Source organism: Aeromonas taiwanensis (genome assembly GCF_000820165.1).
GTDB classification, from domain to species: domain Bacteria; phylum Pseudomonadota; class Gammaproteobacteria; order Enterobacterales; family Aeromonadaceae; genus Aeromonas; species Aeromonas taiwanensis.
Genome location: NZ_CDDD01000012.1, coordinates 1 through 57,671, shown reverse-complemented (window position 1 = coordinate 57,671; position 57,671 = coordinate 1). Strand labels below are relative to the sequence as shown.

The window sequence follows — 57,671 nt, the reverse complement described above, 5'->3', positions numbered from 1 at the left end:
GCATGTTGCCGGTGGAGGCCCCCATGAAGATCTTGATGCCGCAGGACTGCTTGGGATCGAGCTTCTTGATCTCTTCCAGGTTGTCGTTGGTGGCACCCAGGTAGAAGCTGTAGTTGGCGGCGGCGGAGTTGGCGGCTATCTGGTATTTGGCTTCGAGGGCGTCGATGGTGGTGGTCTGGGGATTGACGTTGGGCATTTCCATGAAGCTGGTGGTGCCACCGGCCACGGCGGCCCGGGATTCACTGGCGATGGTTCCCTTGTGGGTCAGGCCGGGCTCCCGGAAGTGGACCTGATCGTCGATCATCCCGGGGATGAGGTGACGGCCGGTCGCATCGATCACCACGGCATCGGGGGCGCTGATGTCCGGGGCGATACGGGCGATCCGCTCCCCCTCGATCAACACGTCGGAGGCATAGATGCGGCCTTCGTTGACCAGGGTGGCATTCTTGATAAGCAATTTGTTCATGGGGGGTTCCAGTTCCTTTGCCGATAATCCGGGGTCATAATATCGCAAACTGCACTTTCTCTGTAGCAAGGCCTGAGTAATGAAGTTATTTGTTAGAGATTTGACTGTGATCGATTCCAGCTATCTGTGTGAACGCCGCGGTATGGTGGGCGAGAGCTGGCTGGTGGACATCGAGATGAGCGGCGAGCTCAACGAGATGAGCATGCTGCTGGACTTCGGCCGGGTGAAGAAGCTCATCAAGTCCATCATCGATGAAGAGGTGGATCACAAGCTGCTGGTGCCGACCGAGAGCCCCCTGGTGCACATCCATCCCCTGGACAACGACGAGTGCACCGTGGATCTGCTGCGTCCGGGTCGCTCCATCCACCTGCGCTGCCCGAGCCAGGGCTTCGCGTTCATTCCTGCGCCCCAGGTGGACAAGGAGTCGGTGACCCGTTATCTGCTGGCGGTGCTGGCCAAGCGGCTGCCGGGCAACATCAAGGACCTGACCCTGACGTTGCGCTCGGAGCGCATCGACGGTGCCTTCTACCACTACAGTCACGGCCTGAAGAAGCACGACGGCAACTGCCAGCGCATCGCCCATGGTCACCGCTCCCCCATCGAGATCCTGGTGGATGGCGAGCGGGATGAGGAGCTGGAGCTGAACTGGGCCGAGCGCTGGGCCGACATCTACCTCGGCACCGAAGAGGACAGGGTGGCCCTGTCCGAACTGGCGCTGAGCGAGCAGGCCAGGGCCCATCTGGGTGAGCACCACCAGGGCTTCAAGTATGAGGCGCCCCAGGGGCTGTTCCAGCTCGCCATGCCGGCGGCAGAGGTGGAGATGATCGATACCGACACGACCATAGAGCTGCTGGCCCACTACATCGCCCGCGAGGTGAAGAAGCAGGTAGGGGACAAGTTCGTCAAGATCGTGGCCTATGAAGGGGTCGGCAAGGGCGCCATCGCCTACGCCTGATCCCGCCCCCTCCTGGCAATAAAAAGGCCCCGCCGATGCGGGGCCTTGTCGTTTGGGCTCAGGACCATCAGGCGCTGAGGCGGAAGCGCTGGACCAGCCCTTCCTGCTGCTCGGCCAGGGTGTCGAGCTGCTGGCTGGTCTCGGCGACCCGCTCTATCCCCTGATAGTTGAGATCCGAGATGTCGGAGATGCGGTTGAGGTTGGTGGCGATGTCCGCGCTGGTGGCCTGCTGCTGCTCGGCGGCGGAGGCTATCTGGCTCGACATGTCGCTGATGAGCACGACGATGCCCTGTACCTCCTCCATGGCATTGTTGGCCTGGGAGCTCTGATCCACGCAGCTGTCCATCTCGCGGGAGCACTCCTGCATCACGTTGACCGCCCGGGCGACCCCCTGCTGCAGGTTCTCGATCATGGTCTGGATTTCGCTGGTGGACTGGGCGGTGCGACCGGCGAGGTTGCGCACCTCGTCCGCCACCACCGCAAACCCTCGGCCCTGCTCGCCGGCCCGGGCCGCCTCGATGGCGGCGTTGAGGGCCAGCAGGTTGGTCTGCTCTGCGATGCCGCGGATGACGTCGAGGATGTTGCCAATCTGGCCGCTCATGGCGCTCACATCGCCGATCACCTTGCCGGTCTGTTGCAGCTTGCCCGCCAGCTGGTGGGTGGTGGTGATGTTGCCGGCCATCACCTTGCGGCCCATCTCGGAGGCCTTCTCCACGTCCATCACCCGCTCCAGGGTCTGGTTGGCGGCCTGGGCCACCTCCCGTACCGAGGCCTCCATCTGGGTCATGGCGGCGGCGACCGAGGCGGTCTCCTGGCGCTGTTTCTCCAGATCCGCCCGCACCGATTCCGTGGTGTGGCGGTTGTCGTGGGCGGCGCTGTTGAGCTGGTTGGAGGCCTGGGAGAGCTGCCTGAGCACATCCCCCATCTGCTGGATCAGCAGGTTGATCTGGCCGCCGATCTGGCCAAACTCGTTCTGGCTCTTGAAGCCGACCCGCTGGGTCATGTCGCCCTGGGTCACTTCGGTCAGCACCCGCAGCAGCTCTTTAAGGGGGAGGCGGATGGCCTTGCCCAGGGTGAAAGCCACCAGGATGGCGACGACGATGGCGATGACGATGCTGATCCCCTGGGTCAGGGTGCTCTGGGTCTGTACCCGGTCGGAGGCCTGGATGCTGGCGTTCATCAACTGCTGGCTCTGGGCCGTGATCCCCTCGAGCTTGTTCTGGATGCCGAGGATGAGCTGGCTCGCCTCCTTGCTCCGCTCCCGCATGGCCTGCTGCTGTTTCATCAGGGCCAGGTACTGGGACAGCACACCGTCGTTGCCCGTGGTGTCACGCACGAAGCCATGGACGTAGTGGCCCATGTTGTTGTCGAAGTCCTTGAGCTCCCCCTGGAGATCCTTGATGGTGCTGTTGAACCCCTCGATCTGCATCTTGTTGCGCTTGAGCGCCCCCTCGATGGGGGCGGGGATGCTCTGGTTCAGGGCATCCATGGTGGAGAGCTCGATGGCGGAGAGCTTGGTGGTCAGGGTCTCGGAGAGCATCTTGATGAAGCTGTCGTCCACGGTGACCATCATGTCGCCGAGGTTCTTCTTGAACTGGGGCAGGCTGACCTGGAACTGGCCCTTGGCCAGATTGACCTTGTGCAGTCGGGTGAGCAGGGCCTCGTGTTCGCCGGGCAGGGTCTGGGTGAGTTGCAGGTAGTCATCCACCAGTTTGCCGAGGGCCTGCATGTCACCCTGCAGCTGGGGGTGGGGCGCCAGCTGCTGCTTGAGGCTGGCCAGCATCTTGTCCACCTGTCCCTTGGCCTGCTGCAGTTCCGCCACCTCTTCCGGCAGACGCTTGATATCCTGTTCGGTCAGCACGTCGGTGAGCCACTTGTTGGCGCTGAGGAGGCTGATCTGGGTCTGGCTGCTGGCAAGCACCAGGGGCATGGACTCCTGGGTCACCTGATGGAGGGCGCTGCCGAGTTCGTTCTGGCCGCGAAAGGTCAGTACCGCGCTGGCGACCATGACGGCGACCAGGATGGCAAAGCCCAGATAGACTCTCTGTAAGATCGAGAGGTCTGACATAGTTTGTTTCATTATTGTCCCGCTGTCTGTGCAAAAGTCCCTTGCCTGAGTACCCCGTCCCTTTGATACCCTGCATGCCCCGAAGGGGATGTCGCCCAGGTACGCGGGACGTCATCCTCGCTATCGGTATTCTTCACAATAACTGAAGGGATTGGGACAACGGCTGTGTCAAATGTCGGCTTGTGTCACACTTGTCGGACCAAGGCGGCATATTTGGGAGCCGCTTGAGTTTTGTGTTGAATTTTCTTTTTCCTATAAAGGAGTTACCCATGGCGCAAGAAACCATTTTCAGCAAAATCATCCGCAAAGAGATCCCCGCCGACATCCTTTATCAAGACGATCTGGTGACCGCCTTTCGCGACATCCAGCCCAAGGCCAAGACCCATATCCTGATCGTGCCCAACGTGCTGATCCCCACCGTCAACGACGTGGAGCCCGATCACGAGCTGGCGCTCGGCCGCATGTTCACCGTGGCCCGCAAGCTGGCGGCCGATGCCGGGATCGCCGAGGACGGCTACCGCCTCATCATGAACTGCAACCGCCACGGCGGGCAGGAGGTCTACCACATCCACCTGCACCTGGTCGGTGGCCAGCCCCTGGGACCCCTGCTCAGCCTGTGATGCCTTCGCCTCTTCGACTGGCCGGCCCGCTGCTGGCCAGTCTTCTGCTGGGGGGCTGTGCCTCCTTCTGGCAGGACATGTTCGTCTCCTATTCCGATCAGATGGTCCCCCTGCGCAACCAGTTGCTGCTGGGCCATGCCGCCGAGGCCCTGCCCGAGGTGCGCGAGTCGACCCCGGGGGACGACACCTATGTGCTGGATCAGCTGGAGAAAGGGCGCATCGCCTGGCTGGCGGGGCAGGACGGCGCCAGCAAGCAGGCCCTGACCGCCGCCGACAGCCGGCTCACCTGGGAAGACAATCAGGCCGAATACCGCCTGAGCCGAGGGCTGGCCCAGGCGGGGAGCCTGATGACCAACGATCAGACCATGGCCTACCGGGCGCCGGACTACGAACGCACCATGCTGCACCACTATCTGGCCCTGGGTTACCTGCAGCGGGGAGATGCCGACGGCGCCCTGGTGGAGGTGCGCCGGGCCAACCAGGTGCAGGAGCGGGCACTCGCCCGCCGGGCCGACGAGGTGCGCAAGGCCGCGCAGGAGGGGACGCAGGACGACACCGACGGGGAGATGCGCCAGCGGATGTCGCGGTCGGCTCCCGAGCTGGATCGCCTGATCGGCAAGGTGAAGAACGGTTTTCAGAACGCCTACACCTTCTATTTCTCCGGCGTGCTCTACGAGGCGGCCGGGGATCTCAACGACGCCTGGGTCGACTATCAGCGCGGCTACCAGATAGCGCCGGACAACAGGAGCCTGCAGGATGCCCTGCTGCGCCTGGCCAGGCTTCGCGGCTCCCCCGAGGAGATCAAGGAGACCGAGCAGAAGATCGGCCGCAAGGCACCGCAGCCGGTCAAGGATCAGGGCCAGCTGGTGGTGCTGTTTGAAGATGGGCTCATCCCGGCGCGGCGGGAGTTCTTCCTGCCGCTGCCCCTCTCCACCTCGGGCGGCGATTTTCGTACCTTTACCGTGGCGGTGCCCTATTACGACAACCGGGCCAGCGCCAGCGGCCCGCTCGCGGTCACCCTGGGCACGCGGGTGGAGCAGACCAGCGAACTGGTCAGGCTGGAGGCGCTGGCCGCCAAGGATCTGCAGGAGCGGCTGCCGGGCATGCTGACCCGCCAGGCCCTCAGGCTGGTGGCCAAGGAGCAGTTGAGACGCAGCGCCGCCAAGGAGGGGGGCGATGTGGGCAACATCCTGGTGGGGATCTTCAACACCCTCTCGGAGCGGGCGGATACCCGCAGCTGGTTGACGCTGCCTGCCCAGGCGTCGAGCTGGCAGGGGATGGTGCCGGCGGGGGAGGTCAGCCTGACCCTGGGGGCGGGCAGCGCCATGCGCACCCTGCCGCTCACCGTCCACGGCGGGCGCACTACCCTGGTGTGGGTGCAGCGCCTGGGGAGTGGGCTCACGACCCGGGTGATGCCCCTGTGAGGGCGTCCGGGCAATGGCAATCCACATGAACGACCGGTTCGGCCCCAGGCCGCCGGCGAGGAGAACAAGATGAAAGCACAAGGGTTGGCTCTGGGCCTGGTTCTGCTGCTGGCTGGTTGCGCCACCAATACCTCAGGCGTGGCGCTCTATGGCGCGGCAGGCGCCGCGGCGGTGGCGGAGCAGCACCAGAACGTCAACGTCACCCTGACCGAGCTGAGCCGCCGTCAGCAGAACGGCCTGCTGCAGGTCAATGTGGCGGCCGCCAGCACCCAGCGCGGCGACAACAAGCTGCAATATCTCTTCTACTGGTATGACGAGGCGGGGCAGGAGCTGGCCAGCGATGGCCGTGGCTGGACGCCCCTCAAGCTGCACGGCTACCAGACCCGCACCCTGTCTGCCCTGGCGCCGAGCCCGGCCGCCCGGGGTTACCGGATTTACGTTCGCGAAGTGATGGAGGAATCCTACTGATGAAAATGAATCATGCCCTGCTGATCCTGACTGGCGCCCTGCTGCTGGGCGGCTGCTCCAGCACCACCGTCAGCTATGGCGATCCCACCGAGACCGAGACGGTCACCGTGGATTACGGCTCCAGCGACCTGCAGGCCATCGCCGACAAGATGGCGGATTCCATGCTGGCGTCGCCGGCCACCAGCGAGATCACCGCCGGCGGCCGTCCGGTGATGTTCATGGACTCCATCCGCAACAAGACCTCCGAGCACATCGATACCGAGGCCATCACCGACACCATCCGTACCAAGCTGCTGCGCGCCGGCAAGTTCCGCTTCGTCGACATGAGCAAGGTGGCGGCGGTCAAGCAGCAGCTCGAATACCAGCAGAGCAGCGGCATGGTGGATCCCGCCTCCATGGTGCGCCTGGGCAAGCAGACCGGCGCCCGCTACATGGTCTATGGCAACCTCGCCAGCATCGTCAAGGACAACGGCAAGGTGAAGGATGTCTACTACCAGATGACCATGAACCTGATGGATCTGGAGAATGGCGAGCTCTTGTGGGCCGACCAGAAAGAGATCCGCAAGCAGGCCAAGAAGTCCACCTTTGGCTGGTGACGACGTAGCGCGCCAGGGGGCGCTGACGGATCTGGCGCTGCTCGCCGGTCTGCCAGCCCCCTGGTGCAACGGACGGCTGGCGCCGCTTGGCCGCGGCCTGACCAACGGCAACTATCGACTCAGCCTCCCCTCGGGGCAGTGCGCCTTCCTGCGGTGCGGCCACCCGGATCCGGTGCGCCTCGGCATTGACCGTGCCATCGAATGGCAGCTCTATCGGGGGGCCGTAGGACAGGGGCTGGCACTGCCCTGCCATCACGGCGACCCCGCCAGCGGCCTGATGCTGCTGGCGTGGTGCGACGAGCCGAACTGGGCCGAGCAGGCGCCGCCGCCCGCCGAGCAGCCCCGCCTGCTGGCGGAGGTGCTGACGCGGCTGCATCGCCTGCCGGTCCCCGGGGTGGTGATGGCGGTGCGGGCCCACAGCGCCGGGTATCGTGACCGCCTGGCGCGAGTGCCCGGCTGGCTGCCTGCGCTGGAGCGGGGGCTGCTCGCGAGCCGGGAGCCCACCGATTGCTGGCTCCCTTGCCATCACGATCTCAATCCGGCTAACTTGTTGGGACCGCGTCCCTGGGTCATCGACTGGGAGTATGGCGCCGCCGGTCATCCGGGCTTCGAGGTCGCCAGCATCCAGCGTACCCATGGCTGGAGCGAAGAGCAGCGGCGTCAGTTGGAGAGCTGCTATCTTGAAGGCGTAGGAGCGCATAAGCTGCTCAATGACAAAGGATTTCAGGCCGACGCCTTCCTGCCATGGGTCGATTACATCGGCCTGTTGTGGGCGCTGCTGATGGCCGAGCAACAACCGGGGCCCGAGTATCAGGCCCTGATCGACACGAACCGCCAGCGCCTGGAGTGAATCCTGGCAAGGGTGTGAGAGACGCTTGAATTCAATGAATGGGAGGCATGCATGGTGACCACATTCTCATGGCGTCAACCTCGTAGCTGGAGCCTGTTGCTGCTCTGCCTGCTGCTGACGGGTTGCGCCACCCGGGTGATCTATTACTGGCTCGACTCGGCCATCGTCTGGCAACTGGACGACTACTTCTCCCTGAACCGCAGCCAGAAGACGCTGCTGGACAAGGAGGTGAAGGGGTTGATGGCCTGGCACCGGCAGCACGAGCTGCCCCTCTATGCCCGGGATCTTGACGCCCTGGCCAAGGCGGTGGCCAGCCCCATGACGCCGGCCCAGGTGACTGAGCACCTGGACAGAACCCAGGCGAGCCTGACACGCACCCTGGAGAACGCGATTCCCCGTACGGTGCGCCTTGCCAGTACCCTGACCGACGCCCAGGTAGCGCACTTCATGACCGACAGGGTGAAGCGCCAGCAGGAGCGTCAGCACGACTTTGCCACCCAGTCGAAGGCCGAGATGATGAAGGGCTTTCGGGAGAAGATGAACGAGCGCCTGGTGTTCTGGATTGGCAAGGTGAAGCCCGCCCAGCAACCCCTGATCAACCAGTGGGCGGAGTGGCAATACGAGATGATGGCCCCCTGGCTCGATTTCCAGGAGGCCTGGACCAGGGAGCTCGACCGGCTGATGAAGCAGCGCCAGAGCCCGAATTTCGGCCAGGAACTGACCCGTCTGCTGCAGCAGGGGGATGGCCTGATGGATGGCCGCTTCACCGGCTACACGGACAAGTCCCGCCAGCGCACCATCCAGTGGCTCAGCGATTTGAGCCAGTCCATGGATCTCTCCCAGCGGGCCCATCTCTATACCCTGCTCAAGGACTATGCCGATGACTTCGCGGAGATGACCCGAGGCCGTTGAGGGGAGGGCACCGGGCAACGCCAGGGCGGCGACCGACGGGGTCGCCGCCCTTGTTCTTGTGGGGGCGGCTGTGGTAGCTTGCCCTTTCTATTTTTCGGGAATTAACTATTTGAGCCTGCTGGACAAAGTGAAACTTGCGGCGATGGCCCTGCTCATCGCGCTCACTCTGTTGCTCTGCGCCGTCCAGGTGGAGGGGCTCAGGCTGCCCGTTTCCCAGGTTTCCCAGGGCCAGCTCGTCGATGCCCGGCCGACCTCTGCCCAGAGTGTGGATCAGCACGCCATCCCGGACCATGGCGCCAGCCAGGGGGACGACGGGGCCGTCAAGTTCATCGGTGCCCACCAGAATCACCTGCTGCGTCTCGAGCACTCCCTGAACCGCGATCACCAGCCCGGCAGTGTGGTCTACGAGCTGGTGATGAGCTGGTCCCAGCAGGCCATCCTGCTGCTGCTGTGCGGCCTCTTGCTTTACGCCGCCCTCGGCTACCCGAGGAGCAGCTTCCTCGACCACTTTGCCACCATTCACCGGCGCCGCCTGCAGCGCCGGCACCTGCAGTACCGCTTCACCCAGGGCCTGCAGCCCGCCTGATCCCGATGGGGTCAGATAGCCAACTGTTGCCTCATCCTCTCTTTGTGGCCGCTCACGTCCCGTGAACGGCCAGGCTGCCTTGTTTTATTTTTTCGCACGGAGCGGCAATGCGTCGCCCCTTGCCATCGCCTGACAGAGGCCGATTTCATGAGAAGAAAGAGTCATACCATCATGAACCGCATGAGCCTGTGGCAGTACGCCCTGCTGCTGCTGATGCTGGTCACCTTCGCGTTTTATTCCCTGCCCACCTTCTTCGGTGAGCAGCCCTCCCTGGGCCTGCATGGCCAGACCCGGCTGACGCAGGCGCAGCAGCGCCTGCTGGAGGAGAACCGGATCGCCCCCCAGAAGCTGGTCGCCCAGAAAGAGCGAGTGGAGCTGGTGTTCGCCACCCAGGGGGAGCAGCAACTGGCCAAGCAGCTGCTGGAGCAACGGGGGGTGGACAGCGCCGCCCTGACCCTGGAGTTTCACTCCAACGCCCCGACCTGGATCAGCCGGCTCGGCGCCGATCCCATCAAGCTCGGCCTGGACCTGCGCGGCGGCTCCCAGCTGCTGATCGGGGTGGACGTGGATTTTGTCATCGACACCCAGACCAAGAACCTGGTGGACACCCTGCGCACCCGCTTTCGCGAGGCGAACCTGCGCGGGGCCAGCGTGACCCGCACGGCGCAGGGAGCCGTGGCGGTCACCCTGCCCGAGGTGGCGGAGCAGGAGGCCTGGCTCTCCATCATCAAGGAGAGCGCCGGTACCCGCCAGGATCAGTGGACCCTGACCCGCTCCGGCAACGCGCTGACCCTGGTGCTGAGCGAATCTGAGCGCACCCTGCTGGTCAACAACGCCGTGACCCAGAACCTGTCGATCCTCAAAAAACGGATCAACGAGCTCGGCATCGTCGAGGCCTCGGTCCAGCGTCAGGGGCAGGACGGCATCCGCATCGAGCTGCCGGGGGTGCACAACCCCAGGCAGGCGAAGGAGGTGATCGGTGCCACCGCGTCGCTCGCCTTCTACGAGGCCAAGGCGGACAGCCGCTTCTTCATGGCGGATCGCAGCGGCCAGGCGGTGGGCCTCGCTCGCCAGCCGGTGCTGACCGGCGAGCACATCGTCGATGCCCGCGCCAACATGGGGGAGATGGGGCAGCCCCAGGTTAACATCGTGCTCGACACCCTGGGGGGCAGCAAGATGAACCAGTTCAGCCGCCAGCACGTGGGCAAGCCCATGGCCACCGTCTTCACCGAGTACAAGACCAATGCCGAGGGGCGGCTGCGTGCCCGCAGCGAGGTGATCAACGTCGCCACCATCCAGACCGCCCTGGGCAACCAGTTCCGCATCACCGGCATCGGCAGTCTGCCGGAGGCCCAGGAGCTCGCCATGCTGCTGCGGGCCGGCGCTCTCACCGCGCCCCTCAAGATCCTGGAGGAGCGCTCTATTGGCCCGACCCTGGGCCTGCAGAACATCGAGGCGGGCTTCACCGCCCTGGCGTTCGGCATGGCGGGCATGATGCTGTTCATGATGGCCTGGTATCGCAAGTTCGGCTGGGTCGCCATCACGGCGCTGGTCGCCAACCTCTTGATGCAGGTGGGCATGCTGGCGGTGCTGCCGGGGGCTGTGCTGACCCTGCCCGGCATCGCCGGTCTGGTGCTCACCGTGGGCATGGCAGTAGATACCCATGTGCTGATTTTTGAGCGGATCAAGGATCGCCTGCGGGAGGGGGGGAGCCTCGCCAATGCCATCGACTTTGGCTACCGCTCCGCCTTCAGCACCATCTTCGACGCCAACATCACGACGCTTATCTGCGCCGTGGTGCTCTATGCCATCGGCTCCGGGCCGCTGCAGGGCTTCTCCATCACCCTGATCCTGGGGCTCATCTCCAGCATGGTGACCGGCATCTGGGGCACCCGCGCCATCATCAATCCCCTGTGGGGCAACAGCCGCGCCAGGCTGCTGAGGGTATGACCATGATCCGACCTCATCACCATGACGCCGCGCCTGTGAGCCCATCTGGCCTGCGCGCCGACCGCTTCCTGCCGGGAAGCCTGAACCACCTGACGCCGAGGGAAGAACAATGCTGAGAATGATCCTTGCCATGGGGCTGACCCGCTGGCGCTATATCGGTCTGTGGACCTCCGTGCTGCTGACCCTGGCCTGCGTGGCCGTGCTGGCCACCAAGGGGCTGGCCCTCGGCCTCGACTTCACCGGCGGCATTTTGCTGGAGTTTCGCATCCAGACCCTGAAGGAGGCCCACGAGCTCAACGCCCTGCTGACGGCGCCCCTCGCGGGGGCGGTGGAGCTGCACGGCGCCGGCGTACCCGGGGAGTGGCTCATCAAGCTGCCTCCCCACGCGCTGCCCTGGGCGGCGGACGAGCTGGCCACCATGCTGGGGCAGCAGCTGGCCCTGCCGGTGGAGCTCTTGCGCACCACCATCGTCGGGCCCCAGGTGGGCGCCGAGCTGTTCCAGCAGGGGATGCTGGCGGTGCTGGTGGCCTCCCTGGCCATCTCCGCCTACCTGGCGGTGCGCTTCGAGTGGCGTCAGGCCATCGGCATCCTGGTGTCGGTACTGCACGACGGCCTGGTGGCGATCGGGCTTCTCGCGCTCTTTGACATCGAGTTCGACCTCAACGTCATCGCCGGCCTGATGGCGGTGATCGGCTACTCCCTCAACGACAGCATCGTCATCTCGGACCGGCTGCGGGACCTGCTGGGGTCGCGTACCCGCATGGGGATCCACGAGTGCTCGGACGTGGCCATCAAGGCCACCTTCAGCCGCACCATGATCACCTCGGGCACCACCCTCTTCACCGTGGGGGCCCTGCTCCTGTTCGGTGGCGACGCCCTCTACGGCTTCTCCTTCACCCTGTTCGCCGGCATCCTGGTGGGGACCCTCTCCTCCATCACGGTGGCCTCCACCGTGCAGGAGCTGCTGGGGCTCTCGCCCCAGACTTACCAGAAAAAAGAAGAGGATCTGGCAGAGGCGGCGTGACCACCATCGACTGCCGCCACACTGCGGGCCGGCCGGGTCATCCCGAGCGGAGATGAATAGCGAGAAGGAAGACGACAGTCTTCCTTCTTTTTTATTGGCCGGCGCTGGCATAGTCGAGTCTTTGTCGCATTCACATTCAACCAGCGAGGCTATTTTCGGGCTTTGTTCTGACCATTGGCGGTGGGAGGGCGAGTGCTGGCAGCAGTGACAGATGTGCAAGCCAGAGCATATTTCACGGGCCATCTGGAGCTTGCCCATCGTCTACACTGCAATGGAGTTTATTAACGGAGTATGCCTTTATGAACATTGCTCGCCGGCTTCAACTCATTGCCCTGCTGGTTATGCTGGCCCTGGCATTTCTCAGTTGGTTCAGCATCAACCGACTCTCTGCTGCCAATAATGACCTCGGTTATGTCACCGACAATACGGTGCCCAGCATCTCCCTCATCAAACAGGTACAAGCCGATTTTTACGAATTGCATGCCCTGATCCAGACCCATGTGCTCAATACCGATAGCAGCAAGATGAATCAGATTGAGACGGGCATTGCTGACCTTCGTACTGAAATCCGCGCTCTCTTGCAAAAATATGAAGCCGATATGCTCTCCAACGAAGAGGACCGGCAACTGACGACGGATGATCAGCGCATCATTGAGCAATATTATCAGGAGATAGAAAAGGTCCTGATATTGTCTCGCGATAATAACAACACCGAGGCCAGAGACATTATTGCCAATAATGTCATGCCACTGTTCGAGCAGTTTTCCAAGGCCATAGATAAACATGTTCACTTCAATGTCAAATTGGGTGAGGCAGTCAAACAGCAGGGTGAAAAGAACTACGACAATAGCCTCCAGACCATGCTGTTTATTTCTGTAGGTACCGGAATATTGACCCTGGTGCTGTTTATCTGGTTATTCAGACAGGTCGCCAATCCACTGCGGCTGGCGATGGCGACGCTATTCGATATTCAGCACAATTTGAACTTTACCTTGCGGGCCAAGGTGGCCCAGCAAGATGAAATCGGTTTGACACTCTCGGCCGTCAACCGTCTGCTGGACACCTTGCAGCAAACTTTTACCGAGTTTTCAGTGGGCAGTCTGCAGATAAAAAGCACTGCCGAGTCGCTCTCCCAGGCGGCCCATCACCTTGCCTCGTCGGCGAGCCAGGCCAACGATGCCACCAGTCTCATTGCCGCCGGTGTGGAGGAGATGACGGTGAGCATCACGGATATTTCCCAGCGAACCCAGGAAGCCAGTCGCATCACCAATGAATCCGGCAAGCTCGCCAGCGATGGGGGAACCACGATAGACAGAACGGTGAAAGCCATCAACGAGATCGCAGAGGCCATTCGTCAGGCTTCCAGCGAAGTGTCTGCATTGGGCGATGGCATTTCCCGCATTGGTGGCGTGGTGAACGTGATAAGCGATGTGGCGGGGCAGACCAACTTGCTGGCGTTGAATGCGGCCATTGAAGCCGCGCGAGCGGGTGAACAGGGTCGAGGTTTTGCCGTGGTGGCTGACGAGGTACGCAAACTGGCGGAGCGGACGGCCCAATCGACCAGGGAGATCTCGGAGACGGTGGAGGCGATTCAACAGGGCTCCCAGCTCACGGTGACCAAGATGGTTCAGGTGGAAGAAAAGGTTGCGCAGGGGGTGGCCATGGCCACTGAAAGCGGGGAGATCATTACCCAGATCCGCCAGGCCTCCCATCGCGTCATGGATCAGGTCGGTGAGATCACCATCGCGATTCGCGAGCAGAGCTCGGCGGCGGAGTCCATTGCCCATCAGGTGGAGCAGATCGCCCAGGTGGTCCAGCAGACCAGCAGCACGGCGGAAGAGACATCGGCTGCGGCGGAAGAGTTGAATGTGACCACCGAGAATATTCACCAGCAGATCTCTCGTTATCGCATCCAGTGATCACCATGGGTGCCAGCTCCCCGCCACTTGGCGGGGATTTTTTTATGGGTCAGAAACCTGAACCCGGTTGCAGCAGGAAGGCGGCCTCTTCTTCTGTGCTCGCGCGGCCCAGGATGGCGTTGCGGTGGGGGAAGCGACCGAAGCGCTCGATGATCACCTGATGGCGGCGGGCGAAATCGGCGAAGCCCGCGAAGGTGGACTGGGCAGGGCCTGCCGCCTCCTCGTCGGCCAGCGCCTCGAACAGGGCCACGCTTCTGGCCTGCTGCTCCCGGGACTCTGCATGCTCCAGGGGCAGGTAGAAGAAGACCCGGGCCAGCGGCGATAGCCCCTTGTCCACCCCGAGCGACAACCCCTTGAGGCAGAGCTCCCGTGCCCTGGCATCCTGGGCAAAGGCGGCCGGGGTGCCGCGGTGGAGGTTGCGCGGCAGCTGGTCGAGCAGCAGGATGAGTGCCAGGCGACCGACGGGGTTGTCCGCCCAGTGGGCGAGCTCGCCCGCCGCGGCCGCCTTGGCCAGCTCGCCGAAGCGGCTCGTCAGCAGGGCGTCGGTGTCGCTGCTCTTGCCCCACCAGAGGGGGGCTTGGCGCGTGGCACGGGTGACGTCGTCGGCGTCGTCACCAAACCAGAGGTCGAGCAGAGGTTGCCAGGGTTGCATGGAGACTCCTTGGGCCTGGGGCCTTGAGGTGAAACAGGGTCCGGGGACCCTGTCATGGGGGCTGCCGAAATGGCGGCTTCTCGTTACACTGTGCCATCTTTTCCCGAAATAGGGAGCCCCCTCTGGCTGGCACCGCCCCCCGGTGTCTGGTGGCCGGTGGGGGCCTACCGCAGCAAGAAGGAATGTCTGATATGGCCGGAACCAGTCTGTTGGCCCTGCTCGACGATATTGCCACCGTACTCGATGACGTGGCGCTGATGACCAAGGTGGCGGCGAAGAAGACCGCCGGGGTGCTGGGGGACGATCTCGCCCTCAACGCGGAGCAGGTGAGCGGAGTGCGCGCGGAGCGGGAGCTGCCCGTGGTGTGGGCGGTGGCCAAGGGGTCGCTGCGCAACAAGTTCATCCTGGTGCCGGCCGCCATCGCCATCAGCGCTCTGGTGCCCTGGCTCATCACCCCGCTCCTGATGCTGGGGGGCGCCTATCTCTGCTTCGAGGGGGCCGAGAAGCTGGCCCACAAGTTTCTGCCTCACGAGGAGGAGAGCACCGCCACGGTGGAGGCGATCCCCGACGATCTGGCGGCCTTCGAGCGGCAGAAGGTGAAGGGGGCCATTCGTACCGACTTCATCCTGTCGGCGGAGATCATCGTCATTGCCCTCGGCACGGTGCAGGGCTCCAGCCTGGGCCTGCAAATCGCCGTGGTGGCGGGCATCGCCCTGCTGATGACCGTCGGGGTCTACGGCCTGGTGGGGCTCATCGTCAAGCTCGACGACATCGGCCTGCACCTGCTGCAAAAGCCCGATGGCGGCGCACTGCGCCGGGCGGTGGGGCAGGGGTTGCTGGTGACGGCGCCCAGGCTGATGCACCTGCTGGCGCTGGTCGGCACCATCGCCATGTTCATGGTGGGGGGCGGCATCCTGGTGCACGGCTGGCCCTTTGCTCACCACCTCATCGAGGGGGCCGGTGCGGCCGTGGCCACCCTGCCCGCCATGGGCGCCGTCCTCGCCGTGGTGACGCCCACCCTGCTCAACGCCCTGGTCGGGGTGGTGGCGGGTCTGGTGCTGGTGCTGGTCATGACCCTGGTGGGTAAACTCCAGCCCGCCAAGTAGGCGCCCCCCGCCGACAGGGGCCGTCGCGCCCGTCCTCCTTGTGACACCGGTTGCCTCGAATGGGGGCTAGGCAAGTGCCTGGCCCCCTTCGTACTATCCGGGCTGACACCCGCCCAAAGAGGCAGGGTCAGCCCATATGGATGCAAACAGACAAGGACAACCATGAACCCACCCGTTTGGCAGGATGATCACATCTATGCCGCCCCCGACGATCCGGCCATCGACGCCGCCTTCCAGCAAGCCGCCCACGCCCTGAACGAGCTCGACGCCTTGCTGGCCACCCTGCCTGACACCCAGGATCCCAACGCCCTGCGCCACCTGTTGCGGGCCATTCGCCGCCAGGCCAACGGGGTGAAGAGGCTGGCCTGGAACTGCCAGGTCTACGGTTACAACCGCCTGAGCCGGGATGGTCGCGACGAGCCGGCCCGGGCGCTGCTCTCTCGCGGCCAGCAGTTGCAGGCGACCCTGGCCCAGCGCAGCAAGCCGGTGGCCCTGTTCTGGGTGCGTGCCCCCGAGTCGCTGGTGCGCACCCTGCTGCAGGACCCCGAGCTGTTCGAGCTCGCCTACCTCATCCACCACGACAGGGGGCAGCAGGAGCAGTGGCTGTCGCTCGAGAGCGAGCAGCTCATCGAGGGACTGGCGGTGGACGGCCTGCAGGGGTGGGGGGATCTCTATGACAACCTGGTGGGGCGCCTGCTGCCGGTGGTGGAAGGCGTGCCCATGGGGCTGGCCCAGGCGGACAACCTGCTCGCCCACCCGGACCGGGCGCGGCGTGCCAGCGCCTGGCACGCCATTCAGGCCGCCTGGGAGGGGGAGCAGGAGACGGTGGCCGCCATCCTCAACGCCATCAACGGTTGGCGTAACGAGCTCGTCCGTCAGCGCGGCAGGGGACGCAGGCAGGATGCCCTCGATGTCTCCTGCCATCAGGGCCACCTCACGCGTACCACCCTGGAGACCCTGATGGCGGCGGCCGGGGAGCACAAGGAGCTGGGGCGCCGCGCCCTGCGGGCCATGGCCTGCGCCCGGCAGATCAGTGACTTCGCCCCCTGGGATCTCTATGCCCCGGCGCCGCTGGCCACGTCTAGCACGCTCGGTTTCGATCAGGCGCTGACTCTGGTGGTGGAGGCCTTCGCGGCCTTCGATCCCGAGATGGGGGCCTTCGCCCGCATGATGGCCGACAAGGGGTGGATCGATGCCGCCCCGAGCGAGCACAGGCGAAGTGGCGCCTACAGCACCGAGTATGCCGACCCGCCGGAGCCACGGATCTTCCTCACCTTCGAAGGGACCCTGGACAACGTCATCACGCTCGCCCACGAACTCGGCCACGCCTGGCACAGCTGGCTGTTGCGAGACCTGCCCCTGGAGCAGCGGGACTACCCCAGGACGCTGGCGGAGACCGCCTCCCTCTTCGCCGAGACCCTGGTGCGCGACGCCCTGCTGGCGGCCACCGACAAGGTGGAGCAACGCCGGGCCATCGCCTGGCTGGACGGGGAGCGCGCCGCGAGCATGCTGCTCGACATCCCCGCTCGCTTCACCTTCGAACGGGCCCTGGTGGCGGCCCGGGAGCAGGGTTACGTGGGGGCGGGCCAGCTGCGGGAGATGATGAAATCGGCGCAGCAGCAGTGGTATGGTGACGCCCTCAGCCAGCATGACGAGCTGTTCTGGGCCAGCAAGGGCCACTTCTCCATCGCCGAGCTCGGGTTCTACAACTACCCCTATCTGTTTGGCTACCTCTTCAGCCTGGGGCTCTATGCCCAGCAGGCGCGGGCCGGGCGCGAATTTGTGCCCGCCTATCGCGCGCTGCTCACCGACACCGGTCGCATGAGCGCCGAGGATCTGGTGGAGAAACACCTGGGGGTCGATATCCGCGAACCCGGGTTCTGGCAGGAGAGCCTGAATTATGTGGAAGAGGCGGTGGTTCGTCTCGAGCGGCTGGTGTAGCACCGGCCTTTCTCTGTGTTGACGGGGCGTGGCGGTCAGGCTGCCCGACCCTGTCTCGTGGCCCCGGGGCCACCCTGTTTCACGGCGGGCCGGGCCCGTCTTTGACAATGAGCGTGCGATGCAACAACGAGTCTATCCACAGCAGTGGCAAAATGAGCATATCTACCCCTCCCTCGACAGCAGCGTCCTGGAGGCGGACATGAGCCTGGCCCGCGCCAGCCTGACGGAGTTGAGCGGTTTCATGGCGGGGCTGGCCGAGGTGCAGGGGAGCCCGCAGGCCCTGCAGGATTTCCTGCGAGAGGTGCGCCTGCGCGCCCGGCGCATCCGCGAGATCGGCTGGAACATCGCCGTGCTGGCGGCCTGCCGTGGCAGCCAGGATGCCCGTGACGTGCTGGCCAAGCAGCTGGCCTCCCGGGCCCGGGCCCTCAACGCCGATCTCTTCAAGGCCCTGGCGCCGGTGGAAGACCTGATGCTGGGGTTGCCCGAGGCCGCATTCGAGCAGCTGATGGCCGATCCCCTGCTCGGGGAGGAGGCGTATCGCCTGCGCCACGAGCGCCGGCTGCAGGATCAGCGCCTGCCGGTGGAGGCGGAGCAGCTGGTGATCGGCCTGGGCACCGATGGCCTGCACGCCTGGGGCAACCTCTACAACGATCTGGTGGGCAAGATCCGCCTGGTGATCGATGGCCGTGACATGGGACTGGCGGAGGCGAGCAACCTGCTCTCCAGCCCGCTGCGGGCCCTGCGCCGGGAGGCGTTCGATGCCATCAGCGCCGGCTGGGAGGGGGAGCAGGAGACGGTGGCCGCCATCCTGAACGCCCTCAACGGCTGGCGCCTGGAGCTCTCGCGCCAGCGCGGCAAGATCCGGACCCTGGATGCCCTGGATCTCTCCTGCCATCAGAGCCACATCGAGCGTGCCACCCTGGATACCCTGATGCAGGAGACCTGGCAGGCCCGGGGGCTCGGCCAGCGAGCACTGGCCCTGATGGCCGGCAAGCTCGGCATCGACGATCTCGGGCCCGAGGATCTGTTCGCGCCGCCCCCGGTGGCAGACCGCCGGGCCATCCCGTTCGAGGAGGCCATCGCCATCATCGCCGAGGCGTTCGCCCGCTTCGATCCCGAGATGGGCGAGTTTGCCCGCATGATGGCCGAAAGAGGATGGATCGATGCGGCGCCCACCCCGAACCGGCGCACCGGAGCCTACTGCACCAAGTTTGCCGAGCCGGTGGAGCCGCGGGTCTTCATCACCTACGCGGGCACCATGGACAACGTCATCACGCTCGCCCACGAGCTCGGCCACGCCTGGCACAACTGGCTCATCCGGGATCTGCCCATGAGCCAGCGCAGCTACCCCATGACGCTCGCGGAGACCGCCTCCATCTTCGCCGAGACCCTGGTGCGCAGCGCCCTGTTCGAGCAGGCGCAGAGCCCCGAGGAGCGCATGGCCATCGCCTGGGCCGACGCGGACGGCGCCGCCACCTTCCTGGTCAATATCCCGGCCCGCTTCGACTTCGAGCAGGCCCTGGTGGCCGCACGCACGCAGGGTTATGTGTCGCCATCCCGCCTCAAGGCGCTGACCGACGAGGCCTGGGGACGCTGGTACGAGGGGAGCCTCTGCCGCTACCACCCCATGTTCTGGGCGGCCAAGGCGCACTTCTCCATCGCGGGCTTCGGTTTTTACAACTACCCCTATCTGTTCGGCTACCTGTTCAGCCTCGGGGTCTACCAGCAGCTTATGAGCCGCCAGGAGGCGGGGGAGGCGAACGTAGCCGGGGCTTACCGCGCCCTGCTGCGGGACACCGGCCGCATGAGCGCCGAGGATCTGGTCGAGAAACACCTGGGTCAGGACATTCGCGAGCCCGCCTTCTGGCAGGGGAGTCTGGCCCTGGTGGGCGCGGCGGTGGCGCGCTTCGAGCGTAGCCTGGGGTAAGCACGGCGGTCCGTGGCAGGCGTCCCCCGCCACGGACCGCCCGTGATGCATGCCGGGGATCTGCCTGCATCGGGCGTGATCCAAAGCAAGAAAGTCATATGTTTTGGTGGCGCAAGGTCCTGTCGCTGGGGTAGTTTCGATGGAACCGACACAGTTTTTGAGGTCTTGTCCATGATCATCTATCTGCATGGCTTTGATGCCACCAGCCCCGGCAATCATGAGAAAGTGCTGCAGTTGCAGTTTATCGATGATGATGTGCGTTTCGTGCACTACAGCACGGTTCATCCCCGCCACGACATGAGCCACCTGCTCAAGGAGGTGAAGAAGCAGCTGGACATGAGCACGGACCCCAAGCCCCTCATCTGTGGCGTGGGACTCGGCGGCTACTGGAGCGAGCGAATAGGCTTCCTGTGCGGCATCAAGCAGGTGATCTTCAACCCCAACCTGCACCCGGAAGAGAACATGCAGGGCAAGATAGACAGGCCGGAAGAGTACGAAGACATCGGTACCAAGTGTGTAACCGAATTTCGTAATAAAAATTCAGGAAACTGCCTGTGCATCCTTTCCGTTCAGGATGAAATCCGCGATAATCGGGACACTGAACGTGAATTGAAGAACTATTACGACATCGTATGGGATGAGCGCGAGACCCATAAGTTCAAGAACATCTCGCACCATCTGCAACGGATGAAGGCCTTCAAGGAAGCCTGAGCCATCACGTCGACCGATTTCGTTTTAGGGAGCCAATGGCTCCCTTTCGTTTTGAGGAACCAAGGAAAATCATCATGATGAATATTGTCGTTGTTGGCGGTGGCGCCGGCGGTCTCGAACTTGCGACCAGCCTGGGCCGCAAGCTGGGCAAGAAGAACAAGGCCAGGATCACCCTGGTGGATCGCAACCGCACCCACCTGTGGAAACCCCTGCTGCACGAAGTGGCCACCGGCTCCATGGATGCGGGCATCGACGCCCTGAGCTACCAGTCCCACGCCAAGAACCACGGCTTCGAATTCCAGCTCGGCAGCCTGACCGACATCAAGCGCGACGAGAAGCGCATCGTGCTGGCCCCCATCCACGACGACAGTGGCGCCCTGGTGGTCAACGAGCGGGAAGTCCCTTACGACATCCTGGTGATGGCCATCGGCTCCGTCTCCAACGACTTCAACACCAAGGGCATCAAGGATCACTGCATCTTCCTGGACAGCCCCTCCCAGGCGCACCGCTTCTACAACAGCATGATGAACCGCTTCCTGCAGTTCGCCACCGAATACCAGCCCGGTGACAAGGTGAAGATCGCCATCGTGGGTGGCGGCGCCACCGGCGTCGAGCTCTCCGCCGAGCTCTACAACGCGGTGGAGCAGCTCTACGCCTATGGCTTCAAGAACCTCACCACCGACAGCCTCAAGGTGACCCTGGTGGAAGCGGGCCCCCGCATCCTGCCGGCCCTGCCGGAGCGCATCAGCGGCTCCGCCCACCAGGAACTGGTCAAGCTGGGCGTGGACGTGCGTACCGCCACCATGATCACCGAAGCGACTGCCGAGGGTCTGCACACCAAGGATGGGGAGCTCATCGAAGCGGACCTCATGGTGTGGGCCGCGGGCATCAAGGCGCCGGACTTCATGAAGGAGATCGCGGGCCTCGAGACCAACCGCATCAACCAGCTGGTGGTGCACGAGACCCTGCAGACCACCCGTGACGAGAACATCTTCGTCATCGGTGACTGCGCCGCCTGCCCGCAGCCGGACGGCAAGTTCGTGCCGCCCCGCGCCCAGTCCGCCCACCAGATGGCGACCCAGGCGTTCAAGAACATCCTGGCCAAGATGAACGGCGGCGAGATGAAGCCCTACCGCTATCACGATCACGGCTCCCTGGTCTCCTTGAGCCGCTTCTCCACCGTGGGCAGCCTGATGGGCAACCTGATGCGTGGCTCCATGATGGTGGAAGGCTACATCGCCCGCATCGTCTACATCAGCCTGTATCGGATGCACCAGGTGGCCCTGCACGGCTACATCAAGACCGGCCTGATCATGCTGGTGGGCCGCATCAACCGGGTGCTGCGCCCGAGCATGAAGCTGCACTGAGCCGCCAGCGGCCGGGACAATAAGAAAAAAGAGGGAGGCGTTATGCCTCCCTCTTGCTATTGGCGCCCTGCCGGAACGGGCTGGGCGGGTTCAGAATGTCTTGCTGTAGTTGACCGCGAAGAAGTAGAACCGCCCGTCGTCATATCGGCCGGAGAGATCGTTGCCCTGCACATAGGAATCTTCCTGGGTGAGGTACTCCATAGAGGCCCCTATGCTCTCCTGGGCACTGAGGGCATACCTGGCCCCGACCCCGAGGCGGATGGCGGCGCCGCTCGGGATGGTGAGGGTGGTGTCATCCTGATCCTCATAGACGCTGGTGTCATAGGCGACGCCGCCATTGAGCGTCCACTGGGACGTCAGTACGTGCTGCAGCCCCAGGGCGACGTGATAGGTATCCTGGAAGAGCGCCTTGTCCGCGGTATCGCGGCCAAAGAGAGTGACGTGATTCTTGTTGTACTCGCTCCAGTCCTGCCAGCCCAGATTCCCCATGATGGCCCAGTCGGGGGCGAACTCGTGGTAGCCGCTCAGCATCACCTGCTGCGGGGTGTTGACCATGCCGGAGAGGGGCAGCTCGGTCGAGACGTCGGGCAGGTTGGGTCGCTGCAGGGTAACCCGGGTCTGGACGTCGAAGTGATACTTGACCCGACTGCTGTAGGCGAGGCCGAAGCGGGTGCGCTGGTCGAGTTCATAGAGGATCCCGAACTTGCCATTGAGCGCCCAGTCGGTGTCATCCAGCTTCTGCTCACCGGAACCCGTTTCGCGCTTGAGGGCGAACAGGCCGTAGTTGATGCCCATGGCCGCCCCCAGGGACCAGTGATCATCGATGCGGTAGGCGATGCCAGGCTGCATCGTCAGGGCCATCAGGGTGGCCTCCTTCACCAGCTGTTGCCCCTCCCAGCCTCCGAAGTCGAGCCCCATGCCGTAGTTGCCATAGGTGGCCAGGCCCAGGGTCCAGCGGTCGTCGAGCTGCTGGCTGTAGTAGAGGGAGGCGGAGGGGAACCAGCCCACCACGGTGTCGACATCATCGTAGGCAGGGTCATCGAGATCGAAGGGGACGTCCCCGTAGAGGAGCTGCCCCCCCATGGTAAGGTGGCGCCCCTGCAGGTGGCTCAGGCCCGCCGGGTTCATGAACTGCACGGTGGCATCCTGCGCCCTCGCGGCCATGCCCGCAGAGGCAAGGCCGACATCGTCCGTTCCCGTCTCGTACAGATAGAGGCCGCCGGCCTGGCTGGCGGTCGTCACGATCATGCCCAGTGGCAACAGCCACAGGGGTCGTCCCATCCTGAATTTTTTTGCATCGTTCTTGTTCATCTGTGTCGTACTCCCTGTGTGACCATGGCGTGGTGACATGGATAGAAAAAATGCGTGACATGGGATTATAGGTACTCTTTTGAGCGCTGAATCAAGCACTTGTTTCCAAATTTGCCCATTATGGGGGAGGCCGGGTGGGGGGGAGGACTTATCCCGGCGCGCCACCCCTGCTAGCATGCAGTTCAATGCGCCTCGTGCGTGCCGATGAAACCACAGGAGATCCCATGATTCTTTCCACCACCCCCGCCCTCGAGGGCAAGCCCATTCGCGAGTATCGCGGCATCGTCGTGGGCGAGGCCATCCTCGGCGCCAACGTGTTCAAGGACCTGTTCGCCGGCATTCGCGACATCATCGGCGGGCGCTCCGGCGCCTATGAGAAGGAGCTGGCCCGGGCCCGGGAAATCGCCTTCGAGGAGCTCAAGGATCGTGCACGGGCCCTGGGGGCCAACGCCGTGGTCGGCATCGACCTCGACTACGAGGTGGTGGGGCAAAACGGCAGCATGCTGATGGTGAGCATCAGCGGCACCGCCGTGGTGGTATGACGGCGCCGCCGGCCAACCCGCAAAGCCGATCGGATGATCGGCTTTTTTGATGGTGGCGAACCTCCAGGGGCTCCCTGTCTCGCGCTGGAAGCAAGGGGGGCTTGTCCATCCCCCGGGGCGCCTGACATGGGGCGCTGTCCCTTGTTGGGAAGAAAGTATCTGGATTAGGATGAAACCCTATGCCGGGTCATGAGGATACCGGCGACCAGATCATCAGGACCGATTGTCAGCCATGGATCTTCTCAAACCCGCCGGGCTCAAACCCGGTGACTCCCTGGGCTTTTTCTCCCCTTCCAGTGCGGCCACTGCCTGGGCTCCCCATCGCTTTGCCCGTGCCAGGGCGTTTCTGGAAGGGCAGGGCTTCAGACTCAAGGCGGGGAGCCTCACCGGGCAGCGCGATCACTGGCGTTCCGGCGCCATCGCCGCGCGGGCCGAGGAACTCAACGCCCTCATCCGGGATCCCGAGGTGCGTGCCATCATGTCGGTGATCGGTGGCAGCAACTCGAACTCGCTGCTTCCTTATCTCGACTTCGAGGCGCTGCGACGGGATCCCAAGATCATCGTCGGTTACTCGGACGTGACGGCCCTGCTGCTTGGCATCCACGCCCGGACCGGGCTGGTTACCTTTTATGGTCCAGCCCTGGTGGCCTCCTTTGGCGAGCTATCGCCACTGGTGGATGAAACCCTGGCCGGGTTTCGCCAGATCTGTCTGGCGGGGGGCGCTTCCTTGCCCCACACCTTGCCGACCCCGGCGCACTGGACTGACGAGCGGCTCGACTGGGAAAACCAGACCCGGGCCAAGCAGTGCCGGCCCAACCGGCTGATCTCGATGGGCACTGGCCGGGTGCGGGGCCGGCTGATCGGCGGCAACCTCAACACGCTGGCGGGGATCTGGGGCTCTCCTTACATGCCGGCGATCGGGAGGGGTGACATTCTGCTGCTGGAAGACAGCCTCAAGTCGGCGGAGACGGTGGAGCGATCTTTTTCCCACCTCAAGCTGTGCGGCGTGTTCGAACGTATCGGGGGCCTTATTCTCGGCAAGCACGAACTGTTCGACAGCCAGGGCAGTGGCAGACGACCGCTGGATATCCTGCTGGAGGTGGTGGGGGAGCCGACCTTCCCCATACTGGCGGAGTTTGACTGTGCCCATACCCACCCCATGCTGACCCTGCCACTTGGCATCGAGGCCGAGCTGGATCTCGATGCCCAGTGCCTCACCCTGTGCGAGTCCTGGCTTGGTGACTGAGCCGCCAAGCCGTGCTCAATATGCAAAGAGGTCGCCTTGGCGACCTCTTTTTGTCTCTGTTCCAGTGAAAACGGATCAGGGCAGGGCGTCGGCCCGGAAGCTGGCGCGGATCTGGGGCACCAGGGGGGAGGGGTCGAAGCCCTTCTCCTCCCCGAGCACGGGGTGGAGCAGGGGTTGATCCTGGATGGGGGCGAGGTCGCCCGCCAGCAGTTGCCTCGTGGCCTGACCCATCTGGTAGAGCTGGCGCACCGGGGCGAACTGGCGGGCCAGGTCCAGCCCCCCATCGGCGCGGGTGAAGGCCATCATGGGGATCTGGTAGGCGGCATCGCGGGGCGGCTTGGCGCCGTGAATACCCTTGCCCGCCGACATCAGGAAGGGTTGGTGATCGCCGAAGGCCACCACCAGATAGCGCTTGCCGGAACCGTCCAGGGCCTTGAGCAGGCGCTCGAGGGAGGCCATGGCATCCACCACCCCGGTGTAGTAGGTGTTGAGCAGTTGCCGGTCGGCCGGGCTCTGATCCGGGCAGGCTCTGTCGATCTGCTGGGCCCGGTAGCGATCCCCGTCGAAGGGGCCGTGCCCCTGCATGGTAACGGCGTAGGCAAAGAGGGGGCTGTCGTCCTGGGCCGTGCGTTTTAGCAGGTGATCGATGAGGGCATCGTCGGAGATGTAGAGCCCCTTGTGTTCGAGGGTGGTGAAGCGGGTGTCGAACCAGCGCTCCTCATAGCCGAGCGCCGGAATCGCCTTGGCGCGGCCCCAGAACTTCTCCACATAGGGGTGGGCGAACAGGGTCTGGTAGCCGCTCTGCTTCGCGCTCTGGGCCAGGCCCGGCACCTTTTCGGAGAGGTAGTAGTAGGGCACCACCCCCTGCTTGAGCAGGCCCACGGGCAGGCCGGTGTTCATCTCGAACTCCGCCAGCACCGTCATGCCCCCCGTGGTGGGGGAGTGGATGGTCTTGTGCCACTGGGCGACCCCGGCGGGCAGGGCCAGGGTGGGGGCGGGGGCGCAGATCTTGCCCTGCCAGTCGAGCCAGAGGGATTCGTATTGCAGCACGATCACCAGATCGAAGCGGGGCGGCTCGCTCTGGGCCGGCTGGCTCAGCTCGGGGGTACGCTCGTTGATCTGCAGGGGGTAGCGGAAGACGTTGCCGCTTTGCAGCATCTCGTCCACCAGATTGAAGAGATAGAGTCCGGGACCGGCACGGATGATGTCTCTGTGGTAGTTCACCGCCCTGTCCACGTAACGGATGTTGGCGCCCAGCAGCTTGTTGCTGGTCTGGGTCGCGAACACGCACAGGGCGAAGAAGGCCGCGGTGGCGGCGGCCGTGCGCAGGAGCCAGCGCGACAGGGCGAAACGCCAGCACAGGAACACGAGCCCCAGCACGGCCAGCACCGGCAACACGGGGTGCTGATCGAGCAGGATGTGGAGCAGGGCCATCAGATTGCCGAGATCGTCCCCCCCGAGCGGCACCCCGTAGATGGCGATCTTCATGAAGTTGGCGAGCAGGCCTATGCCCGACAGGGCCGTGAACACCAGTCCCATGTAGAGGTTGAAGCCCGCGAGGGCGCAGAGGCTCCACCCCAGCACCATGCTGCCCCAGGCGAGGTAGTAGTGCTCGGGACGAAAGCCCGACCAGAACAGGAATTCCCCCAGCTTGAACACCACGAAGCCGTGCAGCAGCACGAAGGTGAGGTTGCCGAGCAGCAGGCTGCCAAGGATCCGGGAGCGGTAGCTGCGGCGCAGTCGTGGCATCAGTACCCTGAGCACGGCGGCGCTGATCAGCAACACCAGCAGCAGGCTGGTCATCAGATAGGTCAGGTTGAACCCGCGCTCCGGCAGGGTCTGCAGGATCTGGCTGTACTCGGCGCTCTCGGGCCGGTCGGTGAGCAGCAGGCCGATGCGCAGCTGGTAGCGGCTGTCCAGGGCATCGTCGGGGGCGCGCAGGGCGCTGTTGAGCTCCAGGGTGCAGCGCTCCTGGCGGCACTTCTGGCGTTTCGCCACCGCCTGGCTCAGCTGATCGATTCGTACGCCCCTGTCGTTGAGCAGCTCGACCCGGACCTTGTCCCCCTCCTGCAGGGGCTTGAGCAGCTGCCACTGGCTGCGCACCACCAGATAGAGACCCCGGCTGTCGCTCTTGTAGAGCAGGCTGTAGCGGTTGAGGGTGGCCAGCGGCTGATCCGCCGGGCCCAGGATCAGGGGTTGCGCGCGCCCGAGCCAGCTGACGGGGCTGAGCACGGGGAGGGCGAGGGTCAGCAGCAGCAGGGTGCTCAGCACACCAAGCAGCAACCCGGCCAGGGGCCGGGAAGGGGAGGGGCTGCGACCGGAGACGAGGGCATTCATAAGGGCTCATCCTTGGAGCTGTCATGGCAGCAATGGCTGCCTCTATTTTGACCCGATGGTGCTGGGCTTGTTCCGCGATGTCAATTTAATGACAACGGGATGAATATTCCGTGAAGGTGAGACCTTGCAAATTGTGATCCCGATCCGGCAGGGGCACTCATTCTGTGATGAAAGCGTCATCATGATGCTTTGTCGCTGGTTTGCCGCCGTTGTGCTGTTTAGTCTCTCAACAACGGTTGGAGGTACATGTATGAATCCCAAGGTTGAGGCGCGTCAGGCCAGGTTGCTCCAGATGCTGGAGAGCAAGGAAGAGATCCGGATCGGGCGTGAACGGGACTGCCCCCTGCCCCTGGCCCAGCTCATCAGGCTGACCGGGGATCACCCGGATGTGATCAAGTGCTATGGTCACGGACTGACCGCCGAGGTGTTTCACCTCAAGGTGGAGGGCCATCACTGGTGTCTGAAGCGGCGCAGAAAGGACTCCCTGGTGGCCAATGTGGACGGCAAGACCGCCTTTCTCACCGAGCTGGAGCGCCGCCGCGAGATAGAGAGCCTGCGCGAGCTGCACCCTACCATCCTCTCCAACGTGGTCTGCACCAGTTTCGGCTCTGCCCGGGCCGGGGTGCTGGTCTCTCCCTGGCTGAGGGGGGAGCCGGTGCGCCAGCTCTGCAAGCGCAATCTGGCGCAGATGCTGGCGGTGGAGGCAGAGCTGGCCCGCTGGGGCTGGTTTGACTGGGATCCGAGCCCGGGTAATCTGCTCGACGACGGCCAGCAGGTCTCGGTGTTCGACTTTGGCTACATGTGGCCCTTCGATCCCCTGCACGAGTTCAACTCCAACGGCCTGGCCGACCCCGAGTTTCATGTGCCCGAGCGGCTGGAGACCCGTACCCTGTCCGGACTCTGGCTGGACGAGGCCGATCCCCTGCCGCTGTTTCGCCACTGGCGCGAGCTCTGCCTCGCCTGGGCCAGGGGGGAGCTGCAGTATCTGAACCGGGAGGGGGCGAGTGCCTCCGTGCTGGCCCGCATCCAGGGGCTGGTGGGGGAGTGGAGTGCGGCGCTCGCGAGCGACGAGGCGCTTGCCGCCAACTGGTGGCGGGACATGTACCGCAGCCACCGGCTCGACATCCTGGACGATCTGGGCGGCAAGAGCTGCACCCCGACGACACTGCGCCGCCTCGACTGGCTGGAGCAGGCGGTGCGGGATCACTTCCCGGCGCTTGCCGAGAACCTGGGGCCCGACGAGGCGGGGCTGGATCAGGCCGGCTTGCTACTGCGGCTGGGGGACCTGCGCGAGCAGATCCGGGCCAACCTGCTGCCGTCCTCGCGATCATAGGGCTGGCAATATGAAAGAGGGGCGCATCGGCGCCCCTCTTTTCATTTATCCCGTCACCCAGCAGGGCTGAGTCAGTCGAGCAGCTCCCGGTGGAGGCAGTTGACGATGTGGCCCGCTTCGCTCTCCTTCACCAGGAAGCAGAGGTTGTGGGCGCTGGCGCCGTAGCAGATCATCCGGATGTTGTGTTCGCGGATGGCGTCGAACACCTGGCTGCCGACCCCGGTCGCCTCGCTCATGCGGTTGCCGATGAGCGCCACCAGGGCGAAGCCGGTCTCCACCTCCACCTTGCACAGCTGGCCGAGCTCCGCCAGCACCTTGTCGTTGAGGATGGGCTCGCCGTTGCTCTGGCTGCCGGTGTGATCCAGGGTCAGGGACACGCTCACCTCGGAGGTGGTGATGAGGTCCACCGAGATGCGGTGACGGGCCAGGATGCTGAACACCTCGGCCAGGAAGCCGTAAGCGTGGAACATGTTGAGGCTGTGCAGGGTCACCAGCACCTGCTGGCGGCGCAGGGCCACGGCCCGGAACAGCGGGGTGCTGCTGGTGGTGGCGCGGATCCAGGTGCCGCCAGCGGCGGGATCCTTGGCGGAGCCGACGAACACCGGGATGTCCTGGCGCAGGGCCGGCTGCAGGGTGGCCGGGTGCAGTACCTTGGCGCCGAAGGTGGCCATCTCGGCCGCCTCCACGAAGCTGATTTCGGGGATGGGGCGGGCCCGGGTGACGAGGCGGGGATCCGTGGTGTAGATGCCGGGGACGTCGGTCCAGATCTCGATGGAGCCGGCATCCAGCGCCTCGGCGAGCAGGGCTGCGCTGTAGTCGGAGCCGCCACGGCCCAGGGTGGTGGTGCGGCCGTGGCTGTCGGCTCCGATGAAGCCCTGGGTGATGATCAGGCTCTCCCCCAGAACCGGGCCCAGTGCCTGCTGGCAGAGGGCGCGGGTGGCGGCAAGATCCACGGTCGCCTTGCCAAAGCGGCTGTCGGTGCGCAGCAGCTGGCGCGCATCCTGCCACCGGGCCTTGACGCCGCGCTGGTGCAGGAGCTCGGTGAAGAGGCGGGTGGACATCAGCTCGCCGCAGGCGATGAGCCTGTCCGCGAGTTCGGCGTCGGTGTGCTGGCAGGCCTGACGGGCCATGGTGCGGATCTCGCCGAGCTGGGCGTGAATGAGGGCGCTCACCTCGGCCGGATTGCCAAGGGCGGCCAGGATGGCGTGCTGGATCCCGGCCAGCTTGTCGAGCTGGGCGTCCTGTTCGGCTTCGTCCAGTTCACCCTGGGCCAGGCTCACCAGCAGGTTGGTGACGCCGGCGCTGGCGCTCAGCACTACCACCCGGGTCGCCGGATTGGCCAGCACCACGTCGGCGCAGTGGTTCATGGCCGCGGCATCGGCGACGCTGGTTCCGCCAAACTTGGCGACGTTGATCGGGTTCATTGCATACTCCTGTCTCAAGGTGAAAATCCGGTTTCATCGGGCAAAAGAGAGGAGGAGGCAAAAAATGGCAGGAATAGCGAAGGATCCCGGCCAGAAGCACTCCACCCGTGGTGCCCATCCCGCAAGGATCCTGGCTGGATGCCTGTGGGATGACCACTACCGATGACAACCCGGGGGATTCAGCCCCCGCAGCCGACGTGGCGGTGTCCAGTCACCCGCCCCATCTCGGCGCTGCTCCCCCTGACCCAAGTTCACCGGACGCTGGTGTCCTCCCTTGGGCTGCCTGGGCAGCGCTCCTCTTCTGGTGCCACCTTCTGGGAAGGTGGCGTGCATGTAGAAATACCCTGCACTTGATTGCACTGTCAATCGAGTTTGTAAAAAAGAACAAAATTGACGGCAACCAGACACAAGATCAACAAGTTACGAAATGGTCTTGGACAAAACCTTGGAGCGACGCTGCCAGTTGTAGAGCCGTTGGCGCGCCACCGGCAGATCCTCCACCTCCAGGGGATCGAAGCCCCGCTCCCGGAACCAGTGGATGGATCGGGTGGTGAGCACGAACAGCCGGCGGATGCCGAGCCGCTTGGCCCGCTCGGCCACCTTGGCGATCAGGGTGTCACCCCGGTTGGAGTTGCGATACTCCGGGTGGATGGCGACGCAGGCCATCTCGGCCATGGCCTCCTCCATGAAGCAGTAGAGCGCCGCGCAGCCGATGATGAGGCCGTCGCGCTCTATGATGGTGAACTTGTCGATCTCCATCTCAAGCTGCTCCCGGGAGCGGCGCACCAGGATCCCTTCCTCCTCCAGGGGGCGGATGAGGTCGAGAATGCCGCCGATGTCCTCTATGGTGGCGGCCCGTGCCCGCTCGGCGCTTTCCCGCACGATCTGGGTGCCGAGCCCCTCCCGGCTGAACAGCTCCTGCAGCATGGCGCCGTCATCCTGGTAGCTCACCAGGTGGGAGCGGGGCACGCCGCCCCGGCAGGAGGCGATGGCCGCGCGCAGGTAGCGGGCGGTACCGGACATCTCCTCGCCCGCCTGCTCCAGCTCCACCAGCAGCTCCTCGGCCTGCTCGGGGAAGAGCTCGGAGATGGCCTCGCCGTGCCTGTCCATGACCCCCTGGGTGCTGCTGAAGCAGATGAGCTTGTCCGCTTTGAGATCCACCGCGACCCGGCGGGCCACCTCTTCCGAGCTCAGGTTGAAGCTCTCGCCGGTGACCGAGCAGCCGATGGGGGAGATGAGCACCAGGCCATGCTGATCCAGCTGGCGGGTGATCCCTTCCACGTCGATGCGCCGCACCCGGCCGCTGTGGCAAAAATCGATGCCTTCATCCACCCCGAGGGGCTGGGCGGTGACGAAGTTGCCGCTCACCACGCTGATACGTGCCCCCTGCATGGGGGTGTTGGCCAGCCCCATGGAGAGCTGGGCGGTAATGTCGTATTGCAGACCGCCGCACACCTGCTTGATGATGGCGAAGCTCTCGTCGTCGGTGACCCGGACCCGTCTGTGGTACTGGGCCTGGATGCCGGCGCGAGCCAGGGCCTCGTCGTTTTGCGGGCGCGAGCCAAACACCAGCACCAGGCGAATGCCGAGCGTCTGCAGCAGGGCGATGTCGCTGACGATGTTGGCAAAATTGGGGTGGCAGATGGCTTCCCCGCCGATCATCAGCACGAAGGTGGCGCCCCGATGCACATTGACATAGGGGGTGGATTGCCGAAAGGCATGGACCAGGCTGGGTTCGCGTTCACGCACGTATGTCATTCCATAAAAAAGCAGCAATTCGCTCAATATATGAAAATAAATTCACAAATCAAGACTAAATATTGCTGTCGTGTTTTTTTGATGCGATTTTGACCAGGGCGCCGGAGAGCGGGATGAGAGGCTCGGGACTGTGCTCCCGCCGGCAAGCTGGCGCCCTCGGTTGATCCGGGCTAAGAACCTGTTATCTTCGGTGTTCCTTTTCGTCAGCCGCATTGCGCGGGGTTTTATACAAGGACAGGGCATATGGAGCAGATTATTTCACCGGCAGACGCGCTGCCGGGACGTCGCGAGGCGATGGAAATTGGCCAGCAGCACGCAGTCAACGGTCATCCTACCCAGGGGCCCTGGCCCGAGGGAATGGAGCTGGCCTGGTTTGGCATGGGCTGTTTCTGGGGCGTGGAGCGCCTGTTCTGGCAGCAACCGGGCGTCTACTCCACCGCCGCCGGTTATCAGGGGGGGCTGACCCCCAACCCCACCTACAAGGAGGTGTGCAGCGGGCTGACCGGTCACGCCGAGACGGTGCAGGTGGTGTTCGATCCCAGGGTCATCAGCTATGGGGATCTCGTCAAGCTGTTCTGGGAGCACCATGATCCGGCCCAGGGCATGCGCCAGGGGGGAGACATCGGCACCCAGTACCGCTCCGTCATCTTCTTCGGGGACGACGCCCAGGAGGCGATCGCCCAGCAGAGCCTGGCCGCCTACCAGCAGGCCATGACCGCGAGCGGTGACGGGCGCACCATCACCACCCGGGTCCTGCCGCTGGCGCCCTTCTACTACGCCGAGGATTATCACCAGCAATATCTGGAGAAGAACCCGGAAGGGTATTGCGGCCTGGGGGGCATCGGCGTCTGCCTGCCCCCCAGCCTCAATCGCTGAGGCGTGGTCGTGCCGCACGGGGGCCAACCGGCCCCCGTGACATATTTTTGAAAGAAGTGTGAAAGAAAAAGGAAAAAAAGGTCCCTTTGCGGGGAACTAAACTGAACCCTGGCTGACCAACAGGTAGCTACCAAGGATGGAAGCCAAGACCAGACACTTTTTGCTCAGATATTCATTACACCCACAAGCGCGATGAATTGACAATGCAAGCAGGGCTGCCCGATGAGGCGGCCCTTTTCATATCGGGTCATCTGGGGGACGCCTTGGGGCGATAGCGGGAAGGGATTAGCCTATGGTGCTGTCGAACAGGTTCTTGATGAGATCGATGAACTCCATCAGGAAGGTGTGCTGCTCCTGGGTGGGGGCGCGCAGCCAGACGGCGGAAAGCACCTCCTCCAGATCGGCCACCACGGCGTCGGCTTCCTGCATGATCATGAAGCGCACCTTGGGATCGAGCTGGGGATTCTGCTCGCAGATGGTCATCAGGTTCTCGGCCACCCGGCCGCTCACCAGATCCTCGATGGTCTGGGTGCCGCTGCCCTGCTGCTGGCTCTCGAACAGACCCAGACTCTCTACCAGATACTCGACCAGCGCTATGTAGCCGTCGCTCTCTACCACCATGATGGCTGCCTTCTATCCATTGCCTTGAGGAAATGGTGCGTATTTTAGTGGCTGCCCCCCGCTTGGCAAGCGGCAGTAGAGGCGATGGCGGATAAAACGGACGCCGCCTCGCTCCACGGTTTCCAATCCGGCCAGCTCGAAGCCGTGGCGCAGGAAGAGGGCGAGGCTGAAGGCGCTCGCCTCCGTGGTCAGAAGAGACAACCCAAGCCGGACGGCGCCCAGGAGCACCGTCTCCAGCAGCTGGGTGCCGAGCCCCTGGCGCTGGTGATCCGCGCTCACGTAGAGCAGGCTGAGATGGCCGTCATCGCTAAGCGTGGCAAAGCCGAGGGGGAGGGGGCCTGTCTGGTTGAGCTCTTCGATGACCCAGCCGTGATGCTCGCGCAGCTGGCTCACCAGCCCCGGATGATGGGCTCCCAGGGCCCATTGCTCCACCTGCTCCGGGCTGTAGTGTTCGGGGCCCAGGCGGCGCACCGACTGCTCGAACAGGGTCAGCAGTGCAGGAAGGTGCTGCTCGTTCAGGGGGACAATCCGCCTCTGTCGCGTCGCTGGCATCCCGCTACCCTGCCTGACCGGATGATGCCGGCGCCTGGGGCCGCCTGGCTTTGGGCAGACCCGCCACCACCCGCTCGTAGGAGTGGACTATCCAGCCCTGCCAGAGATCGTCCGGCAGGCTCTCCCTCAGGGTCACGGTGTTCCAGTGCTGCTTGTTCATGTGCCAGCCCGGTTTGACCTCGGGATGGATCTCCCGCAGCAGCAGGGCGAGCTCGGGTTCGCACTTCAAGTTGATGGAGAGCGGCTCGGCCTGCCAGTCCACCAGGGCGAACATCTTGCCGGCGATGCGATAGACCAGGAACTCCGGGCCGAAGGGGGTGTCCTCGGTGGCGCCGGGCTGGCTGAGCAAAAATTCACGCAATTGCACGAGTGTCATGGAGGACTCCGCTCTGGTCCGATCATGGAGGAAGCATATTCACCGGGGTGAGCCATCTGTTAATATGCGCGGCGAGTATACCCCCCATCACCCCGGGAGCCCATGAGATGTTGTACCACAAGACCTTTGAACTGGGTCCCGATCGGGATTGGGTGGTGTTCGTGCACGGCGCAGGCGGCAGCTCCTCCATCTGGTTCAAGCAGCTGCGCGCCTACCGGGAGCACTTCAACGTGCTGTTGCTGGACCTGCGCGGCCACGGCCAGTCGAACCAGCTGCAGCAGGTGGTGAAGGGCCATTACAGCTTCCGGGCGGTGACCGAGGACATCCTGCGTCTGCTGGATCACCTGCGCATCCCCCATGCCCACTTCGTCGGCATTTCGCTCGGTACCATTCTCATCCGCCACCTGGCGGAGCTCTGCCCGGAGCGGGTCAAGAGCATGGTGCTGGGCGGCGCCATCCTGCGCCTCGATATCCGCTCCCGGGTGCTGGTGCAGCTGGGGCGCCTCGGTCAGCACATCCTGCCCTACATGTGGCTCTACCGCCTGTTCGCCTTCATCATCATGCCGCGCCAGCACCATCAGGAGTCCCGCAACCTCTTCGTGCGCGAGGCCAGAAAGCTGTGCCAGAAAGAGTTCAAGCGCTGGTTCCGCCTCGCCACCGAGGTGAATCCTCTTATGCGTTATTTTCGCGAGCGGGCCCTGCCCATTCCCACCCTCTACGTGATGGGGGAGGAGGATCACATGTTCCTCGCCCCGGTGCGCGAGCAGGTGGCCCGGGACCCCTTCAGCCGGCTCGAGATCATCGAGAAGTGCGGCCACGTCTGCAACGTGGAGCAGCCGGAGCTCTTCAACCGCCAGTCCCTGGCGTTTCTCTCCCGCCAGGCGGGGACACAGCCTGCCTCCTGACCCCAGGCGTTGCCGCGAGCCTGCTCACACGAAGTAGTGGGCGATGTCGAGGTAGCGCTGGCGGATGTGCTCGATAAGCAACCTTATCTTGCGCGGCGGTTGGCGGGTGAAGGGGTAGACGGCGTAGATCCCGAGCTTCTTGCCCACCCGGTCCGGAAACAAGTCCACCAGATCCCCGTTCATAAGGTCGTGATAGACCAGACAGCGCGGCACGTAGACGATGCCGCGCCCCCCCAGCGCCGCCTTGCGCAGGGCCCCGGCGTTGTCGGTGCAAAAGCTCCCCGACACCGACAACAGATAGTCCCCCTGTTCCCCCTTGAAGGCCCACTCCGAGGCCCCCGTGCTCTGGTAGGCGTAGCGCAGGCAGTTGTGGGTGAGCAAGTCTGACGGCTCGCGCGGCGCCCCGAAGCGGCGCACGTAGGCGGGGGCGGCGCAGATCACCCACTGGGAGTCGAGGATGTGGCGGGCAATCAGGCTCGAGTCATCCAGATAGCCGGTGCGAATGACCAGGTCGAACCCCTCTTCCACCAGATTGACGAAGCGATTCTCCAGCGACATCTCCACCGTGAGCCCCGGGTGTTGCTGGCAAAAATCGGCCACCGCATCGGCCAGCAGCAGCTCGCCGGAGATGGTGGGCACCGACATCCGCACATGACCGCTCACCTTTTCACCGAATCCCGCCACCGCGTCGAAGGCGTCCAGTGCGGCGGCCTTCACATTTTTGGCACCCTGATAGAGCTCCTTGCCCGCCTCGCTCAGGGTGAGCCGGCGGGTGGTGCGATAGAGCAGCTGCACCCCGAGCTCCTCTTCAAGACGCCCGATACGCTTGCTAACCACTGAATTTGTCAGGGAATTTTGCTCGGCCACCTTGCTGAAGGAGCCGGCCTCCACCACCTGGGCGAAGAGAATGAGGTCGTCGGTACTGGCCATATTGATCGATTTTTGGAACGAATGTTGTTCATTATTTCCATATATCGCGAAAAAAGAACAGGGTAAGGTCACGTCCGCTTAACAAAACAACAACAAGGTGCGCCTCTGCACCGCTCGGACAAGGACGCAATGATGACAGACACCCTGTTGGCCCTGGTGGCCTTCTCGCCGATCGTGGTGGCCGCCGTGCTGCTGGTCGGCCTCAACTGGCCCGCCAAGCGCGCCATGCCCATCGCCTTTCTCCTGACCGTATTCATCGCCCTGTGGGGCTGGCAGATGAGCCCGACCCGGGTGCTCGCCTCCAGCCTGCAGGGGCTCATCATCACGGTGACCGTGCTCTGGATAGTGTTCGGCGCCATCCTGATGCTCAACACCCTCAAGCACACCGGCGCCATCAGCGCCATTCGCGGCGGTTTCACCAATATCTCGCCGGACCGGCGCATCCAGGCCATCATCATCGCCTGGTGCTTCGGCGCCTTTATCGAGGGAGCCTCGGGCTTTGGCACCCCGGCCGCCATCGCCGCTCCGCTGCTGGTGGCCATCGGCTTCCCGGCGCTCGCTGCCGTGCTGCTCGGCATGATGATCCAGTCCACCCCGGTGTCGTTTGGTGCGGTGGGCACCCCCATCCTGGTGGGGATCAACAAGGGGCTGGATAACCAGGCCATCGGCCACACCCTGAGTGCCGGCGGCAGCAGCTGGGACATCTACCTGCAGCAGGTGACCACCAACGTGGCCCTCATTCACGCCACCGTCGGCACCCTGATGCCGGTGCTGATGGTGATGATGCTGACCCGCTTCTTCGGCCGCAACCGCAGCTGGACCGAGGGGCTCTCCATCCTGCCGTTCGCGATATTCGCCGGGCTCGCCTTCACCGTGCCTTACGCCCTCACCGGCATGCTGCTCGGCCCCGAGTTCCCGTCCCTCATCGGCGGCCTGGTGGGGCTGGCTCTGGTGGTGACGGCGGCGCGTCGCGGCTTCCTGGTGCCCAAGAACACCTGGGATTTCGCCCCCGAGAAAGAGTGGCCCGCCGAGTGGTTGGGATCCCTCAAGCTCGATCTCAAAGAGGCTGCCGGCCGCCCCATGTCGCTCATGCTGGCCTGGCTCCCCTATGTGGCGCTGGCCCTCTTGCTGGTGGCGAGCCGGGTGAGCCCGGAGTTCAAGGCAAGCCTGTTGTCGGTGAGCCTCGCCTTCACCGACCTCTTGGGTGAGAAGGGGGTCAGCGCCTCCATTGAGCCGCTCTACCTGCCGGGGGGCCTGCTGGTGTTCTGCGCCCTGCTCGCCACCCTCATTCAGGCCCGCGCCCTGGCGCCCCTCGGCCGCGCCGTGAGCGAGTCCAGCCGCACCCTGATCGGCGCCGGCTTCGTGCTGATTTTCACCGTGCCCATGGTGCGCATCTTCATCAACTCCGGCGTCAACGGGGCGGATCTCGCCAGCATGCCGGTGACCACCGCCAATTTTGCCGCCGGGCTCGTCGGGGAGTTCTTCCCGGCCCTGAGCGCTACTATCGGCGCGCTGGGGGCCTTTATCGCCGGCTCCAACACGGTGTCGAACATGATGTTCAGCCAGTTCCAGTTCGAGGTGGCGCAGACCCTGGGGGTCTCCACTGCCGCCATGCTGGCGCTGCAAGCCGTTGGCGCGGCCGCCGGCAACATGATCGCCATCCACAACGTGGTGGCGGCCTCGGCCACCGTGGGCCTCTTGGGCCGCGAGGGGGCGACGCTGCGCAAGACCGCGCTGCCGACCCTCTACTACCTGCTGGCCACCGGCCTTATCGGGTTGGCGCTCATGTACAGCTTCCATGTCTCGGACGCACTGCTGCAGTTGAAGTAAAGGAGAGCAAGTGATGAAGGTAATGCGGGTCTATCCGGCCAAGCCGGCCGATGTCTATCTCTACGCCACCTGTCTGGTGGACCTGTTCGACCCGGTGGCGGGGCTCGATGCCATCGCCCTGATCGAGCGGGAAGGGATAAGGGTGCACTTTGTCGAGAAGCAGACCTGCTGCGGCCAACCGGCCTACACCTCGGGTCACGAGGAGGAGGCGCGCAAGGTGGCGCAAAGCCAGATGGCGCTCTTCCCCGAGCCCTGGCCGGTGGTGGTGCTGTCGGGCTCCTGCGGCGGCATGATGCACCATCACTATGCGCGCCTCTTCCCGGACAGCCCCGAGGTGACAGCGTTTTGCGAGCGGGTGTTCGAGCTCACCGAGTTTCTGGCCCGGGTCTGCCGGGTGCGCTGGCGCGCCGTGGGGAAGGCGAGCATCGTCATGCACACCTCCTGCTCGGCCCGGCGCGAGATGCAGGTGCACACCACGGCTCGCAGCCTGCTGGGGCAGCTCGAGGGCGTGACCCTGAACGAGCAGGCCTACGAGAGCGAGTGCTGCGGCTTTGGCGGCACCTTCTCGGTGCGCCATCCCCACATCAGCCAGGCCATGGTGGAGGACAAGACCCGCCACCTGCTGGCGACCGGCGCCGATACCCTGGTGAGCGCAGACTGGGGGTGCCTCTTGAACATCAAGGGATCCCTGGCCTATCAGGGCAAGACGCTCCCCGCCACCCATCTGGCGAGCTTCCTGCTCGCCCATAGCGAGCCGGTGGCTCAGAGCTTGCAAGCGCAAAAACAGGGGGCCCATCATGAGTGATCACGCCAAGTATTCGCCGCGCCGCTTCCATCCCCAGGCCGAGGCGGCCCTGGCCGACCCCGTGCTGCGCCAGAACTTTCGCGGCGCCATGGATTACCTGCGCGGCAAGCGCCGGGACGCCTTCGCCGACCCCGCCGAAGAAGCGGCGGTGCGCGATGCGGCCGAACAAATTCGCCAGCGCTGCCTCTCGCGCCTGCCGGAACTGCTGGAGCAGCTCGAAGCCAACTGCGAGCGCAACGGCATCCAAGTGCACTGGGCCCAGACGCCGGCCGAGGCCAACGCCATCATCCTTCGCATCGCCCAGCAGCATGGGGTGAGCTCCATCGTCAAGGGCAAGTCCATGGTGAGCGAGGAGGTGGGCTTCAACCACGAGATGGCGCGCCACGGCATCCGCTGCCTCGAGAGCGACATGGGGGAGTTTATCGTCCAGCTCGACGGCGACACCCCGTCCCACATCATCATGCCCGCCATCCACAAGAACAAGCAGGAGGTGAGCGACACCTTCGCCCATAACCTCGAAGGCTTCACCCCCACCACCGACGTGGACGCGCTGATCCAGACCGGGCGGCGGGCCCTGCGCGAAGAGTTTCGCCGCGCCGGCATGGGGCTCTCCGGCGTCAACTTCGCGGTGGCGGAGACTGGCAGCCTCTGTCTCGTCGAGAACGAGGGCAACGGACGCATGTGCACGACTGTGCCCAAGGTCCACGTGGCCATCACCGGCATCGAGAAGGTGGTGGAATATTTCAGCGACGTGCCGCCCCTTTACAGCGCCCTGACCCGTTCGGCCACCGGCCAGGCCATCACCACCTATTTCAACGTCATCAGCGGCCCGCGCCGGGAAGGAGAGCTGGATGGCCCGGACGAGGTGCACCTGGTGCTGCTCGACAACGGCCGCAGCCAGGCCTACCGGGACGAGGAGCTGCGCAAGACCCTGCAGTGCATCCGCTGCGGCGCCTGCATGAACCACTGCCCGGTCTACACCCGCATCGGTGGCCACGCCTACGGCACCATCTACCCGGGCCCCATCGGCAAGATCATCTCCCCCCACCTGCTGGGGCTCGACAGCACCCAGGATCTGGTGACGGCGTCGAGCCTGTGCGGCGCCTGCGGCGAGGTGTGCCCGGTGCGCATCCCCATTCCCGACATGTTGCAGCGCCTGCGCCGGGAGGCCAAACACGACGCAGAGCCCGGTCACGAACCGCTGGCGGGGCAGGGGGCGGCCAAGAGCCGGCTCGAGACCCTGGCCATGCAGGGCTTTGCCTTTGCCGCCACCCATCCGCGCCTCTATCACGCCGCGACCGGTGTGGCCGGTCGCCTGCGGGGCTTGATGCCCAAACACCTGGGCCCCTGGACCCAGTGCCGCGAGGCCCCCAAACCCGCCCCCCAGAGCCTGCACGCCCTGCTGCGCCAGAAGAAGAAGGAGTCCTGAGATGTCGAGCAAAGAGGCTATCTTGAACCGCCTGCGCGGCGCCGCCACCCCCATTGCCCACGCCCCGCACGCCTGGCAGCCCTGGCGCGGGGTAGATGACAACGCGCGGCGCGAGCGTTTCCTTGGCATGATCACCGCCAGCCACGCCGAGATCCTCACCGTCAAGGAGGCAAACCTTGCCCGGGATCTGAGCGCCTGGCTGGATGAAGAAGGCGTGACGAGCCTGGCCTGTGGCCAGGGCGGCCGCTGGCAGGCGGCGGTCGCGGCCGCCTGCGCCGGGCGCTCTGTGTTGACCCCGGCGGGGGAGTTCGCCGGCTGGAAGGACGATCTGTTCGACGTTTGTCAGGTTGGCATCACCCACTGCGCGGGGGCCATCGCCGATACCGGGACGCTGGTGTTGCTGCCGGATGGCGGCGAGCCGCGCACCTTGTCCCTTGTGCCCCCCTGCCATATCGCTCTGCTGGCGGCCTCCACCATTGCCGACAACCTGGCGGGGCTGGTGACGACCGGGCGCTGGCAGCAGGCCATGCCCACCAATCTGTTGCTGGTCTCCGGCCCCTCCAAGACCGCCGACATCCAGCAGACCCTGGCCTACGGCGCCCACGGCCCGAGCCGCCTCTTGGTGGTGCTGGTGGAGGATTGCTGATGCTTTGGAACCAGTTTGACGCCGCCGTGCTCTCGCGCATCCCGCAGGAGCGGCTGGTGAGCGATCCGGATTTGCGCCTCGCCCACGGCACGGACGCCAGTTTCTACCGCCTGGTGCCCGAGCGCATCGTGCGTCTCGACTCTCTCGATGAGGTGCGCTTCGTGCTGGGGGTGTGCCGAGAATTGAATTTGCCGTGCACCTTTCGCGCCGCCGGCACCAGCCTCTCGGGCCAGGCCCTGAGCGATTCGGTGCTCATCACCCTGACTGATAGCTGGCGCGGTCACCGCATTCTGGACGAGGGCGCCCGCATCGCCCTGCAACCCGGGGTGATCGGCGCCGATGCCAACCGCTATCTGGCGCCTCTGGGGCGCAAGATTGGGCCGGATCCCGCCTCCATCAACGCCTGCAAGCTCGGCGGCATCGCCGCCAACAACGCGAGCGGCATGTGCTGCGGCACCGCCCACAACAGCTATCACACCCTGCACGCCATGACCTTGCTGCTGGCCGATGGCACCGTGCTGGACAGCAGCGATCCTCACAGCCGCGCCGCCTTGGCGGCCAGGCGCCCGGAGCTGCTGACGGGGCTCGCCGCCCTGCGCGCCGAGGTGCTGGCGAGCGCCGAGCTTGCCGCCAAAATTCGCCACAAGTACCGGCTCAAGAACACCACCGGCTACGCCATCAATGCCCTGCTCGACCATGAGGACCCCATCGATATCCTCACCCACCTGATGATCGGTTCGGAGGGGACCCTCGGCTTTATCGCCGAGGTGGTGCTCGACACCGTACCCGAATATCCCCACAAGGCGTCTGCCCTGCTGGTGTTTCGGGACGCCGAGCAGGCCTGTCTGGCCACCTCGCGCCTGAAAGCTGCGCCGGTGGCGGCGGTGGAGCTGATGGATGGGCGCTCCCTTCGCTCGGTCGCGGGCAAGCCCGGTCTGCCGGGCTTTATCAAGACCCTGGACCTGGCGGCCTGCGCCCTGCTTGTCGAGGTGCATGGGGAGTCGAAGGAAGAGCTGGTGACTCGCTGCGAGCAGGTGATGGCCATGGCGGCCGAGTTCGCTCAGGTCGCCTCTGTGCCTTTTACCACGGAGAGCGCCGGCCTCTGGGCCATTCGCAAGGGGCTCTTCCCGGCGGTGGGGGCGGTGCGCACCACCGGCACCACCGTCATCATCGAGGATGTCGCCTTTCCCATCGAGCGTCTGGCCGAAGGGGTGGCGGGGCTGCAGCAACTGTTCGACGAGTTTGAGTATCACGAGGCCATCATCTTCGGCCACGCGCTGGAGGGGAACCTGCACTTCGTCTTTACCCAGGGGTTCGACGATCCGGCGCAGGTGGCCCGCTACGGTGCCTTTATGGATGCGGTGGCGGAGCTGGTCGCAGTGCGCTTTGGCGGGTCGCTGAAGGCCGAGCACGGCACCGGCCGCAACATGGCCCCTTATGTGGAGCTCGAATGGGGGCCGGAGGGGATGGCGCTGATGCGCCGCATCAAGGCGCTGCTCGACCCGGATGGCCTGCTCAATCCCGGCGTTATCATCAACGATGACCCCAACGCCCACCTGGCCCATCTCAAGCCCATGCCGGCGAGCGATGCCATCGTCGATCCCTGCATCGAGTGCGGCTTTTGCGAGGCGGTCTGCCCCTCGCGCACCCTGTCGCTCTCGCCGCGCCAGCGCATCGTGCTCTATCGCGAACTGGCCCGCCGCAATCGTGCCGATGAGCCCTCCAACCAGCTGGCCCGGCTGTTTGACTATCAGGGCATCGACACCTGCGCCGCGACCGGGCTTTGTGCCGATCGCTGCCCGGTCGGCATCAACACCGGATCGCTCATCAAGAAGCTGCGCACTGACAAATACCGGCGCTTCGTGCCCATCGCCCGCTGGAGCGCCGATCACTTCGCCGGCGTTACCCGCACGGCCCGTGGGGCTCTCGGCCTCAAAGGGATTGCCGGCAAGCTGCTGGGAGAAAAAGCGCTGGCAGGATTGGTGAACGGGGTTCGCCATCTGAGCGGCCAGCGCACACCCGCCTGGTTGCCGACCCTGCCGGGGCCGAGCCGCTATCACTGGCCGCAAGGGGAGGGGACCCATGGCGGATCCAGCGAGCGCGCCGTGGTCTATCTGCCGTCCTGTGCCAGCCGGGTATTCGGCCAGCAGGAAGAGGCTCCGTCACTGCCGGAGGTGGTGTTATCCCTGCTCAAGAAGGCGGGTTGCCGGGTCATAGTGCCGGCGAGAGTTGAGGGGCTCTGCTGCGGCATGCCCTATGACAGCAAGGGGTTGAGTGAGGTAGCGGAAGCCAAGCGCAGTGAGCTGGCCGAGGCCCTGTGGCAGGCAAGCGAGCAGGGGCGCTGGCCCGTGCTGCTCGACACCAGCCCCTGCGTGCAGCGGCTGCTCTCGGGTGCGCTCGGCAAGGGGCTGCGGGTGTTCGAGCCCTCTGCCTTTGTGCTGGAACACCTGCTGCCCCACCTTGAGCTGACCCCCATCGATGAGACCGTCATGCTCCATATCACCTGCAGCAGTCGGCGCATGGGGCTGGGGGAGGCGATGCTCAGCGTCGCCCGCGCCTGTGCCCGCGAGGTGATCGTGCCTGAGCATATCCAGTGCTGCGGCTTTGCCGGCGACAAGGGGCTGATGACCCCGGAGCTCAACGCCGCCGCCCTTGCCAGCCTGCCCGCCCAGGTGCCCAGGGATTGCCGGCAGGGATTCAGCAACAGCCGCACCTGCGAAATGGGGCTCAGCCAGCACGCCGGCATTCCCTATCACAGCATCCTCTATCTGGTGGATCAGGCGGCGAGATAAGAAAACAACAACGGCAGGATAAATATCCTGCCGTTTTCAATCGGAATATGGAAAATAATGGTTCGCGAATTCAACTGCGAAGTGCGACGCCCATCTTTGCATCGCTGCTTCAAACATGAAAAGGCCAAGGTTGGTCAGACCATGGCCGTCTTGGGGGGAATTAATGCTGGGCAGCAGCGATTCAGCGATCAGATGCCGGAGCATCATGGGGTTGATGCATTAAAATGAACTCACGCCACTCTGGCTCAAGATCCAAAGCAGACTGCCTTTCTTGGCTCAATGACAGCCAGAACGGTAACCATAAATGTGTCCACCAATACTCAATGTCTCCTTGCAAAGAGCCCAAGCCTTCGGGAGCAATCCATGGGAATGAGTCTGCTGGAAGTGGTGGCTCTATCCTTGTTTGCTGGATAGCTTCTAGTACATCCAGGTCATCACTGGCAAACGAAACTATCGTTCCAGCAAAAGAAGGATGCTGAAAAAGCATGACTTTCTTGCTTGAGGGATCCCCTGAGTGATTTATAACCTGCGTATTGAGCTCAGGACTCACCTTATATCCAGCTTGAGCCAGGGTTTGAAAGAGCAACGTCAGACTATCTTCTGAAACGAGGAAGCGAACGAGATAAGCTTCAATGGAAGGGGCTGGTGGTAGTGGCGCCGGGTAGCCAGTGTAGGCTTTCTCTGGTGCGTTGAGATAACCCGAACCTTTGAACACTTCTTTTATATCAGGAGAGCTTTTCTCCTGCTTTCTCCCAAGCAAGTGGCTCAAGACGCCCATAATCTTAGTTTTCATAGATGTGATCTGCTATCCAGTCGGCACCATAGTATCCAGCAGCACCAGCAACAATACCACCCACCAAGCCAGTGATTATTGCCCCTGGGCCAGTCTCGATGCCCTGAGCCGAATTCTTGGGCCCCACATATATACCCTTCACTCCTGGCTCGTCATCCTGCGCCGATAGCCGTGTCTGAACAATAGGCTTGCGATATCACAGTAAACTGTTTCTCGCTCGGTGTACCCTTGCTTCAAGGATCTACGCAACACCTATCCGATTATGACTACAGCCGGCTCAGAAAGGTGGGTGCCCTAGATTCTGTTTTAAGAATTCATTTTTCAAACATTGACACATCTTTTATTATCTGATGAATTTCTTCATATGATTCATACCAAATTATTGTAACGCCCAATTCTTTCATTAGTTCTTCATTTAATGCATGATGGCTAATTAGAAACTTTTCTGCTGCATCTTTATTTTTTACAGCAGCTATTTCTTCGCCGCTTTCTTTGTCTTTTTCAATACAGAAGCTCTCCGGAGAGAGTCTTTTCATAAATGCAAAATGCTTGCTTTGCTCGATATTTCTAGATGAAATGTCGAGTAGTCTTCGAAGGTTAGGGTCTGTCATAGATAAACCAACCATTAGACAATTGCTTTCTCTAAAGGAGTTCAGCTGAACAAGATTTGACCAGTGATATGAATCGGAATATATCTGATGGTATCCTTCCTCTGAAAATACGAGGGTGGAGTCATCTAATCCTTCATATGACTTTCTATCTTCAGGTAAAAATCCATGAACGTGGTAAATCGGTAGTTCATCTGGATCATAGCTTTCTTTATCTGTGTAAATGCAGCGATAATGTATGGTGTTCTTTTTCAACTGACGTTCTAGTAGATCATCAAAGTTGTATGTAACAACTGACTTAACTTTGGCCCCAGTTCTACGTGGTAAACACATAGAGGCTATTGATTTTATCAAGTCAGAGTCAATTATATAATCTTCATTCCGAAGCTTATATAGATTACTTGTAACTGCTAGAATAAAATCTTTAGCCTTTACATCACTCTTTGATAATCCTTTGCGTAAATAACGGGCAGCCATAAGGGCTGACGGTTCATCAACAGCATTTAGACGGTTAACTAGATCACCAATATCTTTCTCTCCTATTTCAATATCGTTATCAAATTCTTTAGCCAAATACGTGACAAATAATGAGTTCAGTAAAGTGTTCCAATCAGGCATTCCTGCACTGCTAGATACACCTGCACCTAAAAATAGGGAAAACTGTCCTTTATTATAGCTTGCTTTCAACTTATTAATTATATCTCTACGCTCTGTCCTCCATTCCTTCGGTGATTTGGAAATGGCCGATGCTAATCGTAAAGAAAATAAATTGTTTGAAATTTTCTTTACGATTTTTTGATTTTTATTAACAATTCTCTTTAATTCATCTGGCCCCCATATTTTTACTGAAAAAGGCAAATTTATGCTGCTTATATAAGCTTCTATTCTTTTCATTATGACATTTTGGATGGGTCTGGCTGTTATAATGAGAAGTGTATTGAATGGTGTTTCAATGAACTGGCTTGATGACTTTGCTATGATTTTTTCAGTTATGTTATGGTAGGAGCCAGACGCCAAATTTAATTTTATTTCTATTAGTGTTGGGCCCTCGAAGTTATCAAATCCTGAAGGGGCGAAACCATCTCCAAATGTATTTTTTTCATTGGGTATAATAAATTCCCTGCCTTGTTCCTTGAGGTGATTTCTAAATAGCTCCTGAATGAATGTCTCAAAGTCGTAATAGCTCTTAGGACCACCTGAATCTAAGCTTGAAATAATATCGTCAATATTCACTTATCTTGAGTCCTTCTAATGTAATGGGGAGTCTTTGGTATTTAAATTTTTTATGCCAATATATATGATTCATAGGTGTGGATATATTGATTCTTCTTGATTTTCTGATAACAATTTTCACTGGTATTCATTTTTTTATATCACCTATCGGCAAACAAGATAGCTACCGCACAGGGTTACAGCTCCCTGCATGCTGTTTTTAACTGAATTGAGGAGGGATAGATCATGGGCTGAACTCGGTTGCCTTTTGGCTCTGAGGGCCGGATGAGTAGCCTATCAAAGGCTGACCGTTCCTGTTGAGTAAAAACACAGCCGATCCGTGGGATTTGAATGAAATCTTGATAGCGGTCAGATTTTGACGTGGAAAGGTCGAGAGAAACGGGGGGAGGGGAGGTGGCCTCTCTTCTTGTTGCTGCACCGCCCGGTCAAGCAAGTCATGTGTTATCTCTTGCTCATCAATGCCTTGTAACAGCTGGTTACAGATCTTGCGTCGACCGGCGAACCCTTCCTTCAGTAAATTCAGCGGCGATTGAATGCACCACAAAACCATGTTTGCCGCCGCCCTGTCCGCCTGTGACAGTTAGAAGGTGGCTATCTGCATCGCCAAGCGCGCACCGATGCTGACATCCATGAGTCGAACCTGCTCAGCCGCGATGGCGATCAGGGGTAAGACTCAGTAGCCGGTCATCTCCAGATAACCGACGCCCTTGGCGTCTCCCGAGACTAAGACCGCCCCCTCCCAGTAGTCAAAGCGCCCCGTCATGGCCTGATTGGGCTGGCGCGCCTGGATGGTGAGCTTGATATCGGCGGCTTCCAGCTGCCACTCGATGGGGTAGGGCTGCCCCTTGGGGCCACGCCAGGTCCTGCCGGGGGTGAGGCGGATGTGATCTGGGCTCAGCACCCGGCTGCTGCCGTCCCGTTCAATCAGGATGCCGTAGCGGTTCTCCGGCTCAGATCGTCCTGCCTTGGTGCGCAGGCGAAACAGCATCAGCTCGCGGCCATCTTCAAACTGCAGCGAAAACCAGTCCCAGCCCGATTGCCACTCGGCCAATACCGAGCTGCTCCACTCGTGATCAAACCAGCCCTCACCGCTGACGTTGCGGGTCTCGCCATCCAGGGTCAGGGTGCCGCTGATGGTCAGGCGCGGGTAGGAGTAGTAGAAGGAGGCGTTGCCCGGGCTCTTCTCGCTGTAACCCGCTTTGCCTTGCAGTACCGCCGGCTTGGCGGCGCTCACCTGCAAATCAAGATCCCCCGCCTTGCTCTGCACCTTGAGGGTGGCGGGAAAAAGCGATTCCCCTTGAGAGGCCAGCACCCACTCTTTCAGCCAATACTGACCGCCGCTGGCACCGGCGAGCCCTGGCCCCTGGCGGCTGGTGCGTTCGTCCTGCTGATGGCTGCCTTTGCTCAAATCTGTGATGGCGAACTGGGCCAGCCAGAGCTGGGGGGTGAGCCAGGGGTTCTCCGATGTGATCTCCTGCTCGATGCCTTGGCGAAACAGGGTCCACTGCATGCCGTAGTCGCGCCCCTGCTCGTCTTTCAGGTTGCCGGTGAGATACCACCACTCGGAGCGGTAGTCAGGGTGGGCACCGTGATCCGCGGGCAGGCGGATGGAGTGACCCGGCAGGGCCTTTTTGAAGTGATCGCTACCGCCGCCAAGGATGGCACCCAGATCGTTGGCACCGATCCCGGTGCCATACAGGGTGCAGAGCAGCGCCAGCCACCAGATGTTGAATGTTTTCATACCACTCTCCTTGCGGCGTACCAGGAGGCGAGCGCGCCACAGACGGGGGCGAGCAGGAGCGCCGTGACGGCGTGCAGGGGGGCGGCCTCGAAGGCGAGGCGCCAGCCGAAGGCGCGGGGGTTGACCACCTCAATCAGCACCCAGGCAAGGCCATAGCCCACCGGCAGGGCCAACAGCGCGGTGAGCAGCCCCAATCCCGCCCCCTGCCACACCAGCAGCCGGCGGCAGTGGCGTGGGCCTACGCCTAAGCTCTGCAGGGTCTGCAACTCGCCGCGCCGGGCCAGCCCCAGCACCATGAAGGCCGAGCCGATGCCGACGAAGGCGATCCCCAGGATCAGCAATTTCAGCAGCTCGGTCACCACAAAGGTCTGGTCGAACACCCTGAGGGCTGCGGCGTGGATAGCGGGGGCGGGCAGGAGGTTCACCCCCTCACCAAACTGCGCCCGCAGGCGATCGGCGAGGCGCTCCGGTTGGTTGCTAAAGAGGGCGAGGGATTGCACGGCCCCGTCCTCGAAGGCGTGCAGTATCTGCCCCTTGTCGCTGCCGTAATCCTGATAGACACCGGTGACGGTGAGTGCCCTTGGGCCCTGTTCGCCGGTGACTTCGAGTGTCTGCCCCACCCTGACCCCTAGGCGCACCGTCAGCGGTTCGCTCGCCAGCACCTCGTCGGGGGCGGCGGGCCAGCTCCCGGCCAGCAGCGGATAGGCGGTTTTGAGCTCGGGGATAAAGTCCATCTGCGCCCACTCAATGGGCTGCCCCTGCCAGCGGGCGGGATGCACGGCGCGGCGGGAGGCGGCGCGCACGTCTGGCGCAGCAAGAATGGTGTTGAGAGTCTGCTCGCCCAGGGCGCCGCGGTTGCCCGCCACCCCTCTGGGGGCGCTGACATAGAGATCGGCGGCCAGACGCTGGCCGAGCCAGATCTCCACGCTCGAGCGAAAGCTCGACACCATGACCCCGATGCCGATGGCCGCCGCGATGGCCAGTTGCAGCGCCATCACCGCGATGGCGGTGCGATCCAGATGGTATTGGGTCTCGGCCACCGCGAGCCGGGCGGTAAGGGGGCCGCCGGGGCGGGATCTCAGCCGTCCCAGCACGGCGCGCAGCACATCGGGCAGGGCGAGCGCCATGGCCAGCAGCCAGCCGCCGGCGACGAAGAGGGCGCCGGTGAGACCGGTTTCTGGCCGCCACAGACAGAGCGCGCAGAGCAGCAAGATGACGATGGCGAGCCCCCGACGTTGCCAGGGATGAGCCGGCGGGCGGCTATTGCCTTCTCGCAGTTCAAGGGGGGATTGGCGCAGCAGTTGCCACCAGCCGGGCAGGTTGGCGGCCAGCGTCCCAGCCAAGCCGAGCACCAGCGCCTTGCCAAGGCTCGCGGGGGAGAGGCGCAGCAGATCGATGGGGTTGGGGCCATAGAGATCGGCCAGCGCCTGGGTGAGCTGCCCCATCAGGGCCAGGGCCAGCAGGCTTCCCAGCAGCAGCCCGAGCAGGGTGCCGATGCTGGCGAGGATCACAAGCTCCAGGATGAGCCAGCCAAGCACCCGACGCGGCGGCATCCCGAGGATGATGAGCTGGGCCAGCTGGGGACGGCGCACGCTCTGCACGAAGCGCTGGGCGTTGAACACCAGAAAGAGCCCCACCGCCATGGCGAGCAGGGAGAGCGCCGTGAGGTTCAGCGCCAGGGCATCGCCGAGCTGGCTGGCATCGAGCGCCGGGCTGATGGGCTCAAGCCAGAGGGGCTGATGGGGGGCATAGGATTGCAGGGCCGCCTGCAAGGCCGTGGCCTCTTGCTCGCTGAGCTTGAAAACGATGCGATCGAGCCGCCCTTCCTTGCCCAGCAGGGGCTGGGCGAGGCCGATGTCGGTGACCAGCAGCCGCTCCATTGGCACGGCGCCGGGCTCGAAGGTGCCGGCCAGGGTGAGGGTCAGCGCTCGCTTGCCCTCTTTGCCATCGGGCGAACCGTCGCTCAAGAGAAACGTCCGCGACTGACCCGGCTGCCAGCCGAGGCGCCTGGCCTCGGGGGCCGCCAGCCAGACGCTGTCGGCGCGGCTCAACGAGAAATCGGGTTGGCTGTATGGCTCTGCGCCAAAGAGGCGGCGCAAGGGGCCGGGGTTGAAGAGATCCATCCCGAGGAGCTGGAAGCTTCGCCCCTGTTCGTCCTTGAGCCAGGCGTGCAGCTCTGGCATGGCGTTGAGGTTCGGCTGGCTTCGCACCAGTTTCACATAGAGCCGCTCATCCAGCCCGCCGCTCGGCGCCAGGCGGTAATTGGCCTCCCCGGCGAGCTGGCTGCGGGCGGCGACGAAGTTGGTGCGGGCGCTGTGGTTCAAGAGCTCGATGGCCACCACCAGGGTGACCCCCAGGGTGAGCCCGGTCAGGCTCATCAAGAGCAGCCAGGGGTGGGTGCGATAGAGGCGCAGCAGCGCCTTCAGCGGCAGCGGCAACATTACTGCCCTCCGGGGCGGGCGTCAGTCATGGCGGCGCCCCTTGAGCTCGACCAGGCGGCCCCCTTCAAGGCGCAGCACCCTGTCCGCCAGGGCGCCATAGGCGGGGTTGTGGCTCACCAGCAAGAGGCCGGCGCCGGTGCCCCGCACCGCCGCCATCATCAGGGCCATCACCTGCTCGGCGTTGTGCTCGTCGAGACTCCCGGTGGGCTCGTCCGCGAGCAGCCACTGAGGCTTGTGAATGAGGGCGCGGGCCAGGGCGACTCGCTGGCGCTGGCCGCCGGAGAGCTGCTCCGGCCAGGCGTGGCGCTTGTGGGCAAGATCGAGGCGAGCCAGCAGGGCGTCAATCTCTGGCTGATGGCGAGGGAGCTGGTTGATGGCGAGCGGCAGGCAGAGGTTCTCCTCCACCGTCAGGGTCGGCAGCAGGTTGAAGTCCTGATAGACGATGCCAAAGTGTCGGCCACGCAGCCGGGCTCGCTCGTCCGGCGGTTGGGTGTCGAGGCGGGTCTCCCCCAGCCAGACCTCCCCCTCGTCGGGGGGCAGCAGGCCCGCGATGAGGCTCAGCAGGGTGGACTTGCCACAGCCGCTCTGCCCCAGCAGCAGGCAGGCCTCCCCCTGGGCGAGCTGGAGATCCAGCCCCGCAAACAGGGGGAGCGTCTCGCCGCCGTTGTCGAAGCATTTACTGAGATTGCGCAGGCTGAGCATGGGATAACCGTTTGATGGTCAATGGCTTTCACAATGTCAGTCACTATGCCAGTTAGTGATCGCGCCTGCAAAAGGGAAGCGGATCCTTGCTGGATCCCGCTCGCCTGTGGTGGTTAGAATAGGGCCTTCCATGGGTCACAGGATGAGCAAGGATGTTACACAAGCAAGTCAGTTTTATCGTCGACAGCAAGGGCGCCAAGCAGGCTGCCGTGGTCCCCATCGATATCTACAACGAGCTGATGACCCTGCAAAAGGCGCTCTCCGACAACAAGCCCGGCGAGCGCGAGCTCTACCACTTCAACGGCAAGGGGGCCGAGGCCCACGGTTATCCGGTGGGCAAGCGCCAGAATCCCGGCTTCATGGTGCAGGCGGGCTCCACCGCCAACGGCGAGGATGCCGCCTCCCTGCGCGAGGCGGTGATCGAGCTGCGCCAGGAGCTGCTGGGCAAGGGGGTGCTCACTCCCCACGGCCAGGGCTTCCTCTTCACCGCCGATCAGCTGTTCAACAGCCCGAGCCTGGCCGCCAGTCTGGTGGCGGGCAACAACCGCAGCGGCCTGGACGCCTGGCAGAACAGCGCCGGCTATACCCTCAAGCAATCCGGGTTCGGCAAGAAGTCGCCCTGATGACGGGGCCCGGCACCGGGCCCGGCATTCCTTTGTGTGAGCGCCCACCCCGCGCGGGCCACCACCATGGCGGGGAGGGCGTCTTCCCTCTTCGCTGCTAGCCTCAATGCCAGACGGTTCTCAAGAGAAGCACCCATGTCTGGATCTGCACGCCTGTTTCCCCCGGCCGTCCTCGGCCTCTTCTGCGCCCCCGCGCTCGCCGACGGCGGCCCTCTGCTCCTGACGCACACCGGCGCCGGCCTCTTCGCCCTCGCCATCTTCGCCCTGGCCTATGGCCTGGTGATGGCGGAGGAGTACCTGAAGCTGCGCAAGTCCAAGCCCGTGCTGGTGGCGGCCGGCATCATCTGGATCATCATCGGCATGGTCTATGCCGGGCAGGGGCAGAGTCCGCTGGCGCAGGCGGGGTTTCGCCAGACGCTGCTGGAGTACGCCGAGCTGATGCTCTTCCTGCTGGTGGCCATGACCTATGTCAACGCCATGGAGGACAGGCTGCTGTTCGATGCCCTGCGTGCCCGCCTGGTGCGGGCCAGGTTCAGCCTGCGGTCCCTGTTCTGGCTCACGGGGATCCTGGCCTTCTTCATCTCCCCCGTGGTGGACAACCTGACCACGGCGCTCTTGATGTGCTCCGTGGTGCTCAACGTGGCCAATGGAGATCGCCGCTTCATCAACCTGGCCTGCATCAACATCGTCGTGGCGGCCAATGCGGGCGGGGCCTTCAGCCCCTTCGGCGACATCACCACCCTGATGGTGTGGCAGGCGGGCAAGGTGCCCTTCGAGCAGTTTCTGTTGCTGTTCGTGCCGGCACTGCTCAACTTCCTGGTACCGGCCACCCTGATGAGCCTGATGGTGCCGCGTCACGTCCCCGAGATGTCGGGCGACGTGGTGGTGCCAAGGCGCGGGGCCTTCACCATAGTGCTGCTCTTTGTGCTCACCATCATGACCGCGGTCGCCTGCCATCATTTTCTGGCGCTGCCCCCCGTGCTCGGCATGATGATGGGGCTCGGTTACCTGCAGTTCTTCGGTTTCTACCTGCGCAAGACACAGCCCGTCACCCTGGCCCGGGAGCGGGCGCTCTATGCGCGCACCGGTGACGAGGCCCGGTTGCTGCGCCTGGGCTCCATCGTGCCGTTCGATGTGTTCAACAAGATAGCCAAGGCGGAGTGGGACACCCTGCTCTTCTTCTACGGGGTGGTGATGTGTGTCGGCGGGCTCGGTTTCATGGGCTATCTGGCGCTTGCATCCCAGCTGCTCTACGCAGGGGACCCAACCCTGGCGAACGTCACCATCGGCCTGCTCTCCTCCCTCATCGACAATATCCCCGTGATGTATGCCGTGCTCTCCATGGAGCCGCAGATGAGCACGGGGCAGTGGCTGCTGGTGACCCTGACCACCGGGGTGGGGGGCAGTTTGCTCTCCATCGGTTCGGCGGCCGGGGTAGCCCTGATGGGGCAGGCCAGGGGCATGTATACCTTTGTCGGCCACCTCAAGTGGTTGCCCGCCATACTGCTTGGCTATATGGTCGGCATAGGGGCGCATCTGTGGCTCAACAGCGCCCTGTTCTGATGGCGTGACCAGGGAGAGAAAGGGAAGATGGGACAACTGTTCGAGGCGCTCTCGCCGCGCCATGTGGCCTTCATCGAGGCGCAGAAGATCTTTTTCGTCGGCACGGCGGCCGCGGAGGGGACGGTCAATGTCTCCCCCAAGGGCGGGGACTCGCTGCGCGTCATCGATGCCCACACCCTGGCCTGGCTCAACCTGACCGGCAGCGGCAACGAGTCGGCGGCCCAGGTGCTGCAACACCCGCGCATGACGGTGATGTTCTGCGCCTTCGAGGGGGCGCCGCTGATTTTGCGGGCCTATGGCCGGGCGCGGGTGCTGCACCGGGGGGGCCCGGAGTGGGCGTCGTCGCTGGCGCTGTTCCCCCCAAGCGTCGCGGCCCGCCAGATCTTCCTGCTGGATATCGAACGCGTCCAGGCCTCCTGCGGTATGTCGGTGCCCCTGTTTGAGTACCAGGGGGACAGGGAGGATCTCGCCAACTGGTCCGAGCGCCAGGGCCGGGAGGGGATAGAGGCTTACTGGCGCAAGAAGAACCAGCGGAGCCTGGATGGGCTGGAGAGCGAGATCCTGGTGCGCAGTGGACTCTCACCGGATCCCTGAGGGTCGCCACGCACACAAAGCGAACACAAAAAAGCCCTGTCCATGGACAGGGCTTTGTCATTCATGGGGCTCTCAGGCGGCGCGCTTGCCGGTCAGCAACCAGTAACTGAGCGCCGAGCCCAGGCCGCAGCTGGCGATGGCGATGGCCATGGGCAGGGGGGATTCAGGGGGATTGAGGTTCACCAGTATGCCCACCAGGGCACCGATGCCAAAGCGCAGGGTGCCCGCGAGCGCCGAGGCGGTGCCTGCGGACTGGGGGAAGTGCCCCATCAGGCCGGTCATGGCGTTGGCCCCCACCAGGCTGATGTGGCCGACGAAGAGCACCACGGGGATGACGATGCCCCAGAGGCCCCCGCTCTGGCTCCATGCGTTGTAGATGAGCAGGGCCCCGGCCAGCGGCAGCACCAGCAGGCCGTATTGCAGCATGCGCTCGGCGCCCACTCCCTTCACCAGGCGGCTGTTGACGAAGGTGACCACCATCATCAGCAGGATGTTGAGGCCGAACAGCCAGCCGTAGTGCTCGGTCGGCACCTTGAAATACTCGATGTAGACGTAAGGGGAGGCGCTCAGGAAGGCGAACATGCCGGAGCTCGACAGGGCCCCGCACAGCACATAGCCCATGGCGCCGCGATGGGTGAGCACGCCCCAGTAGTTGCCAAGCACCTGGCCGAGCTTGAGGGGCTGCTTGTGCTCGGGCTTGAGGGTCTCCCTGATCTTCCACTGCATCACTCCGCAGATGAGCAGGCTGATCCCCACCAGCAGCCAGAAGATCACCCGCCAGTCGCTGTGGGCGCTGATGTAGCCGCCCACCACGGGGGCAACCAGGGGCGCGAGCGTCATCACCAGGATGACGAAGGACATGGCCCGGGAGAACGCATCCTTCTCGAAAAGGTCCCGCAGCAGGGCGTTGACCACCACCGAGCCCGCGGCCCCGCCGGCGGCCTGCAGCATCCGCCAGGCCAGGAGCTCCGGCAGGGAGTCCGCCATGGCGCACCCCACGGAGGCTACGGCAAACATCACCAGCCCCGCCAGGATCACCGGCTTGCGGCCGAAGCTGTCGGCGAGCGGGCCGTAGAAGAGCTGGCCGATGGCAAAGCCCCCCAGGAAGGCGCTGATGGTGAGCTGGGCGCCGTCGATGCTGGTGGCCAGGTCCCGGGCGATGGCGGGAATGGCGGGCAGGTACATGTCCACCGCGAGCGGGGTCAGTCCCGCCAGGGCACCGAGCAGAATGAAGAGGAAACGGGGGGAGAGGGGACTGGCTTGAGGCATAGGGTTTCCGTGTCGTGGGCAAGAGGCCAAGGGCGCAGGAGATCAGTCTATCAGCTTTGGCGGGCCTGGGCAGGTTCATCCTGCCAGGGCGAAGCCCCGGTGGCGGGGCGACGAAGCAGCAGGAGCCAGGCCAGCCACCCCAGCAGCGAGAGGGCATTGCCCGCCCGCTCGGGCCAGCGTGGGGCGAGCCTCAGGGTGAGGGTGTGGCTGCCCGCCGGCACCCAGACCTGGATCAGCCCCTGGGGGGTGGCGCTCACCGTCAACTTCAGGCTCTCGTCGAGCCAGGCCTGCCAGCCGGGATAGTGGTACTGGTGCAGCACGATCCGGGTCGGGACCCGGGTGCTCACCGCCAGGGCCAGCGCCCTGGGTTGCCAGCGGGTCAGGGTCCAGCGTGCGCCGGGGGGATCAGCGCTCACCGGGGGCTGGAACTCCTCCTTCCAGGCCAGCAGGCTGGGGGCGAAGATGCCGCCGGGCACCTGCCGTGGCCGGTATTCCCGGGCACTGCGCTTGCTGTCGAACTCGAACGCCATGGCCTCCCGGGTGGGGGACTGGGTGAGGGGGGCGTGGCGCACATAGGCCAGGCTGGAGAGTAGCGTCAGCAGGAGCACGCCCCACCAGAGCCCCTGCCAGAGGCGTTGGGGCGGGGTGCCCAGGGCCACCACGGCGACCGTGGCGAGGGCCAGTAGGAGGTTGAGCCGCCAGGGAAACTGCACCCGCTGCAAGGGGGGCAGCAGGCTCCAGAGCGGTTGGCTCGGGGGCAGCATCATCAGGAAGGCGGCGACCCCGATGGCCCCCCAGCAGAGGAGCTCGGGGTGGCGTGGCTCGCGGGCGGCGGCCCAGGCGAGCAGCAGCAGGGCCATGGTGAGCACGCTCAGCCACGCCAGATGGCCACGAAAGCGCCAGTCGTCCCAGGCGGTGGGCAGGCGGTCGAGGAAGTTGCGCTGATAGTCGAACATGCCGCTTCGCATCATCTCCATGGAGATGGCCCCCTGATCAGCGAGGGCGGGCAGCAGCAGGGCGGCCGCCATGCAGAGCCCCAGCCCCTGGGCGCCGAGGGCTTGCCAGCAGGGGCGCAGGGTGCGACCGCGCCAGGCGAACCAGAGGGCTCGCAGGCTCACCAATCCCATCATCAGCAGCAGGCTGGGCAGGTGGGAGAAGGCTAGCAGCGCCAGGGCGAAGATCAGCAGTGGCAGCCCCGGGCGCCGACCGCGGTGGGCAAGATCCTGGCCGAGCAGGATGAGGGGGGCCCAGACGAAGGCCCAGAACTCTGCCAGGGCGAAGCGGGCGTAGAGATCCATGGCGAGGTGATAGGGCAGGGCCAGGTAGAGCAGGCTGACCGCGAGAGCCCGGCCGGGCGGGGCCAGGCTGCGCAGCCACAGATAGGCAAACCCGCCGGAGAGCACCAGGGCCAGGGTGGCGCTGCCGAGCAGGGGATAGATGGCCTGCTGGGCCGGGGCGCCGGGTCCGGCAAGCAGGGCGCTGACATAGTAGGGAAGCGGGGGATAGAAGAAGAAGGTGGGGCTGCCAAAGCCACCGTTCATGGCCATCAGCCAGCGGGGGTAGAGCTCCCCCTGCCACAGCTGCTGGGCAAAGTAGTGGCCGGAGAGCAGGTGGTGGAAGAGATCGTGTCCCCGGCTGCCCCCCTGCAACCAGAGCGGCAGCACCAGCAGTGCGCTGGCCAGCGTCAGCACCAGGGGTACCCACACCCACTCCTTGTCGCCCTTCATGCCTCTTCTCCCTGTCAGCGTCCGCGCAGTGAGTGTAGCCGAGGCGGCTGGCCCCCTGGAACGCCCCATGGCGGGGGTCAGCGGGGCAGGGCGAGCCAGAGGCCGGGTTCGGCGTGAAATCGGGGGGCGAACCAGATCTGGCGGCTCGGGGCGGGCCACTCATGGGCATCGAGGGGGCGCCGACTGAGGCGGCAGGCCCCCTTGGCCTGTGCGAGCCTGGCATCTCCCCCGTACCAACCGTCGGTGACGGGCAGGGCCGTGGTTTCTCGCAGCAGCCTCACCCCCCACTGGGTCACCAGCGCCGGGCATGCCTGCTCCGCCAGCCGGGTGGCCCGGGTCATGGCGGGGGGCGCTGGCGGGGTCAGGGTCGTCAGCAGCAGTAAGAGGGCGCAGATCAGGGCCGCCAGCTCGCCCCGGCGCGGCAATTTCCCCGCCAGCAGCACCAGGCCGAGCAGGGTGATGGGCGCCAGGTGGCGGGGATTGTCCGGATTCTGGCCAAGCAGGGTCCAGAGCAGCAGAGCAAGCCAGCCCAACGTCCAGACAGGCTGGTGCTTTCTCTCTGTTTGCCGGCGCGGGACCAGCAGCAGGGCGAACGCCAGGGGCCAGAGGGGGGTGAGCTGGCTGCTCAGGGTCAAGGCCCAGCTGAGCAGACGATCCCCGTGGGCCGCCGCCGTGTTGCCCCACAGGGTAAAGTGGCCGTCGGTAAAGCGCCGCCCCTCGCCGAAGTAGGCCCAGCCATCGGCCTGCCAGACGAAGAGCAGGCAGGCTAGCCCTACCAGGGCGATGGGCAGCACAAACCGGATCCGTTCACCCTTCTGCGCCATCCCGAGCCAGAGCGGCAGCAGGGCCAGCACGAAGTAGGAGGGACGCAGGGCCAGCATCAGGCCCAGCAGCAGGCCGGCGCTCGCCGCCTGGCTGGGCACGCTGCTGGCCTTGCAGCATCGCAAAACGGCGCTGGCCGGCCTGCTGCTGGGCCTGATGCTGGCCCTGCGTCCCTCCTACTTCGTGCTGGCCCTGCTGCCGCTCTGGCTCGGGATGGCGCAGAAGGGTGAACGGATCCGGTTTGTGCTGCCCATCGCCCTGGTAGGGCTAGCCTGCCTGCTCTTCGTCTGGCAGGCCGAG

Annotated in this window: 47 protein-coding genes, 2 pseudogenes and 1 riboswitch (1 of these 50 running past the window's edge); of the genes and pseudogenes, 30 read left to right on the top strand and 19 right to left on the bottom strand. The window is 63.9% G+C overall.

Features of this window, described 5'->3' with window-relative positions; all coding sequences use genetic code 11:
• Positions 1–466: the beginning of a dihydroorotase gene (locus BN1136_RS02165; protein WP_043761342.1), read on the bottom strand. Its footprint begins 878 nt before the window's first position; the window shows 466 of its 1,344 coding nt (coding positions 1–466); the start codon lies at positions 464–466; its stop codon lies beyond the left edge, outside the window.
• 79 nt (positions 467–545) lie between these two features.
• Here BN1136_RS02165 and BN1136_RS02160 point away from each other — a divergent pair, with 79 nt between their 5' ends.
• Entirely contained in the window at positions 546–1,421 is an 876-nt protein-coding gene (locus BN1136_RS02160) for a 6-carboxytetrahydropterin synthase (RefSeq protein WP_043761340.1), read from the top strand.
• A gap of 67 nt (positions 1,422–1,488) precedes the next feature.
• Here BN1136_RS02160 and BN1136_RS02155 read toward each other — a convergent pair whose 3' ends face one another.
• Positions 1,489–3,501 carry a methyl-accepting chemotaxis protein gene (locus BN1136_RS02155; protein ID WP_043761337.1) on the bottom strand — a complete coding sequence of 671 codons (2,013 nt, stop codon included), beginning with the start codon at positions 3,499–3,501 and terminating at the stop codon, positions 1,489–1,491.
• Positions 3,502–3,758: 257 nt separating this feature from the next.
• Here BN1136_RS02155 and hinT point away from each other — a divergent pair, with 257 nt between their 5' ends.
• The 10 genes from hinT to BN1136_RS02105 all read left to right on the top strand — a co-directional run bounded on the left by hinT (position 3,759) and on the right by BN1136_RS02105 (position 13,838).
• Positions 3,759–4,109 (top strand): purine nucleoside phosphoramidase, encoded by a 351-nt coding sequence (gene hinT, locus BN1136_RS02150; RefSeq protein WP_043761336.1) that lies wholly within the window; start codon positions 3,759–3,761, stop codon positions 4,107–4,109.
• Positions 4,109–5,533, top strand: coding sequence for a COG3014 family protein (locus BN1136_RS02145; RefSeq protein ID WP_043761334.1), 1,425 nt, complete (start codon positions 4,109–4,111; stop codon positions 5,531–5,533). The genes hinT and BN1136_RS02145 overlap by 1 nt, the downstream gene beginning before the upstream one ends.
• A 69-nt stretch (positions 5,534–5,602) precedes the next feature.
• Positions 5,603–6,001: a YcfL family putative periplasmic lipoprotein gene (locus BN1136_RS02140; RefSeq protein ID WP_043761332.1), complete on the top strand. Its 399-nt coding sequence runs from the start codon at positions 5,603–5,605 to the stop codon at positions 5,999–6,001.
• Positions 6,001–6,597: a penicillin-binding protein activator LpoB gene (gene lpoB, locus BN1136_RS02135; protein ID WP_043761331.1), complete on the top strand. Its 597-nt coding sequence runs from the start codon at positions 6,001–6,003 to the stop codon at positions 6,595–6,597. Before BN1136_RS02140 ends, lpoB begins: the two co-directional genes overlap by 1 nt.
• Entirely contained in the window at positions 6,587–7,447 is an 861-nt protein-coding gene (locus BN1136_RS02130) for a phosphotransferase (RefSeq protein ID WP_043761330.1), read from the top strand. The genes lpoB and BN1136_RS02130 overlap by 11 nt, the downstream gene beginning before the upstream one ends.
• A 51-nt stretch (positions 7,448–7,498) precedes the next feature.
• Positions 7,499–8,359, top strand: coding sequence for a DUF6279 family lipoprotein (locus BN1136_RS02125; RefSeq protein WP_043761329.1), 861 nt, complete (start codon positions 7,499–7,501; stop codon positions 8,357–8,359).
• A gap of 109 nt (positions 8,360–8,468) precedes the next feature.
• A complete protein-coding gene (locus tag BN1136_RS02120) occupies positions 8,469–8,945 on the top strand; it encodes a hypothetical protein (protein ID WP_043761328.1) in 477 nt (158 codons plus the stop codon).
• A gap of 180 nt (positions 8,946–9,125) precedes the next feature.
• Positions 9,126–10,895 (top strand): protein translocase subunit SecD, encoded by a 1,770-nt coding sequence (gene secD / locus BN1136_RS02115; protein WP_407921442.1) that lies wholly within the window; start codon positions 9,126–9,128, stop codon positions 10,893–10,895.
• 109 nt (positions 10,896–11,004) lie between these two features.
• Positions 11,005–11,919, top strand: coding sequence for a protein translocase subunit SecF (secF, locus tag BN1136_RS02110; RefSeq protein ID WP_197068414.1), 915 nt, complete (start codon positions 11,005–11,007; stop codon positions 11,917–11,919).
• A gap of 299 nt (positions 11,920–12,218) precedes the next feature.
• Positions 12,219–13,838, top strand: a complete 1,620-nt coding sequence (locus BN1136_RS02105) for a methyl-accepting chemotaxis protein (protein WP_043761327.1) — start codon at positions 12,219–12,221, stop codon at positions 13,836–13,838.
• A gap of 49 nt (positions 13,839–13,887) precedes the next feature.
• Here BN1136_RS02105 and BN1136_RS02100 read toward each other — a convergent pair whose 3' ends face one another.
• Positions 13,888–14,490, bottom strand: coding sequence for a DUF924 family protein (locus BN1136_RS02100; protein ID WP_043761325.1), 603 nt, complete (start codon positions 14,488–14,490; stop codon positions 13,888–13,890).
• 191 nt (positions 14,491–14,681) lie between these two features.
• On the opposite strand from BN1136_RS02100, the gene BN1136_RS02095 reads away from it, so the two are divergent.
• The 5 genes from BN1136_RS02095 to BN1136_RS02075 all read left to right on the top strand — a co-directional run bounded on the left by BN1136_RS02095 (position 14,682) and on the right by BN1136_RS02075 (position 21,542).
• Positions 14,682–15,596, top strand: a complete 915-nt coding sequence (locus BN1136_RS02095) for a DUF808 domain-containing protein (RefSeq protein WP_043761324.1) — start codon at positions 14,682–14,684, stop codon at positions 15,594–15,596.
• 162 nt (positions 15,597–15,758) lie between these two features.
• Positions 15,759–17,537, top strand: a complete 1,779-nt coding sequence (locus BN1136_RS02090) for a M3 family oligoendopeptidase (protein WP_043761322.1) — start codon at positions 15,759–15,761, stop codon at positions 17,535–17,537.
• 118 nt (positions 17,538–17,655) lie between these two features.
• Positions 17,656–19,464 (top strand): M3 family oligoendopeptidase, encoded by a 1,809-nt coding sequence (locus BN1136_RS02085; RefSeq protein ID WP_043761320.1) that lies wholly within the window; start codon positions 17,656–17,658, stop codon positions 19,462–19,464.
• A gap of 171 nt (positions 19,465–19,635) precedes the next feature.
• Complete coding sequence (gene ycfP, locus BN1136_RS02080) at positions 19,636–20,175, top strand: alpha/beta hydrolase YcfP (RefSeq protein WP_010674358.1); 540 nt, start codon at positions 19,636–19,638, stop codon at positions 20,173–20,175.
• A 74-nt stretch (positions 20,176–20,249) separates the two neighbouring features.
• Positions 20,250–21,542 (top strand): NAD(P)/FAD-dependent oxidoreductase, encoded by a 1,293-nt coding sequence (locus BN1136_RS02075; protein WP_043761317.1) that lies wholly within the window; start codon positions 20,250–20,252, stop codon positions 21,540–21,542.
• Positions 21,543–21,632: 90 nt separating this feature from the next.
• Here the strand turns inward: BN1136_RS02075 and BN1136_RS02070 are convergent, their stop codons facing one another.
• On the bottom strand, positions 21,633–22,853 hold the full coding sequence (locus BN1136_RS02070) for an OmpP1/FadL family transporter (protein WP_160171618.1): 1,221 nt from the start codon (positions 22,851–22,853) through the stop codon (positions 21,633–21,635).
• Positions 22,854–23,077: 224 nt separating this feature from the next.
• Between BN1136_RS02070 and BN1136_RS02065 the strand changes: the two genes are divergently transcribed.
• Complete coding sequence (locus BN1136_RS02065) at positions 23,078–23,395, top strand: heavy metal-binding domain-containing protein (RefSeq protein WP_043761315.1); 318 nt, start codon at positions 23,078–23,080, stop codon at positions 23,393–23,395.
• 232 nt (positions 23,396–23,627) lie between these two features.
• The gene (locus tag BN1136_RS02060; protein WP_043761313.1) at positions 23,628–24,641 is read left to right on the top strand and encodes a S66 family peptidase; all 1,014 of its coding nucleotides are present in this window, start codon (positions 23,628–23,630) and stop codon (positions 24,639–24,641) included.
• 75 nt (positions 24,642–24,716) lie between these two features.
• Here the strand turns inward: BN1136_RS02060 and BN1136_RS02055 are convergent, their stop codons facing one another.
• Positions 24,717–26,978, bottom strand: coding sequence for an LTA synthase family protein (locus BN1136_RS02055; protein ID WP_043761311.1), 2,262 nt, complete (start codon positions 26,976–26,978; stop codon positions 24,717–24,719).
• Positions 26,979–27,228: 250 nt separating this feature from the next.
• Here BN1136_RS02055 and BN1136_RS02050 point away from each other — a divergent pair, with 250 nt between their 5' ends.
• Positions 27,229–28,311, top strand: coding sequence for a protein kinase family protein (locus BN1136_RS02050; protein WP_043761309.1), 1,083 nt, complete (start codon positions 27,229–27,231; stop codon positions 28,309–28,311).
• A gap of 71 nt (positions 28,312–28,382) precedes the next feature.
• Here BN1136_RS02050 and lysC read toward each other — a convergent pair whose 3' ends face one another.
• A complete protein-coding gene (gene lysC / locus BN1136_RS02045; RefSeq protein ID WP_043761307.1) occupies positions 28,383–29,735 on the bottom strand; it encodes a lysine-sensitive aspartokinase 3 in 1,353 nt (450 codons plus the stop codon).
• Positions 29,736–29,821: 86 nt separating this feature from the next.
• Positions 29,822–30,044, bottom strand: a riboswitch (Lysine riboswitch).
• A 111-nt stretch (positions 30,045–30,155) separates the two neighbouring features.
• Positions 30,156–31,484, bottom strand: a complete 1,329-nt coding sequence (gene argA / locus BN1136_RS02040) for an amino-acid N-acetyltransferase (protein ID WP_043761436.1) — start codon at positions 31,482–31,484, stop codon at positions 30,156–30,158.
• A gap of 252 nt (positions 31,485–31,736) precedes the next feature.
• On the opposite strand from argA, the gene msrA reads away from it, so the two are divergent.
• Positions 31,737–32,369, top strand: a complete 633-nt coding sequence (msrA, locus tag BN1136_RS02035) for a peptide-methionine (S)-S-oxide reductase MsrA (protein ID WP_043761305.1) — start codon at positions 31,737–31,739, stop codon at positions 32,367–32,369.
• A gap of 285 nt (positions 32,370–32,654) precedes the next feature.
• Here msrA and BN1136_RS02030 read toward each other — a convergent pair whose 3' ends face one another.
• The 3 genes from BN1136_RS02030 to BN1136_RS02020 are packed head-to-tail and all read right to left on the bottom strand — an operon-like array spanning position 32,655 to position 33,918.
• Positions 32,655–32,990 carry a DUF3802 family protein gene (locus tag BN1136_RS02030; RefSeq protein ID WP_043761304.1) on the bottom strand — a complete coding sequence of 112 codons (336 nt, stop codon included), beginning with the start codon at positions 32,988–32,990 and terminating at the stop codon, positions 32,655–32,657.
• A 12-nt stretch (positions 32,991–33,002) separates the two neighbouring features.
• Positions 33,003–33,542 carry a GNAT family N-acetyltransferase gene (locus tag BN1136_RS02025; RefSeq protein ID WP_043761302.1) on the bottom strand — a complete coding sequence of 180 codons (540 nt, stop codon included), beginning with the start codon at positions 33,540–33,542 and terminating at the stop codon, positions 33,003–33,005.
• A 4-nt stretch (positions 33,543–33,546) separates the two neighbouring features.
• On the bottom strand, positions 33,547–33,918 hold the full coding sequence (locus BN1136_RS02020; protein WP_043761300.1) for an MmcQ/YjbR family DNA-binding protein: 372 nt from the start codon (positions 33,916–33,918) through the stop codon (positions 33,547–33,549).
• A gap of 107 nt (positions 33,919–34,025) precedes the next feature.
• On the opposite strand from BN1136_RS02020, the gene BN1136_RS02015 reads away from it, so the two are divergent.
• On the top strand, positions 34,026–34,823 hold the full coding sequence (locus BN1136_RS02015; protein WP_043761298.1) for an alpha/beta fold hydrolase: 798 nt from the start codon (positions 34,026–34,028) through the stop codon (positions 34,821–34,823).
• A 24-nt stretch (positions 34,824–34,847) separates the two neighbouring features.
• Here the strand turns inward: BN1136_RS02015 and BN1136_RS02010 are convergent, their stop codons facing one another.
• Positions 34,848–35,825, bottom strand: coding sequence for a LysR family transcriptional regulator (locus BN1136_RS02010; protein WP_081843769.1), 978 nt, complete (start codon positions 35,823–35,825; stop codon positions 34,848–34,850).
• A gap of 60 nt (positions 35,826–35,885) precedes the next feature.
• Here BN1136_RS02010 and BN1136_RS02005 point away from each other — a divergent pair, with 60 nt between their 5' ends.
• From BN1136_RS02005 to BN1136_RS01985, 5 genes are read left to right on the top strand one after another with little or no spacing between them, the layout of a single operon-like run.
• Positions 35,886–37,583: an L-lactate permease gene (locus BN1136_RS02005; RefSeq protein ID WP_043761294.1), complete on the top strand. Its 1,698-nt coding sequence runs from the start codon at positions 35,886–35,888 to the stop codon at positions 37,581–37,583.
• A gap of 13 nt (positions 37,584–37,596) precedes the next feature.
• Positions 37,597–38,388, top strand: coding sequence for a (Fe-S)-binding protein (locus BN1136_RS02000; RefSeq protein ID WP_081843768.1), 792 nt, complete (start codon positions 37,597–37,599; stop codon positions 38,386–38,388).
• Complete coding sequence (locus tag BN1136_RS01995) at positions 38,381–39,817, top strand: LutB/LldF family L-lactate oxidation iron-sulfur protein (protein ID WP_043761292.1); 1,437 nt, start codon at positions 38,381–38,383, stop codon at positions 39,815–39,817. Before BN1136_RS02000 ends, BN1136_RS01995 begins: the two co-directional genes overlap by 8 nt.
• Position 39,818: 1 nt before the next feature.
• Complete coding sequence (locus BN1136_RS01990; protein ID WP_043761290.1) at positions 39,819–40,463, top strand: LutC/YkgG family protein; 645 nt, start codon at positions 39,819–39,821, stop codon at positions 40,461–40,463.
• Positions 40,463–43,255, top strand: a complete 2,793-nt coding sequence (locus BN1136_RS01985) for an FAD-binding and (Fe-S)-binding domain-containing protein (RefSeq protein ID WP_043761288.1) — start codon at positions 40,463–40,465, stop codon at positions 43,253–43,255. Before BN1136_RS01990 ends, BN1136_RS01985 begins: the two co-directional genes overlap by 1 nt.
• A 181-nt stretch (positions 43,256–43,436) precedes the next feature.
• Here the strand turns inward: BN1136_RS01985 and BN1136_RS20115 are convergent, their stop codons facing one another.
• The 5 genes from BN1136_RS20115 to BN1136_RS01970 form a co-directional block, all read right to left on the bottom strand.
• Positions 43,437–44,048, bottom strand: coding sequence for a hypothetical protein (locus tag BN1136_RS20115; protein ID WP_077096866.1), 612 nt, complete (start codon positions 44,046–44,048; stop codon positions 43,437–43,439).
• 314 nt (positions 44,049–44,362) lie between these two features.
• Complete coding sequence (locus BN1136_RS19590; protein WP_081843767.1) at positions 44,363–45,889, bottom strand: SIR2 family protein; 1,527 nt, start codon at positions 45,887–45,889, stop codon at positions 44,363–44,365.
• A 673-nt stretch (positions 45,890–46,562) separates the two neighbouring features.
• Positions 46,563–47,630 (bottom strand): lipocalin-like domain-containing protein, encoded by a 1,068-nt coding sequence (locus tag BN1136_RS01980; RefSeq protein WP_043761286.1) that lies wholly within the window; start codon positions 47,628–47,630, stop codon positions 46,563–46,565.
• The gene (locus tag BN1136_RS01975) at positions 47,627–50,071 is read right to left on the bottom strand and encodes an FtsX-like permease family protein (protein WP_043761284.1); all 2,445 of its coding nucleotides are present in this window, start codon (positions 50,069–50,071) and stop codon (positions 47,627–47,629) included. Before BN1136_RS01975 ends, BN1136_RS01980 begins: the two co-directional genes overlap by 4 nt.
• Before the next feature lie 21 nt (positions 50,072–50,092).
• Positions 50,093–50,773, bottom strand: a complete 681-nt coding sequence (locus BN1136_RS01970) for an ABC transporter ATP-binding protein (RefSeq protein WP_043761282.1) — start codon at positions 50,771–50,773, stop codon at positions 50,093–50,095.
• A 152-nt stretch (positions 50,774–50,925) separates the two neighbouring features.
• Between BN1136_RS01970 and BN1136_RS01965 the strand changes: the two genes are divergently transcribed.
• The 3 genes from BN1136_RS01965 (at position 50,926) to BN1136_RS01955 (ending at position 53,553) form a co-directional block, all read left to right on the top strand.
• Positions 50,926–51,396 (top strand): DUF4357 domain-containing protein, encoded by a 471-nt coding sequence (locus BN1136_RS01965; protein ID WP_043761280.1) that lies wholly within the window; start codon positions 50,926–50,928, stop codon positions 51,394–51,396.
• Between the two features lie 135 nt (positions 51,397–51,531).
• Positions 51,532–52,959, top strand: coding sequence for a sodium:proton antiporter NhaD (nhaD, locus tag BN1136_RS01960; protein WP_043761278.1), 1,428 nt, complete (start codon positions 51,532–51,534; stop codon positions 52,957–52,959).
• A gap of 27 nt (positions 52,960–52,986) precedes the next feature.
• Positions 52,987–53,553 (top strand): pyridoxamine 5'-phosphate oxidase family protein, encoded by a 567-nt coding sequence (locus tag BN1136_RS01955; RefSeq protein ID WP_043761277.1) that lies wholly within the window; start codon positions 52,987–52,989, stop codon positions 53,551–53,553.
• A 72-nt stretch (positions 53,554–53,625) separates the two neighbouring features.
• On the opposite strand, the gene BN1136_RS01950 is transcribed toward BN1136_RS01955, so the two are convergent.
• The 3 genes and pseudogenes from BN1136_RS01950 to BN1136_RS01940 all read right to left on the bottom strand — a co-directional run.
• On the bottom strand, positions 53,626–54,822 hold the full coding sequence (locus BN1136_RS01950) for a Bcr/CflA family multidrug efflux MFS transporter (RefSeq protein WP_043761275.1): 1,197 nt from the start codon (positions 54,820–54,822) through the stop codon (positions 53,626–53,628).
• 50 nt (positions 54,823–54,872) lie between these two features.
• On the bottom strand, positions 54,873–56,549 hold the full coding sequence (locus tag BN1136_RS01945) for a hypothetical protein (protein WP_043761273.1): 1,677 nt from the start codon (positions 56,547–56,549) through the stop codon (positions 54,873–54,875).
• A 77-nt stretch (positions 56,550–56,626) separates the two neighbouring features.
• Positions 56,627–57,457: pseudogene (locus tag BN1136_RS01940) on the bottom strand (hypothetical protein); the annotation flags it as partial.
• A 25-nt stretch (positions 57,458–57,482) separates the two neighbouring features.
• On the opposite strand from BN1136_RS01940, the pseudogene BN1136_RS01935 reads away from it, so the two are divergent.
• Positions 57,483–57,671, top strand: a pseudogene (locus tag BN1136_RS01935) (hypothetical protein); the annotation flags it as partial.

Coding starts and splice junctions, on each gene's coding strand:
- BN1136_RS01980 (WP_043761286.1), bottom strand. CDS start 47,630: ATGAAAACATTCAACATCTGGTGGCTGGCGCTGCTCTGCACCCTGTAT.
- BN1136_RS01995 (WP_043761292.1), top strand. CDS start 38,381: ATGAGTGATCACGCCAAGTATTCGCCGCGCCGCTTCCATCCCCAGGCC.
- BN1136_RS01975 (WP_043761284.1), bottom strand. CDS start 50,071: ATGTTGCCGCTGCCGCTGAAGGCGCTGCTGCGCCTCTATCGCACCCAC.
- BN1136_RS02125 (WP_043761329.1), top strand. CDS start 7,499: ATGGTGACCACATTCTCATGGCGTCAACCTCGTAGCTGGAGCCTGTTG.
- BN1136_RS01945 (WP_043761273.1), bottom strand. CDS start 56,549: ATGAAGGGCGACAAGGAGTGGGTGTGGGTACCCCTGGTGCTGACGCTG.
- BN1136_RS01955 (WP_043761277.1), top strand. CDS start 52,987: ATGGGACAACTGTTCGAGGCGCTCTCGCCGCGCCATGTGGCCTTCATC.
- ycfP (WP_010674358.1), top strand. CDS start 19,636: ATGATCATCTATCTGCATGGCTTTGATGCCACCAGCCCCGGCAATCAT.
- BN1136_RS20115 (WP_077096866.1), bottom strand. CDS start 44,048: ATGAAAACTAAGATTATGGGCGTCTTGAGCCACTTGCTTGGGAGAAAG.
- BN1136_RS02060 (WP_043761313.1), top strand. CDS start 23,628: ATGGATCTTCTCAAACCCGCCGGGCTCAAACCCGGTGACTCCCTGGGC.
- BN1136_RS02055 (WP_043761311.1), bottom strand. CDS start 26,978: ATGAATGCCCTCGTCTCCGGTCGCAGCCCCTCCCCTTCCCGGCCCCTG.
- BN1136_RS02070 (WP_160171618.1), bottom strand. CDS start 22,853: ATGAACAAGAACGATGCAAAAAAATTCAGGATGGGACGACCCCTGTGG.
- BN1136_RS02050 (WP_043761309.1), top strand. CDS start 27,229: ATGAATCCCAAGGTTGAGGCGCGTCAGGCCAGGTTGCTCCAGATGCTG.
- BN1136_RS02145 (WP_043761334.1), top strand. CDS start 4,109: ATGCCTTCGCCTCTTCGACTGGCCGGCCCGCTGCTGGCCAGTCTTCTG.
- secD (WP_407921442.1), top strand. CDS start 9,126: ATGAGCCTGTGGCAGTACGCCCTGCTGCTGCTGATGCTGGTCACCTTC.
- BN1136_RS02005 (WP_043761294.1), top strand. CDS start 35,886: ATGACAGACACCCTGTTGGCCCTGGTGGCCTTCTCGCCGATCGTGGTG.
- BN1136_RS02105 (WP_043761327.1), top strand. CDS start 12,219: ATGAACATTGCTCGCCGGCTTCAACTCATTGCCCTGCTGGTTATGCTG.
- BN1136_RS02025 (WP_043761302.1), bottom strand. CDS start 33,542: ATGCCAGCGACGCGACAGAGGCGGATTGTCCCCCTGAACGAGCAGCAC.
- BN1136_RS02090 (WP_043761322.1), top strand. CDS start 15,759: ATGAACCCACCCGTTTGGCAGGATGATCACATCTATGCCGCCCCCGAC.
- BN1136_RS02085 (WP_043761320.1), top strand. CDS start 17,656: ATGCAACAACGAGTCTATCCACAGCAGTGGCAAAATGAGCATATCTAC.
- BN1136_RS02095 (WP_043761324.1), top strand. CDS start 14,682: ATGGCCGGAACCAGTCTGTTGGCCCTGCTCGACGATATTGCCACCGTA.
- BN1136_RS02065 (WP_043761315.1), top strand. CDS start 23,078: ATGATTCTTTCCACCACCCCCGCCCTCGAGGGCAAGCCCATTCGCGAG.
- BN1136_RS02075 (WP_043761317.1), top strand. CDS start 20,250: ATGATGAATATTGTCGTTGTTGGCGGTGGCGCCGGCGGTCTCGAACTT.
- BN1136_RS02030 (WP_043761304.1), bottom strand. CDS start 32,990: ATGGTGGTAGAGAGCGACGGCTACATAGCGCTGGTCGAGTATCTGGTA.
- BN1136_RS01970 (WP_043761282.1), bottom strand. CDS start 50,773: ATGCTCAGCCTGCGCAATCTCAGTAAATGCTTCGACAACGGCGGCGAG.
- BN1136_RS02000 (WP_081843768.1), top strand. CDS start 37,597: ATGAAGGTAATGCGGGTCTATCCGGCCAAGCCGGCCGATGTCTATCTC.
- BN1136_RS01990 (WP_043761290.1), top strand. CDS start 39,819: ATGTCGAGCAAAGAGGCTATCTTGAACCGCCTGCGCGGCGCCGCCACC.
- hinT (WP_043761336.1), top strand. CDS start 3,759: ATGGCGCAAGAAACCATTTTCAGCAAAATCATCCGCAAAGAGATCCCC.
- BN1136_RS02140 (WP_043761332.1), top strand. CDS start 5,603: ATGAAAGCACAAGGGTTGGCTCTGGGCCTGGTTCTGCTGCTGGCTGGT.
- BN1136_RS01985 (WP_043761288.1), top strand. CDS start 40,463: ATGCTTTGGAACCAGTTTGACGCCGCCGTGCTCTCGCGCATCCCGCAG.
- nhaD (WP_043761278.1), top strand. CDS start 51,532: ATGTCTGGATCTGCACGCCTGTTTCCCCCGGCCGTCCTCGGCCTCTTC.
- BN1136_RS02155 (WP_043761337.1), bottom strand. CDS start 3,501: ATGAAACAAACTATGTCAGACCTCTCGATCTTACAGAGAGTCTATCTG.
- BN1136_RS02100 (WP_043761325.1), bottom strand. CDS start 14,490: ATGCAACCCTGGCAACCTCTGCTCGACCTCTGGTTTGGTGACGACGCC.
- msrA (WP_043761305.1), top strand. CDS start 31,737: ATGGAGCAGATTATTTCACCGGCAGACGCGCTGCCGGGACGTCGCGAG.
- secF (WP_197068414.1), top strand. CDS start 11,005: ATGCTGAGAATGATCCTTGCCATGGGGCTGACCCGCTGGCGCTATATC.
- lysC (WP_043761307.1), bottom strand. CDS start 29,735: ATGAACCCGATCAACGTCGCCAAGTTTGGCGGAACCAGCGTCGCCGAT.
- lpoB (WP_043761331.1), top strand. CDS start 6,001: ATGAAAATGAATCATGCCCTGCTGATCCTGACTGGCGCCCTGCTGCTG.
- BN1136_RS02015 (WP_043761298.1), top strand. CDS start 34,026: ATGTTGTACCACAAGACCTTTGAACTGGGTCCCGATCGGGATTGGGTG.
- BN1136_RS01950 (WP_043761275.1), bottom strand. CDS start 54,822: ATGCCTCAAGCCAGTCCCCTCTCCCCCCGTTTCCTCTTCATTCTGCTC.
- BN1136_RS02160 (WP_043761340.1), top strand. CDS start 546: ATGAAGTTATTTGTTAGAGATTTGACTGTGATCGATTCCAGCTATCTG.
- BN1136_RS01965 (WP_043761280.1), top strand. CDS start 50,926: ATGTTACACAAGCAAGTCAGTTTTATCGTCGACAGCAAGGGCGCCAAG.
- BN1136_RS02020 (WP_043761300.1), bottom strand. CDS start 33,918: ATGACACTCGTGCAATTGCGTGAATTTTTGCTCAGCCAGCCCGGCGCC.